This is a genomic window from Chryseobacterium sp. CBo1 (assembly GCF_001693475.1).
Taxonomy (GTDB): domain Bacteria; phylum Bacteroidota; class Bacteroidia; order Flavobacteriales; family Weeksellaceae; genus Chryseobacterium; species Chryseobacterium formosense.
On the sequence record NZ_MAUH01000006.1, the window covers coordinates 1 to 57,671 of the forward strand.

Here is a 57,671-nt window from a genome sequence, read left to right on the forward strand (position 1 = left end):
CACCTGTTCCCATTCCGAACACAGAAGTTAAGCCCACCAGCGCCGATGGTACTGCGAAAGCGGGAGAGTAGGTCGCCGCCAGTTTTTTTACAAAAGTCTCATACATGTATTTGTATGAGACTTTTTTTTGTTTATAACGCAAGATTCAATATTTGAGATTTAAGATTTGGTATTCAACATTTAAAATTCAGTATTTAAAGCTCAATATCCAGTATTAAAAAATCTAAATCCTTGATTTGATATTTAATATTTCAAATACAAATGAATGTGCCGCTCCGTAGGAGCGTACTTTTGTAGGAAAATGTGCGCAATAAAAATCATGAGCTCCGTAGGAGCGAAATAACTGTGTATGTTTAATAATGATTATACTACTCAATTTATAGATAGCCATAGAACCGGTTACCCCAGTAGGCATTGGAAAAATAAAAATTACCTACAAAAAAGCATTGGAGCGAGAAATAAAAGCGCATAGCCGGTAAGAACTCCTAAATCTAAATTAAAATTGTTTATATTTCACTGATGGTAAAAACTATTCTGCTGTTGTATGTTGCAGCTGGAACTGTTACTGAAACTCCGCTTAATTGTAGCTGAATTGGAATATTTGAATAACTGGCTAAAGTAGCAATTGCAACAATCCTAAATAGTTCTACATCTGTTAATCCTATTGGCTGATAAGTTGTTCCTCCGGATATTGAGCACAATACACAAACTGTAGTACCATCTCCCGTTCTTCTCGCGTTTAATATTAAACTTGAATTCCATGTTGGGTTGGCTTCATAGTGAACGGATACTTTTCCGCTACCTAATAAAAGAGGAACACTTGCAGTTAGTAGGATTTGATTGGCTGCACTTTCATAAGTTCCTGCATAGTTTGTTCCAGCCTCTGTGATAGAAGGAATGGTAACTGTCCAGTTGTTTCCGCCTACTGTTAACGTTCTTTGTGCTTTAGCTTGTGATAGTGATATTGAGAGCATCAAAACAATGATACTGAAAAAAAAATTATTTTTAAATGACTCGTTATAATCTTCCATAATTCTTTATTCTGTTATTGTGTAAGTAATGACTACCGGTGTATTTGTTCTTGCGGATAAATTTGCATAGGTATTTGCCGACAAAGTTAACGTTAAGCGATGACCATTATTTGCTCCATTTCCTGTATAAGCTCCTCTTATTCCGCTGATGATCGTTTGTGCTGTTGTGTTTAATGTTAACTGGGCAGAAGGCGTACCCAAAACTCCACCACCGGAACCTGACGCAGCTGCTGCCTGAATTTTAATGTCAATCCCGGGAATTATCTGGTTGATAGAAGCTGTAATTCTCCTCGGAAGACCTGCTGCAGCAACTGCTGATGTATAATTCAACCATTTCGAAGTATTTGAAACAGGTGCAATAACCGGATTACCTGCTTCAGTAGGTGCCGAAAAATTAAAGCTGATATTTCCTGGTGGTTCTATATCCATCAAAGTAACTACAGGTAATGTAACGCCTACTGCGCGGTTTCCTGTTGTTTGTGCTAAAAATGTGCAGGAAAATATCATAAGAACCGGAAAAAGTATTCTGAAATTACTCATTTTTGCTTTTTATTTTCGATATAGGTTACTTTAATGGTTTCCTGTTGATATTTTATTTCTGATGATTGTTTAATTACATTAAAAACTATATTTTTTGTTTCTGAAGGTTTTAGATATAAATCATAATGATCAATGGGAATCTTAAATTTTTTGTCTAAACCGTTCTTGTAAATTTTCACTTTCCAGTCTCCGGGACGCAGATAGGTAAAATCAAAATGTTCTCCAATCATTACAATTTTTCTGAATGTTTGTTTTCCGTTTGTAGCTTCAATGACAAGATTCTCTTTTTTCTTTTTTGATCTCTGTGTGCTGAGTTGGGCAAACGCCAATTTATTTTCTGTTTCGTTATATTCTATTTTTCCCTGAATATTTGCTGCAGTTGTCAGACCAAAGTTGAAAAAGTTTTCCTGTTTATTTAAAATTAAAGAAGCAGGCAGGTTTATATCTGTAATATCATTCAATGCAGTTGTTGACCGGTCTATTTCCAAAACATATTCACCAGGAATCACGTTTTTAAAAATATAATTCCCCCTTTTATCTGTAACTGAAAGATGATTTCCCATAATCAAACGGATACCCTCTGTTTTGTTGACTCCAAGATTTTTGATATTCCCAGATAATGTAGTGTATTCGGCAACTTTTTGAGAAGGAAGATTCATCCTTACAGTATAGCGCAGCGAAAAAATAAAATCTTTATTTCCCAGTTCTCCACGTTGAAGATTATATCTTGCTGAAAGGTCGAATTCATGTCCGCGAAAAATTTGCTGATGAAAGATGAGCTCAAAAAGATTTCGGTCAGAATAATATTCTTCAGGCATGTAATTATTCTGATAAAATAAGCTGAAATATGTTTTGTCCGAAAATCTACTTAATATCCTTGCTCCATAATAAAACTGTTCCTGGTTTTGTAATTGATAACGTGAAGTAAGTGCATAGCTTCCATAGATATTGAAGGAAGTTTTAAATTTCTCAAATCCAATATTTACCGTATAAAAACTAGAGTTGCCGGAAAATCCTGTAAGGTAGTTATCTGTTTTACCAAATTGCGTTTCAAGATTGATCTGAAAAATATCGATTTGCTGATCTATCGACATTCTGAAATATTTTTCCCTATAATCGAATTCTCTTGGCATCAGACGATCCTGATATCTTTGCGAACCATTGAAGAGCATTAAATTTCCATTTTTAGCATATTTAAATTGAATTCCGTACTGCAGAAATTTTCGGTATGGAGCGGCAAGAAATAAAGTATCACGCTGAAAATTTTTGGCATCCTGAACATAATTTCCTATCACATTGATTTTCTTCGTGAGCTGATATTGCGCATTTCCGTTGAAAGTGCTTGTGTTGTTAAAATATCCTGCATATTCCGGACTTGCCCTTATGTACAAAGCATTTCCTTTGAACTTTTCGAAATTTGCAACGGTTTGCAGCATAAAAGCTGTTCCTTCTGTTTTTTCTGTTTTGCTGTAAGATGTTTCTCCGGAAATTTCAAGATTTTTATTGAGTTTAAATTTTCCTGCGAGATAAGGTAAATGTGCATTAGAATCTAATCTTAAATTTGTAAAACTGAAATCTGTAGTTTCTGTTCTCGGGATTTTAAGTAAATATCCAGCCGTAATTTCAGACTCTTTTGCAATTTTTAGTTTTGAATACACGTTAAATTCATCTTTAATATCTCTGAAAAATCTAGGATGATTATAAAAACCACCGACACTTATTTTGTTTAAATCAATCTCAATTTCTGCGCCACGACCATATCTTGCATATTCAGTTAAAAAAGATGATGAGTAATTTTTATCTCCGAGATGTACCCACAAATTTTCACGTTTATAGTTTACAAAATACTCTTCATATCGGGTAAATGAATTAAATGCTACAGGATTTTTGGTAATAGCCCTGAACTCAATAAGATTTTTATTTTCCTGATCTAAACTTCCTTTCCCATGAAATTCACCCTGAAAACCATCTTCATAACTTCCACTGTTTTCCATACCTACAAATAAAAGCGATGCCGAAACAGGCAATCTGTGATAAATGTCGTCTTCAACAGGTTTTACCGAAATTATTTTTGTACTGGTATATGCTGTCTGATTTTGACTAAACTTTCCTTCAGAATGTACGGTTAGATTTAAATTTTGATATTCATTTTTACCAAGCTCAATATTAGTTTTTTTTGAAACGGAGATTATTTTGCTTTCCCCCGGCTGTAAAAGTATTTTTGACGGATGATCAACTACCGCATTTTTACTTTCCAAAATTAATTTCTCAGAAATATTGCCATTATTTTTTAAAAGAAATGTTGATTTTATTTTTTCTCCGGCTTTTACAAATTCAGGATAATCTAATGTGGTAAGTGAAATTTCTCTGCTCCCGACAACGATAAACTCAGATGTCAGGTTAAATTTTTCTTTCGTGCTGTTGTCAATTCCGGTCAGAAAAACCGAATATTTACCTTGTGGAGCTTCAAGAGCAATTTTTAACGGAACAATATAAATTTTATTTTCATTCGGAGCGATTGAGATGCTTCCTGTTTTTAAGATTGGTGCAATAGATGGGTTTGAAGATTCTGCAGTAAGATCATAATTTTTAGCCTCAGAGGTTCTGTTCTCTATTGTAAATGAAATAGAAGTTGTTGTTCCCGGCTTTAGGCTGTCTTTTTTTTGAGAAAAAAATAAAACCGGGAGTAGGAGGGTAAAATAGATAATCTGTTTTTTAATCATTTTTTACTTCCAATTCCACATTGAGTGCAAATGCATTTTCGTCTTCATCAGTTGCAATAATTACGGCATTGTATTGATCGGGAGGCATTTTGGTGATATCAATATGAAAAGATTTTGAGGTTTGTGGTAATAATCCCATTGGCAGACTGCTGAGAGTTTCGATTTTCTGACCATTTTTTTTGTTGTAAATCTCTATTGATGCAGTTGGTTTGCAATAAAGATTTCCTTCATTGGCGATAGCTATTTTTAGTATTCTTTTTTCTTGTTCTTTTTCGATTTTTATTCCTTCGAATTTTAAATTGGGCTTTGCCTTTTCGGAATCTACATCGGTGATGATCTGAATAGCATACCGTACAATTGAGGTAATATTGATCCCCTGCTTTTCATTGCTGGCTTTTATATTTTCGACAGGTTCTACAATAATTACGCTCCAATAGCTTCCTGCGTCATTCGTTTGTAGAGGTATTTTGATTTCATAAAAAACGTCTGTTTTTTCTTTTGGTTTTAAGCTGATCAAATTGGTGTTGAGCTGGATCCATTCTGCATTGGTTTTTGGGTTAGTTTTTGGGATGGTATAATTTATTGAACCATCTGCCTGATAAGTGAAATCCTGTAAAAACAGTTTCACATCCTGAGTCTGATTACCTGTATTTTCTATAGAAATTTTGCCTTTGTACACTCTGCCGTTCTCTACTTTATAAGTGTGTGAAAGCCCGTTGAGTACCACAATATTTGCCTTTGAAAAAGAAAATGGAAGGATCAGAATTATAAATAAGAGTATCCGCTTTATCATTTTAAATGTAAAGTTTTAGTTTGTTTTAAGACAATAGTAAAGCTGGGAGAAATTTAGATAAAATTTCTCCTTGATCACAAGTCAGATTTTTTGTGAATTCTTAGTTGTCCGAAATTGTGTAGGTCACCGTAGCAACTGTAGTTGCGGTAGCTTGCAAATCTGCATAGTTGGCAATATTTCCGCCTGCTGCTAAAGCATAAGTTAGATTATGGCCATTGTTTGCTCCGTTTCCGGTATAAGCACTGCCGATTCCTGAAATAATAGTTTGGTCAGCTGCGCTTAATGTCAATTGAGCGGAAGGAGTTCCTAAAGTTCCTCCTCCTCCCCCGGTTGCGGCAGCGGCAGTAACATTAATATCAATTCCCGGAATCACGGCATTTAAGCTTACAGAAACATTACGGGTAGGATCGGCAACAGATTTTATGGAAGAGTAGTTCAACCAAAGCGTGTTGTCGCTGCCACTCGAAACGAGAGGAAGACCTGCTTCTGTAGGAGGTGTGAAACCTAGAGTGATGTTTTTGGTTGCAGAAGGCTCAATGTCTACTATTGCAACTTCGGGAACAGAAATCGTAATCGTGTGACTGTCTGTGTTAGTGTCTTGTGCTTTTAGATTTGCTGAGAAAGCAAGCGCTGCTAAAGACATAGCTAAGCTAAATGTTGTTTTCGTCATGGTGTTAATATTTTGAAAAGTGAAGTTAGTCAAAAATTCATTACAATATGAAATATTTAACGATAAAATTTTATGTTTATGTATTCATTATCAATTGTTTAATGTTGTTATTCGATAATTTTTTACATAGTTATCAATTTTTCGTGGTAAAATTTTATGACTATAATCAATGTATAGGGAAATTATACATCTAAAATTGCATTAGTGTATTTTATTTTTCAGAATGAGTTGATTGCGAATTTGATAGGTGTTTAATGTTCTGTTCTTCCGGCGAAATGCCAACTGTTGTTTTCAGTTTTTATTTTAATATCGTACCAGCCTTTAGTTTTCTCTAAATTAATAACTGTATCATACTTTGAAGAAGCAGATTTAATCTCTTTCTTGGTTTTTTCGTACAAATTTTCGAGACTGATGGTGTAATTTTCGTCCGGAATATTATGCAATTCAATCTTTATCTCGTCCTTGGATGAAGTATTGGATAAAATTACTTCTATTTCAGGTTTTTTTTTACCCTTAAATTTTCTTACAAAACCATTAATGCCTATTATTTCATAGCTGTACGTTCCAAAACTGATTGGATGGGTAAGCTTATCATTCGAATGAAGTTTGTAAGAGAAGTAATAATTTTTTGTATTAAATGCGTTTTTGTCGTAAACAATTAAATCAACTTCACTGTTTTTGAAGTTCATCATACTGATCTCGTTATTTTCTATATTAACAAGATAGTGGTGTGTCTGAAGAATAGGTGGTTTCATGTCTCTTCGGAATTCAATTAGTTTTTTTGAATGTTTTTTTCAGAGAACATTTTGGGACTTGGTAGGATGATTATTTTTTATAATCACGATGTCATTAAGTTTTACATGACAAATTTAGCACATGTATATTACCGGTTCTTTAACTTTTTGTTAAGAGTTGGCAAATATTAGCATCGAAAATAATAAAAAAAATTAACATAATGAGGTGTTAAATGTTAATATTTTCTTAAAATCTGCTTAAGATTCCCCAGTGGATTTTTATGTCGTTAAACTTAAAAGGATTTCCAAATTCATTACCATTAGAAAGCTGGAAGCTCATCAAACCAATCGGAATAAAGAAATTAAATCCAAGACCAACACTATACAGTCTAGGTTTTACATTTAAAGATTTATTGTTGAGCTGCCCATATTGCCCGAAAACATCAAAAAATGCCTGATTTCCGATGAGATACCGATATTCCACACCGGCGTAATAATAGAAATCGGCGGCAAGTGAGCTTTCATTGAAACCGCGGAGGGAATTCCAGCCACCAAAACGGTACAATTCGTTGGCCGAGAAATCTATTTTAGAATCCATCATGGCGCCTTCACCTTTTATATTAAGAAAGTGATTTCCGTTGATATGATAATTGTATTCCCCGAAAAAGTAGAACTGGTTTTGATTAGCTTTAATGTTTTCCCCGGTGTAATTGGTTGCCAAAAAGTCATAACCTATATTCAGTTTAGACTTATAAAGGAAAAGGTCAATATCGGTAGGTTCTGTCATGTCGAAGAAAATACCGATCCCTTTTTTGTTGTAATCTTTTCCCTGAATATAAAGACTGTCAATGATGGTTGAGTTTTCAAAAGTGCCTCGTAAACCTATTTTCTGTCGGCTGTTGAGATGATAATAGAACGCAGGTAACGCTTTTACATTGGCAAAAGTAGAATCTTGTCTGAAGATATTCACTTTCATATTCATCCCAATATTCGAATTGAATAAATACGGAATATCAGTCTGTAAATCGAAAGTCTGTCCTTTATCCGGGTTTCTTTGCCAGTATAAATTCACAGTTTCAAAACCATTGAACATATTTTTAAAATTCACATTTAAGGTTCCGTTCAGGGTAAATTTATCTGTTTTATCATTTCCAAAACCAATAACGCCGTCGAAAGTGTTGGTCTTTTTCTTTTCCATGAAAAGATAAATCTGTGTAGAATCTTTCGTGAAAAGTGTTTGCGGTTGCCGTTCAAGCGTGATGAAAGGATGGCTTTGGAAGTTTTTATTGATGGCAATCAGGTTTTTGTCATCGTATGTTTTTCCTTTAAATTCTTTCTCTAAATTTTTAATAAATCTTTTCGGAACCCTTGTATAGCCTTTTGCTACAAAACCATCGATGGTTCGTTTATTATTTTTATTAATATCGAGCTCTACAACGGGATAGCCATTTTTCTTTCCTTTAAACTGAGACTTAATTCTGCTGAAAGCAAATCCGTCATCAATATATTTTTTGTTGATGTTTTTTTTAATAGAATCTAAATTTTTAGTGAAAAATTCTTTCTCCAATTTAAATCGGTCAACTATAGAATCGGAAAGATTAACGTAGGTTTCGTTGAAGTTTTTTCCTTTATCATAAAAAATTTCGGTACTGTCGCCTTTTATTTTTACATCTTTCAGTTCGGTGAAAAAGTAATTACTTTGAGCCAGAGAATCGAGAAATTTTGCGGCTGAAAGTGAATCTTTTACCTTTTTCTTAACTTTCGTTTCTGTATCGATCAGGAAATAATGTTTCTTCTGCGCTTGTATAAAAACGCAAAACAGCACAAAAAATATTTTCAGAAATAACTTCAATTAATACAAAGTTTAAAATCTTGTTGTTTGTCATTCCGTAGGAATCTCAGCAAAGAATTTAACCTAAATCGTTTAGATTCCTACGGAATGACAAAAAGGGATTTTTATAAAATAAACATAATAGTTTAACTGAATCTAAGCCAGTTTATTATACTTCTTCATTAAATTCTCGTAAGTTCCCTGCGGTAAAATCCATTTCAAAGGAACGCCGATTTTCTGTCCGAATTTACCAAAATAATAGTGAGCTTTCCATTTATTTTTGCTTAAAAGTGCATCAATATACTCAGCAACTTCCAAAGGTTCTGTTCCGTCGCCTACGTGAGAATTCATCAAAGCATAAACTTTGTCAAACACATTTTTGTAAGGCTCAGAGACTTTTGTTTTCACTCTGTTTTCTGCAATATTGGTTTTGATGTCTCCTAAATGAAGCGAACAAACATTCACATTCCAAGGGTAAACTTCGTATCTCATCGCTTCGGTAACTTTATCCAAAGCCGATTTTGAAGCTGAATAAAACCCACGAAAAGGCAATCCCATTTCACTCCCGATACTGGAAACATTGATGATTTGTCCGAATTTATTTTCACGCATTTTCGGCATTACGGCACTCATCATTTGAACGGCTCCGACAAGATTTAGATTAAATAATTTTAAAATATCTTCCTTTGAAGAATCTTCCACAGAACCCACCATTCCCATTCCGGCATTGTTGATGAGAACATCAATTTTTGTTTCTGTTTTCAGAACTTCTGCAATTGCATTCTGCACTGCTGCATTATCTGTAACATCGGTTGGAATAGATGTGAAATACTGGCTTTCAGTGTGTTTTCTGCTCAAGCCATAGACTTTATGACCTTTCTTTCCAAAATATTCTGCCAATACGAAACCAATTCCTGATGAAGTTCCTGTGATAATTATAGTTTTATTCAATTTTTTTAGTTTAAAATGTTAAGCCGATATCTTCTCTTTCAATCATTTTTGTGTCTTCCAGATTACAGATACAACCCTTTACTGTTTTATAATTTCCATTGATGCGTGTTTCTTTTCCCTTGCTGTCTTTAATGACAATTCCTGCCGAATAATCGTTTCCTTCGGAATGATAAGCTCTGAAAATCACATATTCAAATCCATTATTTGTAAATAAAAGATTGTCTATTTCCATTGCGGCATTATCGATTCCGCCACCTCTGAAATAAGAATTATAATGAAATTTTTTCCAGCTTTCCTTTGTTCGCTCTTTTGGAAATTCCATTTCAATTTTATTTGCTGTTCCGAAACGATATTGAATGTATTGGTTGTTTTTATCTTTTACCAAAGTCATTTTTTTGCCGTTTTTGGTTTCAAATGAATAAATTACTTCTTCATTAGGCAAAAAATATTGAGCCCAAAATGTCACAGGAATCAAAAATGTTAAAATGAATATAAGCTTTTTCATCTTTAACTATTTTACTAAAATGGTTTTTAAATCCTCCCAAAACATCGGATAAGACTTTTCTACCACATTTTCATCTTCAATATTTAATTCTTTAATGAGGCAAAACGGGGCAAAACTCATTGCCATTCTGTGATCCTGATAGGTTGCAATCGAAATGTTTTCTTCAGGCTCATTAAAGTTGATAGATTTTATCGTTAAATCTGTAAATTCTGTTTCAGTACCCAGTTTTTTCAGTTCATTATGTAAAGCCAGCAATCGGTCGGTTTCTTTCACTCGTAAAGTTCCCAATCCTGAAATTTCAAAAGGGATTTTTAAAGCTGAAGCCGTTACACAAAGGGTTTGAGCAATATCCGGACAATTGTTCATGTCTAAAACAATCTTTTCTGGGAACTCGAAACCCTCAATCGGTTCAAGTTTTAATTGATGTTCTTCTTCTTTGAAAGTTGTTTTAATTCCGAAAAACTCTTCGTAAATTTTTGCAATCGCAGAATCTCCCTGAGTGGATTCTTTATAAAAACTTTTCAGGTGAATTGTTTTTCTTCCCAAAGCAGCAAAAGAGTAGAAGTAGGATGCGGAACTCCAGTCGCTTTCCACTTCATAATTCACAATTGACGAATGATTATTCACTTCAAATTTTTTAACTTTGATTGTATTTCCGATGAAACTGTTTTTAATTCCGAATTTGTTTAAAATGTCCAAAGTCATTTCGATATAAGACCTTGAAGTCACTTCACCAACCAAATTGATTTCCAATCCGTTTTCCAATTTTCCGGCAATGAGTAGAAGTGAAGTGATAAACTGGCTTGAAATATTGGCAGGAACATCTACTTTTGTTTCTGTGATTTTTCTTCCACTAATTTTCAATGGAGGGAAACCTTCATTTTCTAAATATTCGATTTCGACACCGAGATTTTGTAAAGCGGTCACCAGATTTTTAATAGGTCTTTCCTTCATTCTTTTCGAGCCTGTCAAAATAGTTGTTTTTCCATCCTGAATGGAATAATATGATGTAAGGAAACGCATCGCAGTTCCTGCATGATGAATGTCTACAATTTCAGTATTCTCAGACAATGCTTTTTTCAGCAATTGGGTATCCTGAGAATTCGACAGATTCCCGATTTTTATGTTTGCAAACAGGCTTTCCAAAATCAACAAACGATTCGAAATACTTTTCGAACCGCTGATTTGTATGGTTGTGTTTTCTTTTAATTTTGATTTTTCTAACTTCATATTCTTTAGATAGAAGCTGGAAATAAGGAGCTGGGTGTTCAGGTATTGTAATAAACTTCCGGCTTCCGTCATCCATCTTCCTGCATTATTTCAATTTCTCATTATTCTGATGACGATCTTTATCGCGATCAGTTTTTATCTTCATTTTTTTATCGAAAGCTTCCTGCAAATTAACCCCGGTTTGGTTGGCTAAACATAATGTAACAAATAAAACATCTGCCAATTCTTCGCCCAGATCTTTGCTTTTATCGCTTTCTTTTTCGCTCTGTTCACCGTATCTTCGCGCAATAATTCTTGCAACTTCACCTACTTCTTCTGTCAACATTGCCATATTGGTCAGTTCATTAAAATAACGAACGCCAATTGTTTTTATCCATTCGTCAACTTGCTGCTGCAGATTTGTAATTTCCATAATTTTTAAGAGCCAAGGCAAAAGTTAAAAGAGCCAGCTGTAAATTAATTTAAAATTTAGGTTTAATATCAAATATCAAATATCAAATATCAAATATCAAATATCAAATATCTTACTGATAAGCACCCAATGTGGGATTTGAAGTTCTGTCAGCGCCCACAATATCAGTAGGAACAGAATTGGCAACCGTAAGATCACCTTTTCCTCTTGCCGGAGAATCTGATTTCACTCTAAGATTCATTTGTGCAGCAAAGTAGTTGATAAACTTTGGCTCTTGGTTTTTGATACTTCCCGTAACATTCGAATTGGTATCAAAATCAAATCCTGCAGCACTTGTTCCTGAATATTTCAGCAAACAGTTCTGAATGGAAAAATTAAGCAGTTGTCCCGGTGTTTGCTCCAAAGAAAGAGCATTATCACGATCAGAATAAACAATACTGTTTCTTATGTTGAAGTGCAGAGAGCCTTGTTCGGTTTGTCCGTTTTCATTTTGATATTCATTGGCTGCAAAAATTCCGTTGCGGTTGAATTGATGAAGCAGTTCAGAATAATTGACAATGGTAGAGTGTACAAAATCGTACATTCCTCCTTTGAAAATTCCGATACATGATTCACCGCAATTGTTCATTACCAGATTGTTTGCATTAATATTAGATCTCACAGAATAAATTCCATATTCCTGGAAAGTATGGATAAATGAATTGCTGATAGTTGCGTTGGTTTCCGTCATTTCCAGACCTCTTGTTCCGCCGAACAGCCTCGCATGATTCATGATCAGGTTTGAGTTTTTCTCCATTCTGATCGAGTTCCAGTTTCTCGGGATCGTGTCATAATAAGTGTCATTTCGGTCTCCGCGAAGAATTACCTGCTCATCTTTTGTTCCGTTGATATTTAGGGTTGCTCCTGTGGAAACTTTCATTCCGCTGTTTTTATGAAAATAAACTTTCGTTCCGGGCTGAATGTTCAGATGTACTCCCGGATCAAGCGTAAGATCACCGTAAATAATTTTTGCTTTATTACTAGACCACGTTGCGTCTGAAGCAATTATATTCGGATTCGAAGGGGTTTTAATAAAAAATTCAGCATCCTGAACCACCGAAAATAAAGTGACGTGTTGTTGTCCTGCTCCCGTTGTAAATAAAATGCGGTCTTCAGCGATTGCTTCCGGACCTGAAGCTTGCGGAGCAATTTCAACAAAAATATACAAACTGTCTTTTTTTCTTAAAGGAACATTCTGAAAATCGTGTCCCGGTTTTCCGTCAACATTGATTCTATATAAAGATGCAGCTCCTTTTTCAAGGCTGATTCTTGGGATCATTACATCCTTATCTTCATTATTAAATACTTTTACAGCATATGTTTCTGAACGAACCTGATGATAAACAGTGTCACAGAAAACAGTGTCTCTTGAGAATCTGAGCTCCTGAGAAGGCGCATCAAACGTAATATCGTCCTTGTTACAAGAAACAGCTAAAAGCAACATCCAGAAAGATAAAAAGAGTAATGATTTGAGTTTCATCAAAATTAAAGTTTATATAAGTTTCAAATTTAACGAAAATACTTTAAAATTCTTATCTTTTAAAAAATGTTGATCAGGTATTTGTATATTTTAAAAATTATTGTATTTTTGCAACCTAAAATTTAGCAGAAGAAATACCATTACTATTTCGAAAGCAAAACTTTAATTTTTTAAAAATTTATTATGAAAAACGGAATTCACCCAGAAAATTATAGACTTGTTGTTTTCAAAGATATGAGTAACGACGAAGTATTTTTATGCAAATCTACTGCAGATACAAAAGACACAATCGAGTTTGAAGGAACTGAGTACCCATTGATCAAAATGGAAATCTCTTCTACTTCTCACCCTTTCTACACAGGAAAAACTAAATTGGTTGATACTGCAGGTAGAGTAGACAAGTTTATGAACAAATACAAAAAATTCGCGAAGTAATTTTTTGATTTTACAATATTTTAAAGTCTTTCGATTTTTTCGAAAGACTTTTTTTGTGCACTTTAACCAGAATTAAAACTTGAATAGCACAACTTCTCCCAATGATTCGTATTTTTGTCAATAAGCAGATTTTGGATATAAACAGTGAGATTGTAAACATCCGGCTTCCATCATCTAGCTTCCAACCTTAAAAACTTTTACAGAAATGCAACTCGTATTTTCCGATGCACAATATTGGGAAGATTTTCTTCCGCTTACTTTTACCCGTCCAGTCGCAGAAATGCGTTGCGGAATTCTTACTTTCTCCGAAAGATGGCAGAAAATTTTAGATTCTGCCGAAATTTCATGGTTTACGGAAATGTATCTGCAGCAAAAATTCAGGGAACCGGAAAAAAAAGAAAGTCTGTTTTTGGTGACTAATTTTTTGCCGACGGAAACGGTTATTCAACAGATAAAAGATTTGAAACAAGGCGAAGCTTTGGTGTATGAAGACGAATTGGTGGCTGCAAAAATCAATATGGACGGTTTTTCTTTAAACCAGATCGAAAAAATGACGGATATCAGGGAAGAGCTTATTTTCTTTAAAAAACCAACCGATCTTTTTACGTATAATAAAGAAGCCATTGATTTTGATTTTGAATTACTGACAAAAGGAAAAACTTCACAGGAATTATCTTCAACCAACGGATTTTTAGGAAATGAAGAAGATTTATTTATCGAAGAAGGTGCAGAAGTTGAATTTTCAACCATCAACACTAAAACAGGAAAAATTTACATCGGGAAAAATGCAGAAGTAATGGAAGGTTGTAACCTTCGTGGTCCGATTGCGCTTTGTGAAGGTTCGAAGTTTAATTTGGGGGCAAAAATTTATGGTGCAACTACGATTGGCCCACATTCAAAAGTGGGTGGTGAAGTCAGCAATATCATTATTTTCGGGTATTCCAATAAAGGTCATGACGGTTTTGTCGGAAATTCCGTGATCGGAGAATGGTGTAATTTGGGAGCCGATACCAATTCATCCAACTTAAAAAATAATTACGGAAATGTAAAACTTTGGAATTACAGAACGAAAGATTTCCAGGACACAGGATTACAATTTGCCGGTTTAATTATGGGGGATCATTCTAAAACGGCCATTAATACACAACTGAATACAGGAACTGTGATCGGAGTTGCTTCCAATATTTTTAAAGAAGGTTTTCCACCGAATCTTATTGAAAATTTTTCGTGGGGTGGTTTTAAAGATGATGAACGTTTTAAATTAGATAAAGCTTACGAAGTTGCCGAAAAAGTAATGGCGAGAAGAAAAATGCCATTAACTGATCATGATAAAGCAATCTTTAAACATATTTTTGATAATTATTAAAAAATATCTGAACCATTAAGTTTAAATTAAGTTGTTAAGTTTTTTTAAGGTAAATTTCTGAAGATATTCATTAAGCATACGTCTTAAGGCAAAGCTCAACTTAAAAATCTAAAATTCTCAAATGCCTTAATAGTTCAGATATAGAGCTGTTTTCGGCAATAAAAATTAAAACTTCAATCTTTTTTGAAGTTTTTTTTAATTTTAGTGTAATATATTTCAATTTCAGGTTGTCTTACTAATAGAAACAAACTTATGACTCAGGAAACTTTTAAGAATACGGTATTTATTCTCAGAGATGAGATGTTCCGTTTTGCGAAAAGGTTTGTCATGAGCAGCGATGAAGCTGAAGATGTAGTACAGGATCTGATGATAAAATTCTGGCAAAAGAAAGACGAATTGGAGCAGTTTGGAAATTTTAAATCCTATGCTTTGAAATCAGTCAGGAATGAATGCCTTAACAGGCTGAAGCATCACGACGTAAAGTTAGGTTTTGCCGATTTACAGCTACACCGTTCGGAACTCTACAGTATGGATGTAAATAATATGAAAGAACAAATCATCGGATTTATCAATCAGCTTCCTGAGAAACAGAAAATGGTAATCCATTTGAAGGATGTAGAAGAGTATGAAGTGTCGGAAATTTCTGAAATGTTGGAAATGGAAGAAAACGCAGTAAGAGTAAATCTGATGCGCGCCAGACAAAAAGTAAAAGAACAAATCTCACAATTGATGAGCTATGAGCAACGACAAATTTCAAGATAAATATAACGAAGTCTTCCAAAGTTTAAAGGAAGAAAAAATGAACTGGGATTTTGAGGATTTCCTGAAAAAAACAGAAGGAAAGAATGATGAGATTTCATCAAACGAAACTCCGGTCATTCCAATTGAAACTAAAAAGCCTTCGTTTCCGAAATGGTTCTGGATGGCTGCAAGTGTGGTCTTGCTTTTCGGTCTTGGTTTTATATTTAATTATAATCAAACAGATGCTGTAGACAATCAGGCGAAATTGGTAGAAAATGAAATCCAGAAGCAGAAAACTGATTTCATTAATGAAAATCATAATCATGACTCGCAGGTTGCTGTGCATACAACAGATTCGGCTTCAGGAGCAAAAAAAGATTCTATTTTTATAGAAAATTCTATTGCGGAGAAAGATGTTTTAGATGAAATTTTATCTAAAAAAAGCAGGATTAAAAAAGAATCGAAACCGAGATATGTTTACAATTCTCAAGGCAATCTCAGTCAGAAAGATTCAACAGGATATAAAGATTCCTATGTTATCGTCAACGGAAAACGTATCGAAAGCATGGAAGAAGCGATAAACGTAACCAAATATTCATTTCAGGTGGTTGCCAACAATGTTAATCAGGCATTGGCTCCGAAAGTGATGGATAATGTAGATTATTAACAACAGATTATGCAACTGATCAGGCTTATAATCAATTAATTTAAACTGAACTTATGAAAAAAATACTCATTATATGTACTCTTGTGCTGTCTCATTTCTTTAATGTGTACGGACAGAAAAACAAGCTGGATCAGCTTTTTGAAAAATATCAGGAAGTTGAGGGAGTAACCTCCATTAAGATTGCCAAACCTATGTTCGGAATGCTTAGCAATCTGAATATCGCAGACGAAGAACTCGATCAGATAAAACCTCTTCTTTCAAAGATTGACGGATTGAAAGTTTTAATCACAGAAAACACCAAAGGAGAATTGGCGAATGTGAATAAAGAAATTTCGTCTTATCTGAGTAATTTGAATTACAATGAGATTATGTCTGTAAAGAATGCAGGAAGTAGAATTAAATTTCTTTCATCCGATGCAAAAAATGACGGAACGCTGGATAATATGCTCTTGAGTATTGATAGCGGAGGCGGAGAAAATATTCTGGTGATGCTCGACGGAAGACTTTCGATGGATGACGTGAATAAAATTATTAATTCTGCTGAAACAAAAACAAATACAACGAGATCAACAATTACAAGCAGTTTTGTATCGGATAATTCTGCATCTTATCTAAATGGTGAAAACAGAAATGTAGGACAGTTCTCAGGAATTGACATGAGCACAGGAGTAAAAGTGGTCTTTAAGCAGGAAAACAATACAAGTGTGAAGGTTTTTGCAGATTCAGATAAACTTCAGAATGTCATTACAAGAGTTGAAAACGGAGTTTTGAAAGTGTATATTGATAATAAAGGGACGAGAAATTTAAAATTTAAAAATCTGAGCATCAATGTTTCTTCGCCATCAATTGATAAGATTAAAGCTTCATCCGGCTCAAACTTTACGGCAGTAAACGAAATCCGCGCAAAAGATATGATCGTTGATGCATCTTCAGGATCGGCGGTTGTGGCAAAGTTTCAGATTTCAGGGACTTCAAATTTTGAAGCGAGTTCAGGATCTAATGTAAAATCGACGGTGAGCGCAAATAAAGTTTTAGTAAAAAGTTCAAGCGGCTCAAGCGTTACTCTGGAAGGAAATACGGATTATGTAGCCATCGATGCAAGCAGCGGATCTTCATGCAAAGCCGATCAGCTACGAGCTAATGTAGGTACAGTAGAATCTACTTCAGGAAGCAGTGCTTCGGTGAATGCTAAAGATCAATTGACTGTAAAAGCTTCTTCGGCAGGATCTGTGAAATATAAAGGAAGCCCGAGAATTGATGCTAATATCAGTAAATCTTCTGCAGGAAGTTTAAACCAAATCAACTAATAATTAAAAACCATGAAAACAATTAGAACCATTTTCTTCGTTTGCTGTACTTTATTTTTAATGCAGTCGTGTATTGTTTCTCATAAACCGAATATGGCATTTTTCTCAAATTCTGACTATGATTATGAGGATGCTCAATTTGCGAGTATTAATGTACCTATGTTTTTAGCGAAGCCTTATATCAAAAAAGCTTTGAGAGAAGATGGCGAAAGTGAAGAAGCCATCGCCATGGTAAAAAAAGTTTCGAAGATAAAAATGATGACTGTTGCCAACGGAAGTGAGAAGCTGATGAAAGATTATGCCAATTATCTGAAAAATGAAAATTACGAAGAATGGGCTACCATAAAACGTGATGGTGAAAACGTGAATATCCGTGTAAAGCAACAAGGCGACATGATAAAAAATATGCTGATTACCGTAAATTCTAAGAAAGATTTGGTCTTTGTAGATGTAAAAGGGAGTTTTACAGCAGATGATATTTCAAAAATGATCAATTTCGCATCCGATAAATAACTTCATATTCAACCATATTTAATTTTGTAAAGTCACTGTTCACGGTGGCTTTTTTTGATTTATAATATGAATTGTTAAGTTTTATTTAAACTATTTTAAGCTATTTTCATATGTCATTTAAAAAGCTTAATTTTGCAAGAAAGTAAAGATGTCTATTCATAACAAAATTGTAGAGACAGCCATCACTTTCGATGACGTGCTTCTAGTTCCTTCTTATTCTGAAGTTTTACCTAACCAGGTTTCATTAAAATCAAGACTTACCGACAAAATTACGCTTAATGTTCCTATCGTTTCCGCTGCAATGGATACCGTTACAGAGGCTGAATTGGCGATTGCTTTGGCAAGAGTTGGTGGTTTGGGCTTCATTCATAAAAATATGACAATTGCCGAACAGGCGGCTCAGGTAAACAGAGTAAAACGTTCTGAAAACGGAATGATCTCTGATCCTGTTACACTTTCTAAAGACCATACTTTGGCAGAGGCTAAAGAAACAATGGCCAAATATAAGATCTCCGGTCTACCTGTAGTTGACGCTGAAAATACCTTGATCGGCATCATCACAAACAGAGACGTGAAATATCAGGAAAACCTTGATATGAAGGTTGAGGAGATTATGACGAAAGAAAATCTTATCACTTCCGATAAAGATACCAATCTTGAGAAAGCCAAAGAAATTCTTTTGAAAAGTAGAGTTGAAAAGCTCCCTATCGTTGATGCAAACAATAAATTAGTAGGTTTAATTACCATTAAAGATATTGATAATCAGCTGGAATATCCGAATGCCAATAAAGATCAAAACGGTAGATTAATCGTTGGAGCCGGAGTTGGAGTTGGTGAAGATACCTTAGATAGAATTGAAGCTCTTGTAAAAGCAGGTGTTGATATTATAGGTATCGATTCTGCTCACGGGCATTCTATTGGTGTTTTGAATAAAATTAAAGAAATCAGACAGGCATATCCTGATTTGGATATTGTTGGAGGAAATATCGTAACTGCTGAAGCAGCTAAAGATCTGATCGAGGCCGGAGCAAATGTTTTGAAAGTAGGTGTTGGTCCTGGTTCTATCTGTACAACGAGAGTTGTTGCGGGAGTTGGGGTTCCTCAATTATCGGCAATTTATAACGTTTACGAATACGCACAAACCAAAAATGTTGCAGTCATTGCTGATGGTGGAATTAAGCTTTCAGGAGATATTGTAAAAGCAATCGCAAGTGGAGCAGGAGCTGTAATGTTGGGCTCTCTTTTAGCCGGAACTGATGAAGCTCCAGGTGAAGAAATCATCTTCCAGGGAAGAAAATTCAAGACTTATCAGGGAATGGGAAGTCTTTCTGCAATGAAAAGAGGAGGAAAAGAAAGATATTTCCAAAGTGAGGCTAAAAAATTCGTTCCGGAAGGAATTGAAGGAAGAGTTCCAAGTAAAGGATCTTTAGAAGAAGTAATTTTCCAATTAGTTGGAGGTTTAAGAGCTGGAATGGGATATTGCGGAGCAAAAGACGTTACTGCTTTACAAACCGAGACCAAAATGGTAATGATCACAGGAAGCGGATTGAAAGAATCTCATCCTCATGATGTAATTATTACTCAGGAAGCTCCTAATTATTCTTTGTAATGATACGCTGTTAGCTATTGGCGTTAAATAAAATAAAAGTTTCGGCGGTCGCTTTGCGACCGCCGAAACTTTTTTAAGCAATATTATTTAATTTTCCTAAATCTGAATCTCTGCTTAATGACAAAATTCAAAAACTGTCCTTTCGATCTCGCTTCTCTGAATTTCTCGGATATATCAAGAGGAACTTTTAAGTAATCATAAATGGCTCCCGACTGATATATGACTCTCAATATTTCAGTTTCAGGAAAATAAATATAATGATTAACTACGCTTGATGGCATATATTGTTTTCATCAAAAAATATTCCTAATAAAAAACCTTCCAAAGTCTGGAAGGTTTTTGTATTTATTCTTTAAGTTTATCTTTAAAATCATCAATCCGGAAATCAGTTAGAGCATTTCCTTTTTCTATTTTTTCTTTGGAGTAGAGCCTGAAATCATTTTCAGTCTTTTCCAACAGATAATCGTAAGGTCCCACCGAAGAAATTAGTTTAACCAAAACCGGTGAAATTTCCAGACAGATAAAAAGCCCCATAATAAAAGCTGCAGCTGTTGCAATAATCGCTGAATTCTTACCCAATTCATCCAATGCCTGAAGTCTGGCTGCGAATCCGTTGAACTTATCTTCAAAAGTTTCTGTGGATTTTCTTTCGGTTTCAAGATTGGTGTAAACTTTTGAAATTTCTTTGTCAAGATAATCTAATCTTGGTGCAACCTGTTTCTGGTAGTTTTCCAGATCCTGTCTGCGTTGCTCTTTCAGTTCCTGCTTACGTTTTGCATTGGGTCCGAAACCTTCTTTTCCGCTGGTAAGGTTGGTTTGTTTTCCTAAAATTTCCTTTTCCAGTTCGACAGCAGCCGAATCATAAGATTTCTGATATTGTGAAGTTTTTTCTGAGATTTGCTTCTTTTCTGTTTCAAACGGCCCGCTCTGCTGAAGAATTCTGCCGTTCATTTGTTTTTGCAGGTCGGTTTTGTTTCGTTGAATAATAGTGTTCAATTGTTTGTTAACTTCCTTCTCAAAAATTTTAAGCTCTAAAGGTTTAGAAATAATAATTCCTAAAAAAGTTGCCAAAATCAATCTTGGAATCGACATGAGAATCTGATTCCACCACGTTCCTGTTTTTTTAATGGATGAAACAATGTAGCGGTCAAGATTGAAGATCATTAGTCCCCAAAGAATTCCAAATCCGATGGATGCCCAAATGTCATCAAAAATAGTATACATTGCATAAGCAGCAGATAATGTTGCAAATACGGCTGTAAAAAGAACGATTCCTCCGATTCCTGCAAACTTATTCCATTCACTCGGTGTTTTCCTTAGGATATGAATATTTCCACCGGAGCAGACGAGCAGAAACTTCTGAAACCAGTTTATTTTATGATTGGTTTGAGATATAGTCGATTGTGGGTTTTTCATTATTGAAATTTTCTACAAAATTAGTATTAAAAAATATACCATTGTTACAAATAGTAATATGTTTTACCAAGTAATTTTAAAATAAGTCAAAATTGCTTCTGTTAATGGCTTAATTTCTGTTATTAAAAATATCTATCTTTAATCTATTCAAATAAATATATTATGAAAAATTTATCAAGAATCTCTTTAGCCATGGTTATTTTGACATTGTCATCTTGTAAAAAAGAAGATATTGTAGACAAAGAATTAAAGGAGGCCGCAGCCAACATGAATAAAATGACTCCGCAATTGTTGAGTGAAGGTGTGAGATTAGACAGTGTTTCGGCAGGAGAAAATAAGACTTTGAAATACTGCTATACTTTAACAGATGATGTAAAAGAAGACCTGAAACCTGAAGAAATTAATGGCTATAAATCTGCTGCAAAGGAGGAAGCTTTAAAAAGCATTAAAAACTCTCATGATATGAAGAACTTCAGAGATAACAATGTTACGCTTAAATATATTTATTATGACAAAAACGGTAAACCGACAACCGATTTTTCAGTTTCGCCTTCGGAATACAAAGAAAAGTAATTGTTGAATTATTTTAGACGATCGGGATTCTGCTTTAAAAAACTTTCCCAACCGGAATAAGATTTTGTATCAGCAAGCGTTCCCGAATTGAAATGATGGCACACAGCGACCGCTAATCCGTCGGAAGCATCAAGATATTTTGTTGGGAATTCTTTGAGTTTTAAAAGATTCTGAAGCATTCCTGCGACCTGTTCTTTACTGGCATTCCCGTTTCCGGTGATTGCCATTTTTATTTTTTTTGGAGAATATTCGGTGATGGGAATATTTCTGTACAAACTTGCTGCCATTGCAACACCTTGAGCTCTTCCGAGTTTGAGCATTGATTGTACATTCTTACCAAAGAAAGGTGCTTCAAGCGCAACTTCATCCGGATGAAACTCGTCAATTAAAGCCAAAGTTTTATCGAAAATATATTTAAGCTTGGTTTCGTGATTAGGATATTTTTTTAAAATCAGTTCGTGAATGGAAATCATTTCCATTTTACCTTTTTTAACCGATATTAAGCCAAATCCCATCACGGCTGTTCCGGGGTCAATTCCTAAAATTATTTTCTCTGCTGAAACCATCACGACAAAGATACGGCTTTCTTTATTTTAGATTTTAATTTATTCTTGCGACAGTTTCTTTTCATCGATCAGAATCCATTTCCCGTCATGTCTAAGAAGTGAAATTTTATCAACGATAAATTTAGTTATATAGGGTTTGTCTTTGTAAATTTCCCAGGCTTTCAGAAAGTTTTCATAAGAGAGATTTCTATAGCCCACTGTCATATGGGGATTGAATGAATAACTTCCAAAACTAAATTTTTCTTTTACATTAAAATACAGCTGCTTCAGATTTTCATTTTCTTCCGGTTGTATAAACAGAACAGGATTTTTTGGATTGGGGAAGCTTCCGAAACCATTCAATATAATTTCAAAAGGAGAAATTTTTGTATTGACTTTCTGAAAAGCAATGTGAATATCTTCCTCCAATTTGATTTCTCTTTCAAAAGGAGGAAATAATGTAATATGTGCGTCATTATTCAATGCTTTAGTATTGCCAAAGTTTATAGCTAAATCTTCTTTAAAAGCTCTCACCTCATCAATGATTTTCTGTTCAGGATAAACAGCTATGAAATACATTTTTTTCATAAAGCGAAATTAAGTTTTTAAAATTTATTTTAATACATAAGAAAATTATGCATAAGTTTGTAAGGTATTAAATCGACGGATGAAAAAAAACAGTCTCTATAAAGGAACACTCCAAAACATCATCTTAAAGTTACTTTCTAAAGAAGTAAAGATGTATGGTTATCAGATCACACAGCGTGCAAAAGAATTAACAGAAGGTGAACTTGAAATGACGGAAGGCGCACTTTATCCGCTTTTACATAAGCTGGAAGCAGATGGAATTATTACTTCTGAAATTCAGGAAATCAATGGAAGAAGCAGAAAATATTATTTGCTTAGCGAAAAGGGCAAAAAACAACAGGCAGTTCAGGAAGATGAGATGAGATCATATTTATTTAATCTAAAAACAATTTTTGACATATGATTTCAGCAAAACAAAAATTAGAGATTGAAAAGTATCTGATCTCTAAGAATTTACCTTTGGATATTTTGCTTGAAGTGAAAGATCATTTTTTGAATCAGATCGATAATCTACAAATTGAAAATAAAGAATCTTTTGATGCCGCATTTGAAAATACCAAAGAAAAATGGAGCGAAGATTTAAAGCAAGCGAAGTATTATAATGGGAAATCAATTGCACTCATTGCAAAGAATATTAAAGATAAAGCTGTAAATAAAATTTTGCTTAAAGCTTCATTATCTGTGTTTATAATGCTTTTACTTTTATTTTCACTAAGTAAGCTAATTGATAAAAATGATTTTAGTGAATTTTTGAGGTATGCAATCATTATTTTTTTTAGTCTACCTGGAATTTTTGTGATGCGGTATACTAAACTGTATCATCTATCATTTAAAAACAAGAAAATTAGACTTAATATATACCAAGGCTATGAGGGGCTTTGTATGTATTTTGGATTTTTCTTTCCGTTTATATACAGCTATTATACAAATACTGGAGAAAGGATATTAAATTTTTTTTATAACTCAAGTGAAAATTTTGCAGATATAATTATACTAATGATTACTTCAGGTACATATTTTTTTACAATCTTTATGCAGGTTTCATTTATAAAAAGTGTGAAAAAAATTAAAAATAGTATTCAAGACCTTAGAGAATTATAATACTATGGAAAAAGAAAACTTAAAACAGATAGAGCAGTATCTTAAAAGTAAAAATTTGAGTTCTGCTATATTTACTGAAGTGTATGATCATTTTGTCATGCAGATTTCAGATTTTATGCTTAAAAAAGAAGTTGGTTTTCAGGAAGCCTTCGTTCATACAACAATCAATTGGCAGAGCGAACTGAAAATGGTAAGAGCAGATATTTTTTCATTCAGAAGAATTGCAAAAATTGAGAAGAATCTTTTGCAGATGAGGTTCAGAAAAATGATGTTGTTGGCTTTTTTGTTTTGTTTGCTTTCAGGGATGATGTTTTATCTTAATGAAGATTTATATTTAGTTATTCAGGGATGCTTTATTATTTTACATCTGTTATTTCTTCTCTACAGTTTCATATTTGGGAAACTCAGTTTTTCAGATTATCAGAGAATATCTTTTCATCCTTTATTGCTGAGAAGTTTATTGTTGATTTTAATTATTGTCCCTATTTTAAATATTGCCTTTAAAACGCATGACAATATTTGGGAATTTCCTTTAAACCATATGGCGCTCACTTTTTCGGTTGTGCTTCAGATCCAATTGCTTTATTACAGAATTAAAAAAGTAAATATTTTGCTTTCATGACAACAGAACAAAAACGGGAAATAAGAACTTTTCTTTTAAATAAAAATCTTCCGATAGATATCATAATGGAAGTTGAAGATCATTTTGTAAGCCAAATCAATGAGATACAATCGGAGAAAGCTCTGTCTTTTGATGATGCATTTAATGTCGCTATTATTTCCTGGTACGACGACTTAAGGCTTTTCCGGGATGGTAGCTGGAGTACAGAAAAAACATCTCTTTTGATAAAAAAATCCTCAAGACAAAAGCTTTTTTCAATCCTGAAAAAATCGGCAGTAATTGCAGTAATCAGTTATTTTTTAGTTGTATTATGTTATTTTTTTATTCCGTTTTCTGTTTTTAGAATAAGTTTGGGTGTCTTTGTAGGTCTTGTGATGGTATTTCCGTTAATTATTTACATCAAAGAAAAAAAGTATTTTGATCTGCCTAAAAAGTATAAAAACATCCGGCTTTCTGCCCATCAGAATCTTGTAAGCGTATTTTTTATTCTTCCGATGTCTTCAGGATGGTTTTTCCGTTTTGTTTTAGAAATAAATGATGGTTTTTTGGATCCAAATCATATGAAAGGTATTGTTGTTAACGCTTTGTTTCTTTTCTTTTTCTTTTTTGAAGCAGCAATTATAGTATCCCAGCAAAAGTATCTTGAAATGATTAAAAAAATCACTCCTTATCTGGAAGAAAATTTTAAAATCTCTAATTAATAATTTTCCAATACATCTGAAATTTGCTTAATTTTTAAATGAGGTTGGAAAGATGCAGTTTTGCCTTTTTCTTCATCCGCAATATTAGATAGGATAATAACTGAAGTTTTGGTTTTGGGATAATAAATGTTGAGGGAAGGTGCACCTTTTACATATCCGCTGTGAAAATAAGAAACCGGCTTATTGTCATTCATCATAATTCCTAAGCCGTAACCCATCGTTCCGAGAACAGGATGTTGTCTTTCGGTGCTTTTGGCCATGAATTTTTTCAGAGTTTCGGTTTTAATGATTTTTCCGCTGTATAAAGCATTATTCCAGATGTGAAGATCATCAATGGTGGACAAAACTCCGCCTGCAGGAATGCCAATTTCTTTGTTGCCTAATCTTTTTGGCATATTGTCAACAGCTTTCTGGCTTTTCGAATTTCCTACGTATGTTTTAGCAAAATTTTCTCCATCAAATGAAGTTCCGGTTGATGAATTTTTCATTCCAGCCTTTCTGAATAATTCCAGCATATTTTCATCAAAAGATCTTCCTGAAACATTTTCTACAATTTTTCCTAAAGCATTATATCCGTCGTTGGAATAATTAAATCCGCTTCCACTTTTGAACATTAATCTTTCCCCGAAATTATTAAGTCCCGAACTGTGATTTAGAAGCTGCTGAATGGTGATGTTTTCGTATTCCTTTTTCTGGAAATCTTTGAAATATTTTGAGGCTTTATCATCAAGATTCAATTTTCCCCCTTCCATTTGAAGTAAGATCAGAACAGCGGTAAACTGCTTGCTTATCGAGGCAATTGAAAATACTGTAGCGTTGTTGATTTCAGTTTTATTTTCAAAATTCGAGAATCCATTATTTCTTCGGTAAAGTTCAGTGCTATCTTTAAAAACACCGACACTTGCGTTAAAATGATAAGCATTAAAAACCGAATCTATTTGCGCTTTATATAATTTTTGCTGAAATGCAGTAACTGCAGAATCAATAATTACCTTTTTATCAACAGGCTTGGAGATTTCAACTTTTTGACAGGAAAATAAAAGTAAGAAGACAGAAATAATCGTTACTAAAAACTTCATGATGTGCTTTTGATTTATCTAAAATAAGAAAAAAAGATTTTTAATCAAAGTTTAAGGTTACGAACTGTGTGAAACTAAAACTATTCTAAATCAAATCATAAAATAAGAGAACGTACTATTTAATTTATTCATTATTGTTGAATGTGAAAAAGTTGAAAAAGCTATCAGTAAAGAATTTTATTTTATAAAAACAATGTAAATGTCATGAATGTTTTCTTTTGGAGTGAAGAATTTCACAAACTCTTTAGGAATGTAATGAACCTCATATTTATTGGAATATAAGGAGTAACTTTTATTAAATATTTTATAGTCTAATTTTTTTCCTTCAACAATTATAAGAGATTTTTCTGTAGCTAAAGGTGGACCGTATGAAATTTCACCATACATTTTATCTAAACCATTATATTCTAACTTTATCAGTTGTTTTTTACTAAGATTTTGAATGGTATAAATAACCATTTTTTTGTCATAGGCATAGTCGTTAGGAGTAAACTCCAGTAGGCTTTCGTATTTAAGAATATCTTTCGGTATTTCGAGATGATAGTAGCCGTTTTTATCTGTTCTTGTGGTATAAACTTTCAAAGCAGTAATAAAGCTAATCTCTGAAGGAATCGGCTTTGTGTTTTCAGAATCAACTATTCTTCCGGAGATCACAAAATTGCCGTTATCTTTTCGAGGTTCTCCGTTTTCGATTTTTATATTTGAATCGGCTGAGACAACTATTTCGTTTGAATGTGCAACAGTGGTTTGTGAAGGATAAGTATTTACCATACTGGCTGTTAAAGCCAATCCGGCGGCTACTTTTGAAAACGTGATTTTTCTTGGGGAAGTGTTTGAAGGAATTTTTTCTTCTTGTAAAGATCGGTTTAATTGATTTTTGAATAAGATTCCACAGAATTTTTCACCTTTGTTTTGTTGAAGAATTTTTAAGATCTCAGTATTATTTAAGTCAGATAAGTCCAATACTTTTTTAGAACATAGCTCACAATGTTTTCCTCCGGTAATATCGTACATATTTTCCAAAGGTTCTTCACACGGTTTTTCAATTCTCAGATGGGGTCTCATTGATTAGTTTAAAGCAAAACGAAAATTTTAGATTATTATTTCTAAATCAAATCACAAAACCAGAAAACATATTCTCCACCTTCATCATTATCATCAGTTTTCGGTTTTGGATAGGTCTTCTTTACAATCTCACCAATTTTAAAATCTATAGGATTTTTAAAAATGGGACCGTCAAAAGTAAAGGTATGGAATTCTCCGTTTTCTCCGCAGGGATCTACATTTTCAGGTAAATCATTAATGAAATCTTTATCAATAATTCTTCCTGCAAAAGTTTTATCCAGATAAATTTCGTTTACGCAAGTGACGATCGTTTTAAAACCTAAATCTAGAAACTCATGAATGAGGTCTGTTGTATTGATTTTCCAAAGAGGAAAAACCGCTTCCATTCCAATATTATTAAGTTGATCTTCTCTATACTTTCTCAAATCCTCTAAAAAAATATCTCCGAAAATAGAATGAGTGACGTCTTGAGATTGTATCTCATTCATCGTTCTGGTCATAATTTCTTGATATTCTTCCATTGTCGGTTCCTTCGGGATTTCCATTTTAATTAAAGGAAATCCTAAACTTTCCGCCTGTTTTTCTAACAAAGAAACATGAACACCATGCATCGAGATTCTTTGAAATTCCTGATTAATGCTTGTCAGCAAAGAAGTGACTTCAAATTGATTTTCTTTTAAAATTTTGTATAAAGCTAATGCAGAATCTTTTCCGCTGCTCCAGTTGAATATGGCTTTGGGTTTCATTTTGTAAAAAATAAATATAAACCGTCCTTTGAAACATCATTGTATAAAGCTTTTGCTGTTTTTCCATAAAAATGAAAAGCTTCGAAATTACTTACACCTAATTTATAGAGTTCTTCTTCTTCAATTTCCTCACCATCCAGCAGAATAGTTGGTTCTAATTTTCTTGAAGAAATACCACCTGTCATAACCACCATTTCATCAATTTCATAGCTTTCAAAAGTAAATTCTTTATTTTTTAGTTCTTCTTTAGTAAGAAGATATTCCTTGTCATTGTAGCTGCCGAATTCAAAATGCAAAACATTATTATCTTTTTGAACGTAGAAATCAGGAACAGTTATTTTATATATTCCATCCTTATTAGTTTTCACTTTAAAAATTTTTTCTATTGTTATAAAAGTGACTTCAACATTTGGTAAAGGTTTACCTGTCTCAGAGTTGGAAAGCTTTCCGGAAATGATAAAATCATTGTCGGACATTTTTTTTCTGTCTAAATCTCTTTCTCCTGAATTTTGATTTTCTGAAATTTGAATTAAAGGTTTTTCAAAATTTATAGCCTGGGTTTGAATTCCTGCTAAACTTGCTGCAATTGCCAATCCTGCAACCAGTTGAGAATATCCGTTTCTTTTTTCTTTACTAATAACTACTTTTTCAGGAGGTAAAAAGTTTCTATTTGATTGATGTCTGAAAATCCGGCCACAGATTTCTCCATTTGATTCATCTAAAATTCTGAGTATTTCCTGATCTGATTTTTGGGTTAAATCTAGTACGGTTTTAGAACATAAATCACAAAATTTCCCTTCGGAAATATGATGCATTTTGTCCCACAATTCTTCACAAGGCTTTTTAATCTGAATAATTTTCATCAAAGTTTTATTTAAATCTAAAATACAAAAAAACCTCAAAGAAAAATTCCTTGAGGTTTTAATTTATAATTTTTGAAACAGTTTGTAGTCAAAAATCGTTTGCCCTACACGGGCCGGACTACATATTTCTTCTGTATTTACCGCCTACTTCAAACAAAGCATTGGTAATCTGCCCAAGAGAGCAATATTTCACGGCATCCATCATGACATTAAATAAATTCTGCTGATTGATGGCAGCGTGTTGTAATGTTTTCAAAGCGGCTTCGGACTTATCTTCATTAGCCTGTTGGAAATTATGAAGCATTTCGATCTGGAACTGCTTTTCTTCCTCAGTCGAACGGATCACTTCTCCCGGACGAACTGTTGGTGAACCGTCTTTTCCTAAGAAAGTATTCACTCCGATAATCGGATATTCTCCGGTATGTTTCAGCCATTCGTAATGCATTGATTCTTCCTGAATTTTTGAACGTTGATACATCGTTTCCATTGCGCCCAAAACACCACCTCTTTCTGTAATTCTGTCGAATTCTGCATAAACAGCTTCTTCCACAAGATCCGTCAATTCTTCAATAATAAATGAACCTTGAAGCGGATTTTCGTTTTTCGCTAAACCTAATTCTTTATTAATAATCAACTGAATCGCCATCGCTCTTCTTACAGACTGCTCAGTCGGAGTTGTAATTGCCTCGTCATAAGCGTTTGTGTGGAGTGAATTACAGTTATCATAGATGGCATAAAGCGCCTGAAGCGTCGTTCTGATATCGTTAAAATCAATTTCCTGAGCGTGAAGCGAACGTCCTGAAGTTTGGATATGGTATTTCAACATCTGGCTTCTTTCATCCGCACCATATTTCAGTTTCATGGCTTTTGCCCAGATTCTTCTCGCCACACGTCCGATCACTGAATATTCAGGGTCGATACCGTTGGAAAAGAAAAAAGATAGGTTTGGTGCAAAATCATTGATGTCCATTCCTCTTGACAAATAATATTCAACATACGTGAAACCATTTGCTAAGGTAAATGCCAACTGAGAAACCGGATTCGCACCCGCTTCTGCAATGTGATAACCAGAAATAGAAACAGAATAGAAGTTTCTTACTTTTTCTGTGATAAAATATTCCTGAACGTCACCCATTAATCTTAGGGCAAATTCAGTAGAGAAAATACAAGTATTTTGAGCCTGATCTTCTTTTAAAATATCAGCCTGAACCGTTCCACGAACGGTCGCGATTGTTTTAGCCTTAATTTCAGCATAAGCCTCAGCAGGAATCACTTCATCTCCCGTTAAGCCTAATAATTTTAATCCTAAACCATTATTGGAAGGAGGCAATTCTCCGTTATATTTTGGTCTTTCTAAACCTTTGTCGTCGAATTTTGCTTTTAAAGCTTTCTCAACATTAGCTTCAAGCTTATGTTCAGCAATATATTTTTCAACATTCTGATCAATCGCCGCATTCATAAAGAAAGCCAGCAACATCGGCGCAGGTCCGTTGATCGTCATTGAAACTGAAGTCATTACATTCACCAAATCAAATCCGGAATACAATTTTTTCGCATCATCTAATGTTGCGATAGAAACTCCCGCATTTCCGATCTTACCATAAATATCCGGTGGTAGGGCAGGATCCTGTCCGTATAACGTCACAGAGTCAAACGCTGTAGACAAACGTTTTGCATCCATTTCCGCAGAAACGTAGTGGAATCTTCTGTTGGTTCTTTCCGGTCCGCCTTCTCCGGCGAACATTCTTGTTGGGTCTTCTCCTGTTCTTTTAAAAGGATAAATTCCGGCGGTGTAAGGAAATCCTCCCGGAAGATTTTCCTGACCTTTCCATTTAATTAAATCACCCCAATCGTTATATTTTGGTAAAGCGATTTTTGGAATTCTTAAATGAGATAAAGATTCTGTTGAGGTTTCAACTTTAATTTCTTTTCCTCTTACGAAATAGGAGTAAAATTCTTCATGGAAAGCCTTTTTCGTATCATCCCAAGTTTTTAGGAAGTCGATATTTTCCTGTTGAAGTTCTTTCTCTGCCTTTTGATATTCAGCGTCTAAAGTTTCGTTGGAAAGGAAATTTCTAACGCCTTCAATATGATACATTTTTCTTGCAAGCTCAGCTTGTTTTTCGATGTTTGCATCATAAATTCTGTTGTTCTCAACAATTTCAGATAAATAACGAACTCTTTTTGGAGGAATAATCGTCACTTCGTCTGTAATTTCCTGCTCAACAAAACCTTGTAAGTTTAAATCAGCAAATTTATCATTGACTTTAGAAACTAGTCTATTATATAATTCGGTTGTTCCGTGGTCATTGAACTGAGATGCTTTTGTTGCATAAACAGGCATTTCATCCAATGGCTGTTCCCACAGCAAATGGTTTCTCTGGAACTGCTTTCTAACCGCTTGAAGGGCATCTAAAGCACCTCGTTTGTCAGATTTATTTAAGGCAACTAAATCTGCGTAATCCAACATGTCAATTTTTTCCAACTGTGTTGAAGCTCCATATTCAGGAGTCATTACGTACATGGAAACATCTGCAAAATCTGAAACTTCCGAACCTGATTGTCCGATACCCGAAGTTTCCAGAATAATTACATCAGGATGAGCTAATTTCAACACATTCAACGCTGAATGAATGAAAGGCGAAACAGAAACGTTGTTTTCTCTCGTCGCCATCGAACGCATATAAACTCGTGGATCATTGATCGCGTTCATACGAATTCTGTCTCCCAACAATGCACCTCCGGTTTTCTTTTTCGAAGGGTCAATCGAGATGATCGCAATTTTTTTATCTGTATTGGAACGTAAGAAACGTCTTACCAATTCGTCTGTCAAAGAAGATTTTCCGGCTCCACCTGTACCCGTGATACCGATGATCGGGATATTTAAATCTTTTGATTTTTCGTCAATTGCCTTTACCAAATCCGGTTTTTCTTCTGAGAAGTTCTCAACGGCAGAAATTATTTTAGCAATGCTGGTCGAGTTTTCGAAACTGATGTTATCCAAATCTTCAGCAGTCACGTCTTTTCCTGTAGCGAAATCTGATCTTTTTACCAGATCGTCGATCATTCCCTGTAAGCCAAGCTCACGGCCGTCGTCCGGAGAATAAATTCTGTCGATTCCGTAAGACATGATGTCTTCGATTTCTTCAGGCAGAATTACACCACCGCCGCCGCCGAAAATTTTGATTTGTGGAGAGTTTTTTTCTCTTAAAAGATCGTAAATGTATTTAAAATATTCGTTGTGACCACCTTGATATGAAGTTAATGCAATCGCGTTGGCATCTTCCTGAATAGCAGTGTTCACCACTTCTTCAGCGGATTTGTCGTGACCAAGGTGGATAACTTCGCATCCCGTTCCCTGAATGACACGACGCATGATATTAATCGCAGCATCATGACCGTCGAATAACGATGCAGCTGTTACGATTCTTACTTTATTTGTTGGAGTATATTTTTGGGTTTCCATAAAAAACTAGAAAATTTCTGAATTTCCAAATATAATAATAAAATAAGAACCGCTGATTTGTATTTATTTAATTGATTTTTAAAGCTTTGTATGTTTTGTCAGTATGATTTTTGTACCTGAACTAACATTCGTTCAGGTGTTTGCAAGGTTATTCTTTCATTTTGAGTTTTTCGGAATTAAATTTTTATTTTTGCACATAGAATTTTAGGAATGAAAAGAGCGTTAATCTATTTTGCATTGGGGACGGTATTGAGTTTTTTAATCAATTATCTGTTTATAGATGGTGAACATATCGGTCTGGAAATATATTATGCAATCGCTTTCGGACTTGCTTGGGGAATGGCGTATTTTCTCGATAATCCTAAATTTTCTCTTGTTCAGAAAATGGGTTCTTCATTTGGAGTAATGGCTCTTCTGGTTGCGGTAGGTGCTGTTATTTTCAATCTTGAACTGGCAATTCCGTCTATTTTGAAGTTTTCTACTGTTTTTGTGGCTTATTATTTAATAGCAAGTTTCCGAGGGAGTAAATCTTTACGCAATTAAAAATTATTCTCAATATTCAATCTTTAAACTAAAGATTTTCAATTTTCAGATTTTATTTATCGTTTTTCGACTTTACAAAAGTTGAGGTTTTGATTTCTTCAGATGTGATAACTTGCTTAATATCACTATTTTCAATACTTTAATTCAAAATATATTTTCAGATTAGAAAAATATGTGTACCTTTGCACACCCTTTTAAGGGAAAATTATGTTTAATCTTTAACTAAAACGTGTGAATACATTAAGTTACAAAACTGTTTCAGCGAACAAAGCTACTGCTAATAAAGAATGGGTTGTGGTAGACGCTGAAGGACAACCGTTGGGAAGACTAGCTTCTACGGTTGCAAAGATTTTGAGAGGTAAGCACAAAGCAAACTTTACACCTCACGTAGATTGTGGTGATAACGTTATTGTTTTGAATGCTGGGAAAGTAACTCTTTCTGGAAACAAGTGGAACGATAAGACTTATATCTGGCATACAGGTTATCCTGGTGGACAGAAGTCTATGACTGCAGCTGAACTTCAGAAGAAAGATTCTTTAAAAGTATTGGAAAAATCTGTAAAAGGTATGTTGCCTAAAAACAGATTAGGATCTGCTTTATTGAAGAACCTTTATCTTTATGAAGGAACTGAGCACAAACATGAAGCTCAACAGCCTAAAACAATTAATGTTAACGAATTTAAATAATTAATTTATGTCTATAGTTCACAAAATCGGAAGAAGAAAAACTTCTGTAGCTAGAGTTTATGTAAAGCCAGGAACTGGTAACATTACAGTAAACGGTAAAGATGCTGCAACTTATTTCTCTACAGACGTGATGGTTTACAAATTGAACCAGCCGTTCATCCTTTCTGAAACTGTTGGTCAGTACGATGTTACCGTAAATGTTTTCGGTGGTGGTAATACAGGTCAGGCAGAAGCTATCAGATTAGGTATTTCTAGAGCGCTTTGCGAAATTAATGCTGAATTCAGATTAGCATTGAAGCCTGCAGGTTTACTTACAAGAGATGCAAGAATGGTGGAAAGAAAGAAACCAGGTCAGAAAAAAGCAAGAAAGAGATTCCAATTCTCAAAACGTTAAGATTTGCTGGTGGCGAATGGCTTTTAGCTATTGGCTTCAGGAATTTATTAAAATTTTTTTTAAACTTAATCTCGGCGAAAAGCCAATTGCCACAAGCAAAAAGCAAACCGCCAATTGCCCGTTACGTTTAGCATCCAAACGCTTCTCCCATCTAAAGAAGTTGTTGATTGTTTAAAAAACGGAAAGTAAACTAACAAAAACAGAAAACATGGCAAAAGCAAATGTAAAAGACCTTCTAGAGGCTGGTGTACACTTCGGTCACATGACTAGAAAGTGGAATCCAAATATGGCTCCATACATTTTTATGGAGAAAAACGGTATTCACATTGTAGACTTACATAAAACAGCAGTTAAATTGGATGAAGCTTGTAACGCTTTAGAAAAATTAACTTCTGCAGGTAAAAAAGTTCTTTTCGTAGCTACTAAGAAGCAAGCGAAAGAGGTGGTTGCTAAGCACGCTGCTGAACTTAATATGCCTTATATTACAGAAAGATGGCCGGGAGGTATGTTAACAAACTTCGTTACGATCAGAAAAGCTGTAAAGAAAATGAACGCTATCGACAAAATGAAAAAAGACGGTACGTTCGAAACTTTATCTAAAAAAGAAAGATTACAGGTAGACAGACAAAGAGCTAACTTAGAGAAAAACTTAGGTTCTATCTCTGACATGGTGCGTCTTCCTTCTGCAATCTTCGTTGTAGATATCATGAGAGAGCACATCGCTGTAACTGAAGCTAAGAAATTAGGTATTCCAGTTTTCGGTATTGTTGATACAAACTCTGACCCAAGAAAAGTAGACTTCGTTATCCCAGGAAACGATGATGCTTCTAAATCTATCGATATGATCTTGAATGTAGTTTCAGATTCTATCAAAGAAGGTCAGTCTCAGAGAAAAGCTGATAAAGAAAAATCTAAAGAAGAAGGAGAAGTAGTGTCTGCTGATAAAGATGCTGATTTCGATGCTGAATAATTAAAGATTTTCTTTAAAATACAAAAACCGCTAAAGTAATTTGGCGGTTTTTTGTTGTTCTGAAACTGAATGGTTATCTATTTTTTCTTCTTTCTTTTTGCTGTTGATGTAGGCTTTGTTTTTGTGTTTTTTGGTGCTTTTCCAGAATTGTTTTGAGCAAGCAGATCTTTTTCATTGATCGATGGAAGTCCCGGATTTTGTAAAACAACAACCATACTTTTACTAATATCTTTAGAACTCTTATATTTTACATCACAGACATTTCCCGAAAAAATGTAAGAATCTTTATTCAGGACGATAAAATTTTCGCCTTTCGCGGGAACCGCCAGATTATAAAACTTCTTTCCGGATATTTCTAAAACCAAGTTGCAGTCTGAATTATTTTTCAGCAAAACAATCGCTTCGTTATGATTAATATCTTCATTAAACATATTATTGAGAAGCTTTCTGGTTTTTTCTTTATGTTCATCCGAAGTTTCAGTCATCAGTTTTCTGAAAACCTCCTGATTGACTTCATTATTTCTTTTATTAATCGAAAGATCGGGAAGTTCCATAAAAACGGGTCTTGCTTCCATGGGTTTTGCATTTTTTGCACCTTTTGTCCATTCTGTATTTTTCAGCGCAATGATTCGCTGTTTTAGAATTCCTCGTTTAGGATCTTGAGGATGTGCTTTTACAAGATATTCTTCAATCTTACTGATGTCTGTACTTCTGAGAACATCACCTCCGTCTGCAGTATTACTTGCGCAGGATGAAACGATAAGACTGAAGAAGAAAAAAGCGAAAGTATTTTTCTTCATCGAATTGTGTTTTAGTAATTTGTTCTGAATTTTGTTCAGAAATTATAGGATTGCAAATGTAAGCAATTAATTTTAAATCATTTAGTTAGACAACATGATGCTGTAAGAATTTGCAATAAATTTTGTTTTCTGATATTTTGAATTGCAAACCATTGCCGACAAACTGTAATTCTGATTTTTTGGAACCATAGCGTACCCAATCTTACCTGCCGCAATCGGAATTTTTTTGAAATAATTGTTTCCGCTTATCGTAAGAACCATATTGCATCTGGACTTATTTTCTACCGATACTGATGTTTTGGTATTGTTTGATGAGCTGTTCAGCAGGTCATTCACAACATCTGCCGTTTCCGGCTTATATATTTTTAATAAAGCCTGATATTCTTGCTCGGTTGTTGATGCAGGATTTGTTTTTGTTCCGGTGTTTGAGTTTTTAGGAAATGTATTTTTTGGAGTTGGCTTCGTATTATGATTTGTGCTTCCGCAGCTATTCAGAAATGAGAGGATAAGAATGATAAGAAGAAAATGTTTTTTCATATTAAAATTTAGCTTGAATTTAGTCATAAATAAAACTCGGAAATGCTCACTTTATTGCATTAAAAAAGGCTGTATTATGTACAACCTTTTCTTATTTTGAAATTTAATTAATTTTAAATTTAATATAAGTAATCGTTTTTCCTTTAGCAGAAAACAGCTCTTCATAATGCGTTCTGATATCTCTTAAATGTGGTGTATTCGGATCGTATTCCAGAGCTCCGTAAATATCGTGATGAGCAGAAATGATTTCGTATCCGGCACCCTGCAAATAACCTAGCGTATAGCCATGTAAAAATTCTGAATCTGTTTTTAAATGTACAATGCCGCCCGGTTTTAGAAATCTTTTATATCTTTCAAGAAAATCGGGATGTGTTAATCTATGTTTTGTACGCTTGAATTTGATCTGAGGATCGGGAAAGGTAATCCAGATTTCATCGACTTCATTTTCGGCAAAAAAATAATCTACAAGCTCGATTTGTGATCGTAAGAATGCAACATTCTTCATTCCGTTTTCTACTGCTTCTTTAGCTCCAAACCAGAATCTTGCACCTTTGATGTCAATTCCGATAAAATTTTTATCTGTAAAGGTTTTTGCAAGCCCTACTGTATATTCTCCTTTACCACAACCTAATTCCAAAACGATCGGCTGTTCGTTTTTAAAGAAATCTTTTCTCCAGTTTCCTTTAAGTTTAAAACCTTCGAGAGCTTCATCTCTGGTTGGCTGAATGACGTTGGGTAATATTCTGTTCTCTGCGAATCTTCTTAATTTGTTTTTGCCCATGAACTATGTATGAAAGTCTGCAAAATTACGAAAATTATGCAGCATTCAAGCTTTTAAAATGCAAGGTTACTATTTTGAATTTCAAATTATTTTGCAGAGCTGCCTAAAGCCACCATCATAGGTTTCTGAATGGTTTTTTGTGAAGCGTACTGAGCGCCGCAAACAATACTGGATAAAAGATAATCTCCTTTTTGTACAACAATCGAATTATCGCCATGTGCAGGAACAGGAAGTCTGTATTTGGTATTTCCGACTCCTTCAATCCTTACAATGATGTTGCAGTCTGATCTGTTTTCGATCATGACGATACATTCTTTTGCATTCGGATCGTTGTCGAATAATGAATTCAGGATCTTCACGGTTTTATTTTTATGCTCTGTTGAGTTTTCTCCCATCAGCATATTGAATTCCGATGCTTCGGTATCTGCAATCACTTTTGTGTTTTTTGTCGCAGTCGTATTGGTAACATAGACATTCTGCGCAGTACTTGGTGTATAAACAACAGCAGACTGGCCCACCTGCAACTGCTTCTGGTATTTCAGGATTTGTTTCTGCTTGATCATGGCGTTCATCTCTTCAAAAGAAATTTTCGTTGAAGGACCTCTTCTCAGTCTTGCCAGATTTTCCTGCATCTCTTTTACTTTTCTGTCTCCGGGAGGTGCCGTTTTAATGTATTCTTTCATCATGTCCATTACTCTTGGCTTTAGAACAGATCTTCGGGGATCATCGGGATGAGCATCTCTCAGGAAAGCATTGATCTCGTAAATATTTTTGCTTTTAAGGATCTCGCTGTAGTCTTTACCCTTTTTTTGAGCTGAAAAAGAAACAAATAATAAAGTAGTAAAAAGTAAAACTAACTTTTTCATTGAATAATATTTTATGGTGTGCAGTGCGTTTCTCAATATTGATGAAGTTTAATGAATGATTAGGTTCATTAAAATTAAACAAAATTTGAAAGAATATATTGCCTGAATTATTAAGATTTAATTTAATTAATGGTTTAGAGCTTCAAACTCATCAGATTAATTTACAATTTCCTGAAGATGAGAATTTTTCAGTCTTCGCTGATAGATCGGCAGGTATTTTTCGATCGGAATCTTTACCGCTTCAATATTTCCACTTTGTATATAAACATCGATATTTTCTGATGTATAAACAAACTGTAGGAAATTGTCGATAAGGTTTTCCGGAATCTTAAATCTTGTAAAGTATTCTTTTCCTAAATAATTTTTGACTTGGGTAACAGAATTGCTCATTCTTTCATAAGCAACCAATCTCTGTTTTTTCTTGCGTTCTCCCGAAAGAATATCAAAAATACTTTCAATGCTGAAAGTGAGACCTCCGTCTCTCAACCCGGCCACCGGAAGCTGAGGAGAAGTTCCGTCACCTTTGGGCTCGGGAAGACCGATTACTTTTTTCAGGGCTAAAGCCTTATCTTCTTTGCGAAGGGAATTCACATCATATCTTAGATTTCCTGTAGGACGGAATCTGCTGATGACCACTTCCTGAATATCGTGATAAGCAATCTTTAATTCAACCAGATTTTTAGAGTTGAACATTTGAGGAGTCAGCTTTACATCTTTTCTTTCTGTAACAATAGACGTGAAACGAATCACATCGCCCGGCTCAGCGTTGATGTTGAAATCTCCGTTGTATGTGGTAAGAACAGTTTTCAGGGTTGTAAGATTGGTGACATACACCTGATTAAGATACAATGATGAATTGTCTCTTAAAAATACCTCTCCCGAAAAAATCTGCGCATTAATTTTAACTGCAAAAACCAACAGCATTACTAGTATAAGTTTCTTCATATGTTGTGCAAAATTACATAAGAATTACGTCAATTTTCATGCAGGATGAGCCAATAGGTGGTTAAAGTTATATTAAACTTTAGATTAAACTGTTAATGAATGTTATAGAAATTTATTTGAATTTATTTATCCCATAAATTATCATTTCTGTGTTTTACCAGAAGCCAGCTCGAATACTTTACGGTTGTGATATTTCCGAGTTCTGTCCAGCTCAGGAAATACCAGTATGTTGCCGTTGGTACAGGTCTTCCTTTCATGTTGCCATCCCAGGTAAATTTGTTGGTTGGTGTACCACGGAATACTTCAGCACCATATCTGTCGAAAATTCGGAATTCAAGATTTTCTTTGTTCATTAATGAAGAATAATCGATTTCGTCATTTCTTCCGTCTCCGTTTGGTGTGATCGTATTGATCAGTTTAATGATCACAAAATTTTCTTTTACAATATCACACGCTAAAGAATCTCTTACGTAAACGGTATATGTTCCTATGCTTAAATTGGTGAATGTATTTGAACTTTGCCAGTTGAACCCGTCAATTGAATATTCATACGCCGGGGTTCCACCGGTTACACCAATTATTACGGTTGTTCCGTTTATTTCTATTGAATTGATAACCGGTAATGTAGATTGGGAAACATTTACAAATTGTCTGTATGTACAGCCATCGAAAGTAAGGTCTACCCAATAATTTCCGACAGTGACATTTGAGATTGCAGGTGTTGTAGCACCGGTACTCCAAAGATAAGCGTCAAAACCTGAACCTGCATCGAGATTAGTCGCCGTATCCGGACAAATAAACTGATCTTTCAGAATATCTGATTTTTTTGGAACTTTTAAAGTAACATTTATTGTTGCTACATCCGGACAGAATCCGCTCTTTTCAAATCGGACATAGTAAGTATGCACACCTGTAAGAGTTACGGCAGCGCTTATGGGAGCAACATCATTCTGAGCATCTGCCAATGTTGCATGATAGCTTGCCGTTACGAGAGGATCTGTTGTGAACTGATTTAAGAATTGGGAAAGATTCATTGGTTTCACTCCGTCTAAATCGTCATCACAGAATGTCGTTGTAAGTGTTTTCGTTATTAAGGTTAATTTCGATCCGACCGTGAAATTTACCGGCTGAATTACCGGTGCACAACCATTTGGAGAATCTACTCTGATATAAATTGTTGTATTAACCGTGTAGCTCCAGTTGTTGGGAAGCGTATTGGCATTTCCTGCGTTTGCGTCTGTTAACTGAGCATAGTATCTTACATTGGTAAAATAGGCCGGGTTATTTAAAATTAATTGTGTAATGTCTGATAAAACTATGTTTACGGTACCGTCAAGATTTTCATCACACTGAACACCCATATTTACCGGTGTAACAATGGCTAACGGATAAAGATTCAAAGTAATCTGGGCAATATTTTTACATCCTGTGCTATTTTTCACAACCGCATAAACAATCGTTCCGTTGGGTGCAGGATATGTATTTGGCACGGTGATTAATGCCGACGGTGTTTCATTCTGTGCAGTTGCAAGAGAGGGGTAGTATGTAATTGTTACCGGTGAATTTGTTGTAACATTGGCACTTGTAAGATCAAATGTTCCTGAACCATTTACATTACATGCATTTATAGTTGCATTATTTACTGTAACAGGCTGAATATTAATTGTAACGGTTATTGTTTCACAATCCGGAAATTCAGTGTTATTTCCGCAAAATGTATAAACAAAAGTATCTGTTCCTCCTGCTGCCGGATTGGTAGCGGTGTATGTAATAACTCCTGTAGCAGTATTTACAGTAGCTGTTCCTAATGTTGGAGCAGTAGTAATCGATACGGTTGATGCAACCGGTGTTTGTGTAGAAGTTGTAAACGCTGGTGTAATAACTTTTATATCACAAATATTATAAGATACCGAAGATTGTTTTGTACAGTTTAAAACTTTAAAAGGTACCGTAATCAATGGTGCACAAGTTCCCATCGTAACAGCACAGGTATAATTCCCAGATCCTGTAGGAGTATATGATGGTGATGTTGCGCCAGTAATAAGTACACCGCCAACATACCATTGATATGATTCATAAATGGTAGGATCAACAGTAAGCACAATCCCTGGAACGCAATCTCCTCCTGATTTTAAGATAATAGGCTGAGTGGGAAATCCGGCAAAAAAACCGCCATACCCGACGGCGTCACTTCCTGCTGTAATACCCGCTGTGATTGCTTTTGTAGATGTTACAGTGATTGTTCCGGTAGTATTCGGAATTCCATACGTTACCCAATTCACATTCCCTGTCATGTCGAAAGGTCCTGTTCCCGCAGGAGGTGGAGCATTATTAACCAAAACTGCAGCTCCACGTTCTGTAATTAGATTTAGTTTTGTAGGAATTGTAAGTATTCCGGCAGGATTATTATTTGTATGAACAAAGTTTTCATTAATTAAACCTATTTCATTAATCTGTTTAGGAAGATAACAGTTTAAGCCGGGAATAAAATTGAAACCTCCGGTTGCTACTTCATTTCCTGTACTTGCGGCTCCTGCAAGAAGCTGATAGACATATGCGTTTTTACTCGTTACAATATAGAGATTATAGTGACCTGTCGTCCCCTGCAATCTATATTTTGTGTCGGGAACTACAAAGTATTGTCCGGTATTTAATGTTGCGATTGGAGCTGTTTCGTCATTGACGTAGACCAAAGTATTGTCCTGCGTTGCAATAATCAATGCGCCTTCCATATTGCTGCCAATATTTCCGTTACCTTTTACAAGAGCAAAAGTGCTTCCAAGCTGATTTACCGGTATAGACTGATCCATCAGAATATCAGAACTTGTAGGGTTATTACCGGCATATTGACCATTGAAGTTACCATTGGTAATATTTACAGGTTTTGTGGCTGTAATTTTAGCACCAATAAAACCGTCAAAATTTCCTGCAATATCCCCGATCCCATCAATAATATATGACTGACCTTTATTTAATGTAAAAGTTAGGGTAGGGTTTGTTGCTCCTGTTGTTCCATTAGAAAACTGAACGGCAGTTTTATAGCCGGATACCGTTACCGTTGTATTGTCTTCAGTTGCCAATACACTAGTCATAAAATTCAGAATTGCATTGCTTACCGTAACCGGCGCTGTAGCAACATGGAAAGTTGTGCCGGTAGATGCAATACCTTTTGAAGTAATAATTTCTGCGTGGTTATAAACTGAAAATCTTAAGTTCGCATAAAACGGAAAATCTGCTTTTAGATATAACCCTTTTGTTGTAGGGGTGAAAAGATCGGTCTGTTGAGTTGTGATTATGTAATTTCTGAGAACATCAAATTTTTGCGGATTGTTTTTGCTGATTGTAACTGTACCGATTACGACATTATTGTTGTAAATAGTTACTGCAAACGGGGTAGTACGATTGGTTGATAAGTAAAGTTTTTGATACGGATTCGGATTTCCGGTACGATCTACCATTGGCGCAAACCAATGTTCTCTGTCCAGCTGTGCAAAAGATATAGAGAATATATAAAAAATAAGAAAAAAAGATAGAATTTTCTTCATTTTGAACTCGATTTTCTCACAAATTTAATAATAAAATACGTTAATTGTTTTAAAAATAAACAAAAAACCACGATTTAATATCGTGGTTTTTACTGTATTTAAATTATGTAATGATTATTCTCTGTTTTTAACTAAAATCCAGCCTGAGAATTTAATAGGTGTTTTAGTTCTGTTGTTCTCATTCCAGCTGATGTTGTACCAGTAATTTCCTGTAGAAACTTTCTTCTTATCATTGGTAGTTCCATCCCATGTATAACCATTGTCTTTATTACCCTGGTGAATTCTGTTTCCGTATCTGTCAAAGATGTTGAATACCAAATTCGGTTTGTTGGCAAGTGCTGAATAATCTAAAATATCATTTACACCATCAGAATTCGGAGTAATTACATTTACAATGTTAGGAATCGTAATATTTACTTCCATAGGAACACAATTGAATGTGTCTCTTACGTAAACTTTAATATCACCTCTCGGAAGATCTGTAAATACATTTGATGACTGCCAGTTGATATTGTTTATTGAATATTCATATGGTGCAACACCTCCTGTTACAGAAACTGTAATACTTGTACTCGAAACCTCAACATTGGTAATAACAGGCTGCTCTGATGCATAAACTTTTACTTCTTGTTTTGTGATACAATCTCCTGTTTTCAATTTTACCCAATATGTTCCAACGCCGATGTTGGAAGTCGTTTGTGTGGTATCTCCTGTGCTCCATTCGTATCCGTCAAATCCTGGTCCTGCGTCTAAAACTGTTTTGTCTTCAATACAGATTACTTTGTCTTCTAAAACCGTAGATTTTACCGGAGGAAGTACAATAAGTGTTACTTCGGCTACTCGGTAACATCCGTTTGCATTGCTTACTCTTACATATACAACACCATTCGGAGCAATATACGGATTTGGCTGAAGAATTTCATTTGTTTGATTATGTGCATCAGTCAATGATGGATAATACGTTTTTGTTACGCCGGTCTGTGTAGTCACTATTGCAGTTGTTAAGTCAAATTGACCTGTTGCAATATTACTTTCAAGGAAGCAGGTTCTTAATGTAGCATTAGTTACTATAGGGCTTGCTGCTACTGTAAGAGTTAATGTAATTTGTTCACAATCTACAAATTCAGGATCATTTCCACAGAATTTATAAACAATTGTATCTGTTCCCACAAAATTATTGTTTGGAGTATATCCTATAACTCCGGTAGTAGGATTGATTATTGCAGTACCGTTTGTCGGCGGAGTGATAATCTGTACACTTCCCGGTGTAAATGTTTGTGATGACGATGTAAATGCAGGAACGATATTTAAATAACCTTCACATACCGTTTTTGTAGCTGTAGTTTCATTTAAACATGTAAATACTTTAAATACAGGAGTGGTTTCCGGAAGGCAAGATCCTACCGTAATGGTTACTGTATAATTTCCTGATTGTGTTGGAGTGTATGAATTACTGTTTGCACCTGGGATAGCAATACCATTTCTAAACCACTGAAAAGTATCATAACTGTCATCTACTTCCAGTACAAGTCCCGGAATACATTCTCCGGTCTTTTTTGCAATAAGTGGAATTGAAGAAAACCCTGCGAAATATCCTCCGTATCCTGAAGTGCTATGTCCTCCGTTAATTCCAGCGGTTACCGCCTTGTTAGATTGTATAGCAATATTGCCGGTAATCGGTTGTATGGCATAGGTTACCCAGTTGGTATTTCCTGTCAGCTGGAACGGTCCTTGTGCAGCCGTTGGTGTAATTGGTGCACCACCGTTGACGGTGTAAGTAACCGTTGCACCTACTTCAGTTAAAATATTTAATTTTACAACAGTGTTAGCTGGTACAACACTCGCTCCTGCAGTTCCTGTTGGCATTTCACCCACTTTACCAATCTCATCAATTTTCCTTGGTAAAAAACAGTTTAAAGGTGGAATGTAGTTAAAGCCACAAGTTGCACTATCATCATTTACAGAAACCAATTGATATAAATAAACATTTTTTGTAGTGCTTATAAACATATTAGCATGTGATCCTCCCGGCTGTGTAATATAGCTGCTTCCGGAAATTCTGTACCATTGCCCTTGGGCTAAAGTTGCTACGGGAGTTGTAGCCCCATTTAAATATACTTCCGTATTGTTTTCGGTAGCGATTATAATCCCTCCTTCCAAATCTGGAAGTGTAGATCTCGTTCTTACCATTGCAAAAGTATTTCCGAGTCTGCTTGTCGGTACAGACTGGTCTAAAATAATATCTCTCCCTGAAGCGGTGTTTGTTCCAAAATTAGCAGTCACATTCCCATTAGTTAGCGTAATAGGCTTGTTCGAAACAATTTTTGCACCCATAAAAGGTACCGTAGCAGATATTGGCCCTGCAAAAACAAAAGATTGTCCTTTATTTAAAACAAAGGTATGCGTATTTGTTGTCGGGGTTGCTCCAAAAAACGTGAAAACAGCAGTAGCGCTCCATGTCGCAGTAACTGTTGTATTGTCTTCCGTTGCTAAAACTCCCGCAGTGAAATTATTGGATGCAATCTGAGTAGACGGAGTGCTGGCAACAAAAAACTGTGTGCCGATACCTGCTTTACCCTTACTGGTCACTACTTCAGCATGCTGAGTTGAATTAACCATTCTAAGCGTACAATAAAAAGGTTTATCAGCTTTAATATATAATCCCTTATTAATTACAGTAAAAGCTTCCGATTCAGTGTTGACCGCAATTCGTGCGGAAGGAACAATATATGTTTGTGGACTTCCTTTGCTGATTGTCACTGTTCCTAATGCAACGTTGTTGCTGTAAATAGTTACCACAAAAGGTGTTACGGAGTCTGTTGAAAGATAAAGTGATTGTGCGGTAACAGTTGTTGATTCATAGTACGGCGCTATCCAATGCTCTGTATCTCTCTGGGCAAAAATAAAATTGCCGCTGAAGATAAGTAATAAAAAAGTGAGTAAAAGTTTTCTCATAAGCGTAGAATTAGGATTTGTACAAAAATAATAGAATAATTTAAATGTATTATAAAAAATATGAAAAAAAATTAAAAAATAATTAACAAAAAGCCACAACATTTAAGTTGTGGCTCATATTTACTATTATTTTTTTCTTATTCTCTGTTCTTCACTAAAATCCATCCGGTGTATTTGATTGGAGTTTTGGTTAAATCCGGCTCATTCCATGTAATGTGATACCAGTATGTGCCGGTAACAACTTTTTTATTGGATTGAGTTCCGTCCCATCTGAAGTTATTAAGCTTATCACCAGTGAAAATCTTATTACCATATCTGTCATAGATAACGAAGGTAAGATTTTCTTTGTATGCTAATTCTCTATAATCTACATAGTCGTTTACATTATCACCGTTCGGAGTTATTGCATTTACCAAATTCGGTACTGTAACCTCTACAGAAATAGGCGTACATCCGAAAGAATCTCTCACATAGAATGTATGCTGCCCTCTTGATAGATTTGTGAATACATTCGAATCTTGCCATGTTGTTGTTCCGTCAACAGCAAATTCGTATGGTGCAATTCCGCCGGTTACTATTACGGTCGCCGTGTTGTTTGAGATTTCAATTGAAGTGATTACAGGATCCTGTGCTTTCTTTACACTTACAAATTGTTTCACAGGGCATCCCGAATCCTGAAGTATTACCCAGTATTCTCCTACCGGTACTTGCTGTATAGATTGTGTAGTTGCACCTGTGCTCCAACGGTAAGATTGATAACCAGGTCCTGCATCTAATGTAGTTCTGTCATCAATACAAATATATTTGTCTACCAACAATGGTGATCTCTTAGGTGGAGTCACTTTTAAGTTGATTTTAGCAATGGCATAACATCCGTTTGCATTAAATACTCTAGTATATACAACACCGTTTCCTGAAATATAAGTATCTACACCCAGAATTTTATTGGTTCCGTTACTTGCATCGGTAAATGTAGGATAGAACTCTTGAGTAATAGGAGATTCTGTAGTTACGTTCGCCGTAGTAAGGTTAAACAGAGCTTTAGTTTCATTGTTTTCCAAGAAACATTCTGTCAGGGTAGCTTCGTATACCACTGGAGTAGGATGGAAGTCTAAAGTTATTTTAGCATTTCCTACACATCCTTCTGCTGTAAGAACTCTTACATATACTGATCCCAATCCTGAGAAATAATTGGTAGGATCTGTGATCTGATTTGTATTTGCATTAAGATCAGCTAAAGTAGGATAGAATTTTTTGGTTGTCGGAATTGTGTTGTCTGTAACATTTGCTGTTGTTAAATCAAAATATCCTTTTCCTGCATACTGACAAGCTTTAATTGTTCTGTCCGTTAGTACGAAAGGAACCACATTAAGGTTAAGTGTTACTTGCTCACAGTCTACAAATTCAGTGGCATTTCCACAGAATTTAAATACAATTTTATCTGGTCCTAAGTATCCAGCATTAGGAACATAAGTAATTACTCCTGTTGAAGGATTAAGGGTTGCCGTTCCGTTTGTAGGCTGAGTGATAATTGATACTGTACTTGGTACAGGTGTTTGCGTAGAATTTGTAAAAGTAGGTACAATAGCTTTTGTACCACAGATATTTATATTCTGTGTTGTTTGTCCTAAACAAGTAAATACTTTGTAAATAGGAGTTGTCACCGGAGGGCAGCTTCCCATTGTTACTCTTACAGTATAGTTACCTGCAACCGTTGGCGTTATCGTGTGGCTGGTAGCTCCTGCAATTGGAGCGTTATTTAAAAACCACTGATAGGTATCGTAGCTGTCGTCTACCTCCAGAATGATTCCCGGAATACATTCTCCTGTCTGCTTGGCAATTACCGGAACAGAAGAGAATCCTGCAAAGTATCCTCCATAACCTGATGTGCTATATCCTCCATTAATACCCGCTGTTACAGCTTTATTAGATTGGATGGTTATCGTTCCCGACATATTTTCCAATCCGTAGGTTACCCAGGCTGTACTTCCATTGAGAGTGTACGGGCCTTGTGCAGCAGTAGGTGTCGTAGCAGGTCCTCCGTTAACACTGTATGTAACGGTAGCTCCCGCCTCTGTAATGATGTTTAATTTGATATTCTGTGTGTTCATCGGTACAACACTTGCTCCACCAGCTCCTGTAGGCATTTCGTCTACTTTTGGTAATTCGTCAATTTTTCTAGGCAGGAAACAGTTCAAAGGCGGAATATAATTAAACCCACCTGTTTCATTCTGATTTAAGATAGATACCAATTGATATAAATACACATTTTTAGAAGTGGTAACAAGCATGTTGTAATGTCCGGATGTACCCTGTGCTACATAATCGTTTCCTGATATTCTGTACATTTGACCCTGGTTAAGCGTTGCAACAGAAATACCTGATCCGTTCAGAAATACCTGAGTATTGTTTTCTGTAGCGACAATAATACCTCCTTCCATATCTGCAGAAGAAGATCGCGATCTTACCATAGCGAAGGTACTTCCTAATCTTTCTACCGGTACTGATTGGTCTAAAATAATATCGGATCCTCCACTTGTCACATTCCCGAAATTACCATTCACATTTCCGTTGGTTAATACAATTGGTTTGCTTGCTACAATCTTTGCACCAATAAAGTTATTGATGTTCGAATTGCCTATACCCGCATATACAAAAGACTCTCCTTTATTTAAAGTGAAAGTATTGGTTGTCGTTGTAGGAGCACCACCTATAAATGTAACTGGTGCATTCCAATTAGTTGTAACGACCGTATTGTCTTCAGTCGCCATTACCCCTGCCGTGAAATTACTAGAAGTGGCAGTAGATGGGGTAGCCACCACAAAAAATTCTTTTCCTGTACCTGCTTTTCCTTTACTGGTTAAGATTTCCGCGTGTGCAGTACCGCTTACCAACCTTAAGGTGCAAAAAAATGGTTTGATCCCCTTAAGATAAAGGCCTCGATTAATTACATTAAATGCATTTGCTGCAGTATTTACGGAAACATTGGCTGAAGGAACCGTAAATACTTGCGGATTTCCTTTGCTGATGGAAACAACTCCTAATACATTTCCAGGAGCTGTTGAACTGTTACTGGTAATTGTAACATCAAAAGGCGTTACAGAATCTGTAGACAGATAAACAGACTGGGTGGTAGAAGAAGATGCATAGAAGGGAGCAATCCAATGATCGGTATCTCTTTGTGCAAAAAGAGAACCGAATGTCAGAAAAACTAATACTAAGCTCAGTAGAAATCTTTTCATAAATTATAGAATTAGGATTTCTACAAAATTAAAATAAAATTTAATATATTGTTAATAAATCTTAAATAAATTGTAATATTTATTCTCTATTTTTAATTAATAGCCATCCAGAATGTGAAACTGGTAATTTTGTATCAGGCTCAACCCATCTGATAATATACCAATATGTGCCTGTTGGCAGACTTCTTCCGCCGGGTTTACCATCCCATTTATAATTGTTGTTCGAAGATTTGTAAACTGTTGCACCATAGCGATCTGCTACTTCGATATTTACCTGATCTTTAATCTTTAAATCAGAATAATCTAAAACATCATTTCTTCCGTCACCATTTGGTGTTATGGTATTGATCAAATTTAAAATTAAGAAATCTTTAATGACTGGAAGACATCCATCTCTTCCGATCACATATACTTTGTGAGGCCCTCTTGTAAGTCCGGAAAATACGTTTGAATTCTGATAGTCGGATCCGTTCAGAGAATACTGATAAGGAGCTGTGCCTCCTGAAACATTTATCGTAGCAGTAGTTCCCGTTACCACAATACTTGTAATTGTAGGAGCTTGTGCTGCAGTTACATTTACGGTTTGTCTGTAAACACAACCGTTGAATTCAAGATCTACAAAATAAGTTCCTACACCGACCGTAATCGTAGATGTTATTGCACCAGTGCTCCATAAATAAGATGTAAACCCGTCACCTGCATTTAAGACTGCTTTGTCATCTGAACAAATAATCTGGTCTCTAAGAATATCAGATTTTTTAGGAGATTTTAAACTAATAATTAAGGTAGCAGTATTCGGACAGCCATTTCCACTTGTAAATCTTATGTAGAAAGTTTTAGGTGAAGTAATTGTCTGGCTTGAAGCTAATGTATTTATTCCAGCCTGAGCATCAGCTAATGTTGAGTGAAAAGTCAATGTCACCGATGGATCTGTAGTAAATTGGTTCTTATAGTCGTTTAAATTAACATTCTGAGAACCATTTAAATCATTGTCACAAATTTCGGTTGTAACATTTGTGGTTAATAAAGTTATTTTATTACCAATTTTGAAATCGATCTGTCCGAAAGACGAAGGGCATACAGAGCTTGAACCGTCAACTCTTACATAGACTGTTGTGTTTGTTGTGTAAGTCCAGTTTACTGGAAGCGTGTTGCCGTTTCCTGCATTGGCGTCAGTCTGATTTAAATAATATCTTACCGTAAAGCTTCCTGAATTTGCTACAATCTGAGGAGTTACCGTATTAAAATTTACATTAATGATTCCGTCAAAATTATCATCACAAAGAACAGCATTGTAGTTTGAAGTATTGATGTTCGGGGATGGAGTAACCGTTAAAGTGATTTGAGCAACTTTTGTACATCCATAAGCGGAAGTAATATTGGCATAAATAATTCCTGCAGGCCCTGTATAATTTGTAGGTAAAGGTATTTGACCGGTTAAATTCGAATTGGTAAAATAAGTAATCGTAGTTCCTGTTGCTGAAGTAATATTTGCGGTAGTCAGATCGTAAGTTCCGTTTCCTGAAGCATTGCTGCATGAACTTAGTGAAGCATTGTTTGCCTGAAGAACATCTGTATTAATAATAATCTTAAAGTATTCAAATGCAAAAGGATTTCCGTTACCCTGAATATAATAGATAAATGTATCTGTTGTGTTTACCGTTGTTGGGTTTGGCGTGTAGGTAATCTGTCCGTCTGTCGGGTTTACGGTCGCAGTACCAGAAGTTGGCTGAGAAATTATTGTGGTAAGCGACGGAACAATAGTTTGTGTAGAACTGGTGAAAACTGGTGTTATTACTTTTGTATTACAAGATCCGATTGTATAAGTTGTTGTAGAAATCGGCGGACACAAAGTGTAATTATAGACCGTAGTTAACTTGGTTTCACAATTATTTTTTGTTACAGAACAAGTATAAGCTCCGGCTCCGTACAACTCGGGGTTGATAAAATAGGTGGTTGCTCCGGTTATTGCTACACCGTTCAGAAACCATTGATAGCCATCATAATTGTTGTCTACCTGAAGTCGGATTCCTGCATAACAGTCTCCTATTTTTATAATTGCCGGAACTGATGAAAACCCTGCAAAATAACCGCCATATCCTACAGCGCCACTTCCAGCTGCAATCCCTGCAGTCATTGCTTTTGTAGAATTCAAAGTAACGTTTCCTGTAACATTCTGAATAGAGTAGCTTACCCAGTTCGGATTTCCTGTTACCGGATAAGGTCCGTTTGCAGCCGCAATGTTTGTTCCGTTCAAAGTTACTGTTGCTCCCGCCTGAGTAATGATATTTAATCTTGTGGCAAAATTCTGACCCCCGATCTGGTTAATATAACCTATCTCATCAATCTTATTTGGCATGAAACAGCTTAAAGGCGGTATGAAATTCATTCCTCCTGAAGCATACTCATTTCCGTTGGTGGCACCGGACAATAATTGATATACATAAATGTTTTTCGTTGAAGAAATATTCATATTGTAATGGCCATTTCCCTGATGCTGATATCTTGCGCTCGGTACAATGTAATATTGTCCTTCGTTAAGCGTTGTTGTAGTTCCTGACCCGTTAAAAGTTATCTGAGTGTTGTTTTCTGTAGCGATGATCAAAGCGGTTTCCATCTGGGAAGTTACCGTTCCGTTGCCTTTTACCACCACAAAGTCTTTTCCTAAACGGTCTACAGGTACAGCCTGATCCATCAGAATATCATTGTTTGTAAGATTCAGAGAGGTATAGGCTGCATTAAAGTTTCCATTAGTGACAGAAATTGCTTTTGTTGCAACAATTTTCGCTCCTACAAGTCCGTTTTTGTTGATGTTTGACCAAGAACTTACTACATCCAGGATATAAGATTTTCCTTTGTTAAGCGTAAATGTTCTTGTAGGAGAAGAAACTCCGTCAGAAAAAGTGATGCCCGGATTATAACCCGAAATTGTTACCACAGTATTATCTTCAGTAGCAGTTACTCCGATGGTTGCATTCATATGATCTTCAGATCCTGAAATAGGGGCAACCCCTGCATAAAATGTTGTGCCTAATCCTGCAGCGCCTTTTGATGTTAAGATTTCAGCATGGTTTTGCATGGCAAATCTATAGTTGGCAAAGAATTTTTTTGTTCCTTTTACATTTAATCCCATATTGTTTGGTGTAAACAATTGAGATTGAGAGGATGCAATTAAAAAATTATTGGGTATAATAATCTGAGCAGGATTGTTTTTGCTTACCTGAACGGTTGTGTACAAAGTATTGTTGTTGAAGATCTGTACAGAAAACGGAACGGTTTCGTCAGTAGATAAATATAAATATCCTTCAAGTCCGTTTGTTCCGGCTTTAGCCGACATCGGTGCAAACCAGTGTTCATTATCAAGTTGAGCATTAAGGATTAAGCACCAAAATGTACAAATAATTAGGAGAAGTCTTTTCATGCCTCAGTTTTAGGGGCGACAAATTTAGGTATTAATAATCAATTTTTTATGCAATATTTTTAACATTTAATTATAATTTAATAAAATTTCAATAATTTAAAATAAACTTCATATAGTATTAATATTGTAATTGCGCTATTCCACAAAAAAATCCCGATGAAAAATTCACCGGGATTAATATTTTAAAATCTAAAAGATTACAAGCTCACTCTGATAAATCCAGTTACTTTAAGATCTCCGTTTACAGACTTCACATAATCAGCAACTGAAATAGAGCTGTCTTTAATGAAATCCTGGTGTACCAAAGTATTGTCTTTGTAGAATCTCTGCATTTTACCTTTCAGGATATTGTCGATAATGTTTGCAGGCTTACCTTCTTCAGTAAGTTTATGTCTTTCGATTTCTAATTCTTTATCGATAGTTTCCTGAGAAACTCTGGTTTCGTCAAGAGCGATCGGGTTCATTGCAGCAGCCTGCATAGAAACAGATTTAGCAGCTTCGTCAGCACCGTCTACTTTTGCAGAAAGTGAAGTAATGGCAGCGATTTTGTTTCCAGCGTGGATGTAAGCTCCTAAGAATGGCCCTTCGATTCTTTCGAATGCACCGATCTCGATTTTTTCACCGATAACACCTGTTTGCTCGATCAATTTCTCAGCAACAGTCATTCCGTGGAAATCTGTAGCCAATAATTCTTCTTTAGTAGCAGCGAAAATAGCCATTTCAGCCAATTCGTAAGCAAGCTCGATGAACGCTTCGTTTTTAGCAACGAAGTCAGTCTCACAGTTTAAAGAGATAATAGTACCTAAAGTGTTATCTTCATTTACTCTTGCGATTACAGCACCTTCAGAAGATTCTCTGTCTGCTCTGTTAGCTGCAACTTTTTGTCCTTTTTTTCTAAGGATATCAACTGCTTTTTCGAAGTCTCCTTCTGCTTCAACTAGAGCTTTCTTGCAGTCCATCATACCTGCACCTGTTTGGTTTCTTAATTTTGCTACGTCTGCAGCAGCTGGTGTATAAGACATAATATTTATTATTTTTTATTTAAAATTATTATTAACTTTAATAGTTTATTTTTAAGCAGTGCAAAGATAATGATTTTAATGATAAACTAAAAAATGACTTTTAACGTTATAGTATTTATTTAATAATTTTTTAAAAGGTTTTATCTACATGAAAAAAATATTCCTAATCATATTCCTTTCCGTTTTCAGTATAGGCTTTGCTCAGAAGAAGAAAAAAGCCAAGGCGACTAAAGCTGTCGCAGAAAAAGAAGTAGTCATTATTTATACATTGGAAGAAGCTATGGCAAGCTCCGAACCAAGAATTATCGCGGGTTTTATCAAGCAAAACCCCGGACACGAAAAAAATAATGATCTTAAAAGAAAATTGGTCACCATCATTATGGCAGATAATTCTATTGAAGCCAAACCGACCATAAAACCAATCAGTAAAGACAAAATTGAGAAAATTGTCAGCAATAACGAGCTGAATAAAGGTAAAGATTTGGCATCCACTGCAAAAGCAGCAACGCCGGAACGTACCGTAACATATGCATCAATGGGAAGTTCAAGCAAAAAATCGGAGCCGAGTGAGCAGGCAAAAAAGACAGCCTCGTTGCTTACTCATCTTTTTAGTAATGACCCGAATAATAATGAAGCGTACGTTAACATCAAAAATCTTTCAAAATGCCGACTTATCGTAAAAATCAGCGGTAAAAAATATTATAATCTCGATGTTCCTGCAAAAGGAGATAATTTCGTTTTGATTGAAAAAGGCGATTATGTGGTGACGACGTCCGTTTGCGATGCAAAATATTCTTCGCTGAAAAAAATAAACAAAGACATAGAAATTCAGTTGAATGTCGCTGAATAAAATAAAAAATCGGTTAAGAAATTTCTTAACCGATTTTTTATTTTTCAATATTTACTATCCTTTAAACTGTCCCATTGCAATGAACTTGTCTTGTCTTTGGGTTTCCAGTTCTTTTCCTGTGAATTTTGAGAACGCTTTGATGTTCTGCAAAATTGAACTTTTAAGGTTTAAATAGGTTGTTTCCGGATCGTAATGCGCTCCTCCAAGAGGTTCTTCCACGATTCCGTCGATGAATTTTTCTCTTAAAGCATCTTTCGGAGTAAGATTCAATGCATTGGCTGCATCTTCTTTATGATCCCAGTTTCTCCAAAGGATTGATGAGCAGCTTTCCGGTGCAATTACCGTGTACCAAGTGTTTTCTAACATATACACTTTGTTTCCGACACCAATTCCTAATGCTCCGCCACTCGCTCCTTCACCGATAATGTAAGTGAAAATGGGAGTTTTAAGCATGGTCATTTCGAAAATATTTCTTGCGATTGCTTCACCTTGTCCTCTTTCTTCAGCTTCAAGACCAGGATAAGCTCCCGGTGTATCGACCAAAGTTACTACAGGAATTTTAAACTTTTCAGCTAATTTCATTAGTCTTAAAGCTTTTCTGTATCCTTCAGGATTTGGCATCCCGAATCTTCTGTATTGTCTTTCTTTTGTAGTTCTTCCTTTCTGGGTTCCGATAATCATTACTTTCTGTCCGTCAAGCGTAGCAAGCCCACCGATCATTGCAGGATCATCTGCGAAATTTCTGTCACCGTGAAGCTCAAGGAAGCTGCCTTTATCTACCATCCCGTTGATATAGTCTAATGTGTAAGGACGATCCGGATGGCGAGATAGTTGTACTCTTTGCCAAGGCGTAAGATTTCCATAGATTTCTTTTTTCTTTTCTATGATCTTATCTTCGATTTGGCTGCATGCTAATTTTACATCAACACCACTTTCTTCTCCTACTAAAGAACAAGTTTGGTATTGATCCATCAAATCTTTTATAGGAAGTTCGAAACTTAAATATTCCATTTCTTGAAGTAAATTAAATCTTTCAAATGTATGAAAAATTATGGTAATTTTATTTAAAATTGTTTATAGCATTGCTTATTCTGGCGGTAGTTTCCTCTTTACCAAGAAGTTCCATGATGTCTGGAACGTCCGGTCCTTTCAATTCGCCTACCAAAGCTAAACGTAACGGCATCATTACTTTCCCCATTCCCAAACCTTTATTTTCAGCAAAATCGTGAACGGTCTGCTTTAAAGCTTCAGCATTGAATTCAGTGCTTTCTAAATGCGTTGCTAATTCTCCTAAAATTGAGGAAGTTTCTTCATTCCAGGCTTTTTTCGATGCTTTTTCATCGTAAGAAGCTGGTGCTTCGAAGAAAAATTTTCCGTTTTCGTAAATGTCTTTCGGGAAAGTGGCTCTTTCTTTCATCAGATAAATGATCTTCAACAATTTTTCATTAGAAATATTTAAACTTAAATCTGAATTTTTAAGGATGTTCAATAATTCTTCATCCGAAGTTTTCTGGATATACTGATGGTTGAACCATTCTGCTTTTTCTTTGCTGAACCTTGCTCCGGCTTTATGAACTTTGTGGAGATCAAATTCTTTTGCCATTTCATCCAAAGACAAAATTTCTTTATCATCTGCAGGAGACCAACCTAAAAGTGCCACCATATTGATAAAAGCTTCCGGAAGGTAACCGCTTTCTCTGTAACCTTTAGAAACATTTCCCGTTTCAGGATCTGTAAAATTTAATGGGAAAACAGGAAATCCGAACTTGTCACCGTCTCTTTTGCTTAGTTTACCTTTTCCTTCAGGTTTTAAAATTAAAGAAAGATGCGCAAACTGAGGTGCTTCCCAACCCATTGCTTCATACAATAAAGTGTGTAATCCTAAAGAAGGTAACCATTCTTCTCCACGAATTACATGAGAAATTTCCATTTCGTGATCATCGATGATGTTGGCAAAATGATACGTCGGCATCCCGTCGTTTTTCACCAAAACTTTATCATCTAAAGTGTCTGTGTTTACAGCAGAATTTCCTCTGATAATATCTACTAAACCCAATGTTCTGTCAACAGGCATTTTGAATCGTACGACATACGGTGTCTTTTCATTCAATAATTTTTGCACTTCTTCTTCAGGAAGGGCAAGACTGTTTCTTAAACGGTTTCTGGTTTTATTGTCATAGGAAAAAACTTCACCTTTTGCTTCATATTCAGCACGGATGGCATCCAATTCTTCAGCGGTATCAAAGGCAATATATGCGTAATCAGTTTTTAAGATCTGCTCGGTATATCTGTCGTAGATGTCTCTTCTTTCAGATTGTCTGTATGGAGCAAATTTCCCTCCTTTTTTAGGACTTTCATCAGCGATAATCCCGCACCATTCAAGGGCTTCTTCGATGTAGTCTTCTGCACCTTCCACATATCTTGCAGTATCTGTATCTTCTATTCTCAATACAAATTCTCCGCCTTGGTTTTTAGCAAAAAGATAATCATATAATGCGGTTCTTACGCCTCCCAAATGCAAAGGTCCTGTAGGACTTGGAGCAAAACGGACTCTTACTTTCTCCATTTTTAATTTTAATTTTGGTGCAAATTTAACGAGACTTTCTTGTAAAAAAAAGGAATTCTATTTTGGATTTTTTATCAGAATGTAATTTTTGTATTCTCCGAACCGGATTTTCAGCAAATCTTCGATGGGTTGTAGGTATCGGTCTTTCTTTTTCCAGACTGCCTGAGTTTTATCATGATTAAAAACGAAATCATAGCTTGCAATAGCTTCTGCCATTACTTTAGGATGTGTTCCGGTGAATTTTATTACCCGGTCTACCGTATTATAATTGAACTCGTCTTTTGGAGCTTCTTCTAATTTTTTATCAGAATGACCATAATAATAAACAAAATTATTGGCCTTTAACGACATTGTTCTTTTAGATTTTACCGAACTGTAATGATATATCGGTGCATTTAATGCTAAAACTCTTAGTTTTTCACCCTTTTCAGATCCATTTTCGTAATTTTCAATAGATTTGAATTTTCTGAATCCCTGAGAATCGATATAAGCTCTGATATTGGGATCATACTTGAAAATTCTTATTTCATTTTTATGAACCCTACGACTATTACGAATGCTGTTATAATCACCCCAGAAATGAATAAATGGTTGTAAAAGTCCATCAATGTCAGGGTAAGAATCAGCTTCTTTAATTTTAGATAAAATTAAGGGATAATCTTTTTCGTGCAGTACTTCATCTGCCTGAATATGAATAATCCAATCCGCAGATTTTGAAACGTTTTCGTATGCAATATTGCATTGCTGGGCAAATATTTTACCACCTCTTGTCAAACTGTCGTCCCAGATCGTGTCAATGATTTTTATTTTCGGATCACCAAGATTCAAAATAGCTTCCCTGGTTCCGTCTGTAGAATCACCAACTGCTATTACGAACTCATCACAAAGTGGGAGAACCGACTGAATCGACTCCAGAAAAGGAACACCATAAGTAAAGCCGTTTCTTACATAGCTGAATGCACTGATTTTCATTTGGTAGTATTAGTGAGGGCAAAAATCTAACTTTTTTTTCAAACCCGAATCATTTTGAAAAAAATAATTTTACTTTTGTAGATATATAAAGTTATAATATGCTAGAAATTGGAGAAAGACCTTGGGGAAAATACTATGTTTTGGCTGATGAGCCCAATTATAAGTTGAAAAGGATAGAAGTAAACCCTGGTCAGAAATTATCTTACCAATACCATCACAAAAGACAGGAACAA

52 protein-coding genes and 1 rRNA gene (1 of these 53 running past the window's edge) are annotated in these 57,671 nt (G+C 35.2%); 19 read left to right on the forward strand and 34 right to left on the reverse strand.

The window, feature by feature from the left end:
* A 5S ribosomal RNA gene (rrf, locus tag BA768_RS05280) occupies positions 1-84 on the forward strand; the annotation flags it as partial.
* A 422-nt stretch (positions 85-506) separates the two neighbouring features.
* On the opposite strand, the gene BA768_RS05285 is transcribed toward rrf, so the two are convergent.
* The 12 genes from BA768_RS05285 to BA768_RS05340 all read right to left on the reverse strand — a co-directional run bounded on the left by BA768_RS05285 (position 507) and on the right by BA768_RS05340 (position 12,939).
* Positions 507-1,031, reverse strand: a complete 525-nt coding sequence (locus BA768_RS05285) for a hypothetical protein (protein WP_228388304.1) — start codon at positions 1,029-1,031, stop codon at positions 507-509.
* Positions 1,032-1,037: 6 nt separating this feature from the next.
* The gene (locus tag BA768_RS05290; protein WP_065719979.1) at positions 1,038-1,571 is read right to left on the reverse strand and encodes a hypothetical protein; all 534 of its coding nucleotides are present in this window, start codon (positions 1,569-1,571) and stop codon (positions 1,038-1,040) included.
* Positions 1,568-4,294 carry a hypothetical protein gene (locus BA768_RS05295; RefSeq protein ID WP_065719980.1) on the reverse strand — a complete coding sequence of 909 codons (2,727 nt, stop codon included), beginning with the start codon at positions 4,292-4,294 and terminating at the stop codon, positions 1,568-1,570. The genes BA768_RS05290 and BA768_RS05295 overlap by 4 nt, the downstream gene beginning before the upstream one ends.
* A complete protein-coding gene (locus BA768_RS05300; RefSeq protein ID WP_228388306.1) occupies positions 4,287-5,021 on the reverse strand; it encodes a WxL protein host-binding domain-containing protein in 735 nt (244 codons plus the stop codon). The genes BA768_RS05295 and BA768_RS05300 overlap by 8 nt, the downstream gene beginning before the upstream one ends.
* 166 nt (positions 5,022-5,187) lie before the next feature.
* Positions 5,188-5,757 carry a hypothetical protein gene (locus BA768_RS05305; RefSeq protein WP_065719982.1) on the reverse strand — a complete coding sequence of 190 codons (570 nt, stop codon included), beginning with the start codon at positions 5,755-5,757 and terminating at the stop codon, positions 5,188-5,190.
* A 251-nt stretch (positions 5,758-6,008) separates the two neighbouring features.
* Positions 6,009-6,512 (reverse strand): phospholipase domain-containing protein, encoded by a 504-nt coding sequence (locus BA768_RS05310; RefSeq protein ID WP_065719983.1) that lies wholly within the window; start codon positions 6,510-6,512, stop codon positions 6,009-6,011.
* A 226-nt stretch (positions 6,513-6,738) separates the two neighbouring features.
* Entirely contained in the window at positions 6,739-8,316 is a 1,578-nt protein-coding gene (locus BA768_RS05315) for a hypothetical protein (protein WP_228388308.1), read from the reverse strand.
* Positions 8,317-8,478: 162 nt separating this feature from the next.
* Positions 8,479-9,273: an SDR family oxidoreductase gene (locus tag BA768_RS05320; RefSeq protein WP_065719985.1), complete on the reverse strand. Its 795-nt coding sequence runs from the start codon at positions 9,271-9,273 to the stop codon at positions 8,479-8,481.
* 10 nt (positions 9,274-9,283) lie between these two features.
* Positions 9,284-9,778 carry a hypothetical protein gene (locus BA768_RS05325; protein ID WP_065719986.1) on the reverse strand — a complete coding sequence of 165 codons (495 nt, stop codon included), beginning with the start codon at positions 9,776-9,778 and terminating at the stop codon, positions 9,284-9,286.
* Between the two features lie 6 nt (positions 9,779-9,784).
* Positions 9,785-11,008, reverse strand: coding sequence for a 3-phosphoshikimate 1-carboxyvinyltransferase (locus tag BA768_RS05330; RefSeq protein WP_065720066.1), 1,224 nt, complete (start codon positions 11,006-11,008; stop codon positions 9,785-9,787).
* 85 nt (positions 11,009-11,093) lie between these two features.
* Complete coding sequence (locus tag BA768_RS05335; RefSeq protein WP_034678907.1) at positions 11,094-11,420, reverse strand: nucleotide pyrophosphohydrolase; 327 nt, start codon at positions 11,418-11,420, stop codon at positions 11,094-11,096.
* Between the two features lie 112 nt (positions 11,421-11,532).
* Complete coding sequence (locus BA768_RS05340; RefSeq protein ID WP_065719987.1) at positions 11,533-12,939, reverse strand: hypothetical protein; 1,407 nt, start codon at positions 12,937-12,939, stop codon at positions 11,533-11,535.
* 183 nt (positions 12,940-13,122) lie between these two features.
* Here BA768_RS05340 and BA768_RS05345 point away from each other — a divergent pair, with 183 nt between their 5' ends.
* The 7 genes from BA768_RS05345 (at position 13,123) to guaB (ending at position 19,577) form a co-directional block, all read left to right on the forward strand.
* Entirely contained in the window at positions 13,123-13,374 is a 252-nt protein-coding gene (locus BA768_RS05345; protein WP_034678914.1) for a type B 50S ribosomal protein L31, read from the forward strand.
* 205 nt (positions 13,375-13,579) lie between these two features.
* On the forward strand, positions 13,580-14,740 hold the full coding sequence (locus tag BA768_RS05350; RefSeq protein WP_065719988.1) for a GlmU family protein: 1,161 nt from the start codon (positions 13,580-13,582) through the stop codon (positions 14,738-14,740).
* Positions 14,741-14,992: 252 nt separating this feature from the next.
* Positions 14,993-15,502 carry an RNA polymerase sigma factor gene (locus tag BA768_RS05355; protein ID WP_034678917.1) on the forward strand — a complete coding sequence of 170 codons (510 nt, stop codon included), beginning with the start codon at positions 14,993-14,995 and terminating at the stop codon, positions 15,500-15,502.
* Positions 15,477-16,148 carry a hypothetical protein gene (locus tag BA768_RS05360; protein ID WP_228376803.1) on the forward strand — a complete coding sequence of 224 codons (672 nt, stop codon included), beginning with the start codon at positions 15,477-15,479 and terminating at the stop codon, positions 16,146-16,148. The genes BA768_RS05355 and BA768_RS05360 overlap by 26 nt, the downstream gene beginning before the upstream one ends.
* Positions 16,149-16,201: 53 nt before the next feature.
* Positions 16,202-17,455, forward strand: coding sequence for a DUF4252 domain-containing protein (locus BA768_RS05365; RefSeq protein WP_065719989.1), 1,254 nt, complete (start codon positions 16,202-16,204; stop codon positions 17,453-17,455).
* Positions 17,456-17,467: 12 nt separating this feature from the next.
* Entirely contained in the window at positions 17,468-17,968 is a 501-nt protein-coding gene (locus BA768_RS05370) for a DUF4252 domain-containing protein (protein ID WP_065719990.1), read from the forward strand.
* A gap of 148 nt (positions 17,969-18,116) precedes the next feature.
* Entirely contained in the window at positions 18,117-19,577 is a 1,461-nt protein-coding gene (guaB, locus tag BA768_RS05375; protein WP_034678923.1) for an IMP dehydrogenase, read from the forward strand.
* A gap of 83 nt (positions 19,578-19,660) precedes the next feature.
* On the opposite strand, the gene BA768_RS05380 is transcribed toward guaB, so the two are convergent.
* Entirely contained in the window at positions 19,661-19,858 is a 198-nt protein-coding gene (locus tag BA768_RS05380; protein ID WP_065719991.1) for a KTSC domain-containing protein, read from the reverse strand.
* 64 nt (positions 19,859-19,922) lie between these two features.
* Positions 19,923-20,993: a DUF4407 domain-containing protein gene (locus BA768_RS05385; RefSeq protein ID WP_065719992.1), complete on the reverse strand. Its 1,071-nt coding sequence runs from the start codon at positions 20,991-20,993 to the stop codon at positions 19,923-19,925.
* 162 nt (positions 20,994-21,155) lie between these two features.
* Here BA768_RS05385 and BA768_RS05390 point away from each other — a divergent pair, with 162 nt between their 5' ends.
* Positions 21,156-21,566: a hypothetical protein gene (locus BA768_RS05390; protein WP_065719993.1), complete on the forward strand. Its 411-nt coding sequence runs from the start codon at positions 21,156-21,158 to the stop codon at positions 21,564-21,566.
* A gap of 8 nt (positions 21,567-21,574) precedes the next feature.
* Here BA768_RS05390 and ruvC read toward each other — a convergent pair whose 3' ends face one another.
* Both ruvC and BA768_RS05400 read right to left on the reverse strand, forming a co-directional pair.
* Complete coding sequence (gene ruvC, locus BA768_RS05395) at positions 21,575-22,132, reverse strand: crossover junction endodeoxyribonuclease RuvC (protein WP_034678925.1); 558 nt, start codon at positions 22,130-22,132, stop codon at positions 21,575-21,577.
* Between the two features lie 39 nt (positions 22,133-22,171).
* The gene (locus BA768_RS05400) at positions 22,172-22,699 is read right to left on the reverse strand and encodes a 2'-5' RNA ligase family protein (protein ID WP_065719994.1); all 528 of its coding nucleotides are present in this window, start codon (positions 22,697-22,699) and stop codon (positions 22,172-22,174) included.
* 79 nt (positions 22,700-22,778) lie between these two features.
* Between BA768_RS05400 and BA768_RS05405 the strand changes: the two genes are divergently transcribed.
* The 4 genes from BA768_RS05405 to BA768_RS05420 are packed head-to-tail and all read left to right on the forward strand — an operon-like array spanning position 22,779 to position 25,123.
* Positions 22,779-23,102, forward strand: coding sequence for a PadR family transcriptional regulator (locus tag BA768_RS05405; RefSeq protein ID WP_034678930.1), 324 nt, complete (start codon positions 22,779-22,781; stop codon positions 23,100-23,102).
* Positions 23,099-23,800, forward strand: coding sequence for a hypothetical protein (locus tag BA768_RS05410; protein WP_065719995.1), 702 nt, complete (start codon positions 23,099-23,101; stop codon positions 23,798-23,800). The genes BA768_RS05405 and BA768_RS05410 overlap by 4 nt, the downstream gene beginning before the upstream one ends.
* 4 nt (positions 23,801-23,804) lie before the next feature.
* Positions 23,805-24,422: a hypothetical protein gene (locus tag BA768_RS05415; protein WP_065719996.1), complete on the forward strand. Its 618-nt coding sequence runs from the start codon at positions 23,805-23,807 to the stop codon at positions 24,420-24,422.
* Positions 24,419-25,123: a hypothetical protein gene (locus BA768_RS05420; RefSeq protein ID WP_065719997.1), complete on the forward strand. Its 705-nt coding sequence runs from the start codon at positions 24,419-24,421 to the stop codon at positions 25,121-25,123. The genes BA768_RS05415 and BA768_RS05420 overlap by 4 nt, the downstream gene beginning before the upstream one ends.
* On the opposite strand, the gene BA768_RS05425 is transcribed toward BA768_RS05420, so the two are convergent.
* From BA768_RS05425 to BA768_RS05445, 5 genes are all read right to left on the reverse strand, one after another.
* Positions 25,120-26,202 (reverse strand): serine hydrolase domain-containing protein, encoded by a 1,083-nt coding sequence (locus tag BA768_RS05425; RefSeq protein ID WP_065719998.1) that lies wholly within the window; start codon positions 26,200-26,202, stop codon positions 25,120-25,122. The genes BA768_RS05420 and BA768_RS05425 overlap by 4 nt on opposite strands.
* A gap of 177 nt (positions 26,203-26,379) precedes the next feature.
* Positions 26,380-27,267: a hypothetical protein gene (locus tag BA768_RS05430; protein ID WP_065719999.1), complete on the reverse strand. Its 888-nt coding sequence runs from the start codon at positions 27,265-27,267 to the stop codon at positions 26,380-26,382.
* Positions 27,268-27,308: 41 nt separating this feature from the next.
* Positions 27,309-28,013 (reverse strand): diphthine--ammonia ligase, encoded by a 705-nt coding sequence (locus tag BA768_RS05435; RefSeq protein ID WP_065720000.1) that lies wholly within the window; start codon positions 28,011-28,013, stop codon positions 27,309-27,311.
* Positions 28,010-28,876 carry a hypothetical protein gene (locus BA768_RS05440; RefSeq protein WP_065720001.1) on the reverse strand — a complete coding sequence of 289 codons (867 nt, stop codon included), beginning with the start codon at positions 28,874-28,876 and terminating at the stop codon, positions 28,010-28,012. The genes BA768_RS05435 and BA768_RS05440 overlap by 4 nt, the downstream gene beginning before the upstream one ends.
* A gap of 118 nt (positions 28,877-28,994) precedes the next feature.
* Positions 28,995-32,342, reverse strand: a complete 3,348-nt coding sequence (locus BA768_RS05445) for a methylmalonyl-CoA mutase family protein (protein ID WP_065720002.1) — start codon at positions 32,340-32,342, stop codon at positions 28,995-28,997.
* A 210-nt stretch (positions 32,343-32,552) separates the two neighbouring features.
* Here BA768_RS05445 and BA768_RS05450 point away from each other — a divergent pair, with 210 nt between their 5' ends.
* The 4 genes from BA768_RS05450 (at position 32,553) to rpsB (ending at position 34,936) form a co-directional block, all read left to right on the forward strand.
* The gene (locus tag BA768_RS05450) at positions 32,553-32,885 is read left to right on the forward strand and encodes a hypothetical protein (RefSeq protein WP_065720003.1); all 333 of its coding nucleotides are present in this window, start codon (positions 32,553-32,555) and stop codon (positions 32,883-32,885) included.
* Positions 32,886-33,116: 231 nt separating this feature from the next.
* Positions 33,117-33,572 (forward strand): 50S ribosomal protein L13, encoded by a 456-nt coding sequence (gene rplM, locus BA768_RS05455; RefSeq protein ID WP_034678947.1) that lies wholly within the window; start codon positions 33,117-33,119, stop codon positions 33,570-33,572.
* A 7-nt stretch (positions 33,573-33,579) separates the two neighbouring features.
* Positions 33,580-33,966 carry a 30S ribosomal protein S9 gene (rpsI, locus tag BA768_RS05460; RefSeq protein ID WP_034678948.1) on the forward strand — a complete coding sequence of 129 codons (387 nt, stop codon included), beginning with the start codon at positions 33,580-33,582 and terminating at the stop codon, positions 33,964-33,966.
* Between the two features lie 208 nt (positions 33,967-34,174).
* Positions 34,175-34,936 (forward strand): 30S ribosomal protein S2, encoded by a 762-nt coding sequence (gene rpsB, locus BA768_RS05465; RefSeq protein ID WP_034678949.1) that lies wholly within the window; start codon positions 34,175-34,177, stop codon positions 34,934-34,936.
* Positions 34,937-35,013: 77 nt separating this feature from the next.
* Here rpsB and BA768_RS05470 read toward each other — a convergent pair whose 3' ends face one another.
* From BA768_RS05470 to tsf, 10 genes are all read right to left on the reverse strand, one after another.
* A complete protein-coding gene (locus tag BA768_RS05470) occupies positions 35,014-35,736 on the reverse strand; it encodes a DUF6759 domain-containing protein (RefSeq protein WP_065720004.1) in 723 nt (240 codons plus the stop codon).
* An 81-nt stretch (positions 35,737-35,817) separates the two neighbouring features.
* Positions 35,818-36,273, reverse strand: a complete 456-nt coding sequence (locus BA768_RS05475; RefSeq protein WP_065720067.1) for a DUF6759 domain-containing protein — start codon at positions 36,271-36,273, stop codon at positions 35,818-35,820.
* A 103-nt stretch (positions 36,274-36,376) separates the two neighbouring features.
* Positions 36,377-37,054 carry a tRNA (guanosine(46)-N7)-methyltransferase TrmB gene (trmB, locus tag BA768_RS05480; protein WP_065720005.1) on the reverse strand — a complete coding sequence of 226 codons (678 nt, stop codon included), beginning with the start codon at positions 37,052-37,054 and terminating at the stop codon, positions 36,377-36,379.
* A gap of 86 nt (positions 37,055-37,140) precedes the next feature.
* Entirely contained in the window at positions 37,141-37,920 is a 780-nt protein-coding gene (locus BA768_RS05485) for a DUF6759 domain-containing protein (protein WP_034678952.1), read from the reverse strand.
* A 156-nt stretch (positions 37,921-38,076) separates the two neighbouring features.
* Positions 38,077-38,865, reverse strand: a complete 789-nt coding sequence (locus tag BA768_RS05490; protein ID WP_034678954.1) for a hypothetical protein — start codon at positions 38,863-38,865, stop codon at positions 38,077-38,079.
* 122 nt (positions 38,866-38,987) lie between these two features.
* Positions 38,988-42,410, reverse strand: coding sequence for a T9SS type B sorting domain-containing protein (locus BA768_RS05495; RefSeq protein ID WP_065720006.1), 3,423 nt, complete (start codon positions 42,408-42,410; stop codon positions 38,988-38,990).
* Between the two features lie 114 nt (positions 42,411-42,524).
* Complete coding sequence (locus BA768_RS05500) at positions 42,525-45,365, reverse strand: T9SS type B sorting domain-containing protein (RefSeq protein WP_065720007.1); 2,841 nt, start codon at positions 45,363-45,365, stop codon at positions 42,525-42,527.
* 137 nt (positions 45,366-45,502) lie between these two features.
* Positions 45,503-48,607 carry a gliding motility-associated C-terminal domain-containing protein gene (locus tag BA768_RS05505; RefSeq protein WP_065720008.1) on the reverse strand — a complete coding sequence of 1,035 codons (3,105 nt, stop codon included), beginning with the start codon at positions 48,605-48,607 and terminating at the stop codon, positions 45,503-45,505.
* Between the two features lie 79 nt (positions 48,608-48,686).
* Positions 48,687-52,028 carry a gliding motility-associated C-terminal domain-containing protein gene (locus BA768_RS05510; protein WP_065720009.1) on the reverse strand — a complete coding sequence of 1,114 codons (3,342 nt, stop codon included), beginning with the start codon at positions 52,026-52,028 and terminating at the stop codon, positions 48,687-48,689.
* A gap of 197 nt (positions 52,029-52,225) precedes the next feature.
* The gene (gene tsf / locus BA768_RS05515) at positions 52,226-53,050 is read right to left on the reverse strand and encodes a translation elongation factor Ts (protein ID WP_065720010.1); all 825 of its coding nucleotides are present in this window, start codon (positions 53,048-53,050) and stop codon (positions 52,226-52,228) included.
* Positions 53,051-53,198: 148 nt separating this feature from the next.
* Here tsf and BA768_RS05520 point away from each other — a divergent pair, with 148 nt between their 5' ends.
* Positions 53,199-53,900, forward strand: a complete 702-nt coding sequence (locus BA768_RS05520; protein ID WP_047479289.1) for a DUF6759 domain-containing protein — start codon at positions 53,199-53,201, stop codon at positions 53,898-53,900.
* A gap of 54 nt (positions 53,901-53,954) precedes the next feature.
* Here BA768_RS05520 and BA768_RS05525 read toward each other — a convergent pair whose 3' ends face one another.
* Genes BA768_RS05525 through BA768_RS05535 form a run of 3 tightly spaced genes read right to left on the reverse strand, consistent with a single transcriptional unit; the run spans position 53,955 to position 57,438 of the window.
* The gene (locus BA768_RS05525; protein ID WP_034678969.1) at positions 53,955-54,911 is read right to left on the reverse strand and encodes an acetyl-CoA carboxylase carboxyltransferase subunit alpha; all 957 of its coding nucleotides are present in this window, start codon (positions 54,909-54,911) and stop codon (positions 53,955-53,957) included.
* 49 nt (positions 54,912-54,960) lie between these two features.
* A complete protein-coding gene (gene gltX, locus BA768_RS05530) occupies positions 54,961-56,466 on the reverse strand; it encodes a glutamate--tRNA ligase (RefSeq protein ID WP_065720011.1) in 1,506 nt (501 codons plus the stop codon).
* A 57-nt stretch (positions 56,467-56,523) separates the two neighbouring features.
* Complete coding sequence (locus BA768_RS05535) at positions 56,524-57,438, reverse strand: hypothetical protein (RefSeq protein ID WP_065720012.1); 915 nt, start codon at positions 57,436-57,438, stop codon at positions 56,524-56,526.
* A gap of 98 nt (positions 57,439-57,536) precedes the next feature.
* Here BA768_RS05535 and BA768_RS05540 point away from each other — a divergent pair, with 98 nt between their 5' ends.
* Positions 57,537-57,671, forward strand: the start of a protein-coding gene (locus BA768_RS05540) for a phosphomannose isomerase type II C-terminal cupin domain (RefSeq protein WP_065720013.1). The gene runs 210 nt beyond the window's last position; the window shows 135 of its 345 coding nt (coding positions 1-135); it begins with the start codon at positions 57,537-57,539; its stop codon lies off the right edge, out of view.

Bases quoted from the DNA above. Each gene is read 5' to 3' on its own strand.
- BA768_RS05365 (WP_065719989.1), top strand. From the start codon at position 16,202: ATGAAAAAAATACTCATTATATGTACTCTTGTGCTGTCTCATTTCTTT.
- BA768_RS05415 (WP_065719996.1), top strand. From the start codon at position 23,805: ATGGAAAAAGAAAACTTAAAACAGATAGAGCAGTATCTTAAAAGTAAA.
- BA768_RS05295 (WP_065719980.1), bottom strand. From the start codon at position 4,294: ATGATTAAAAAACAGATTATCTATTTTACCCTCCTACTCCCGGTTTTA.
- guaB (WP_034678923.1), top strand. From the start codon at position 18,117: ATGTCTATTCATAACAAAATTGTAGAGACAGCCATCACTTTCGATGAC.
- BA768_RS05390 (WP_065719993.1), top strand. From the start codon at position 21,156: ATGAAAAATTTATCAAGAATCTCTTTAGCCATGGTTATTTTGACATTG.
- rpsB (WP_034678949.1), top strand. From the start codon at position 34,175: ATGGCAAAAGCAAATGTAAAAGACCTTCTAGAGGCTGGTGTACACTTC.
- BA768_RS05410 (WP_065719995.1), top strand. From the start codon at position 23,099: ATGATTTCAGCAAAACAAAAATTAGAGATTGAAAAGTATCTGATCTCT.
- gltX (WP_065720011.1), bottom strand. From the start codon at position 56,466: ATGGAGAAAGTAAGAGTCCGTTTTGCTCCAAGTCCTACAGGACCTTTG.
- BA768_RS05425 (WP_065719998.1), bottom strand. From the start codon at position 26,202: ATGAAGTTTTTAGTAACGATTATTTCTGTCTTCTTACTTTTATTTTCC.
- BA768_RS05485 (WP_034678952.1), bottom strand. From the start codon at position 37,920: ATGAAAAAGTTAGTTTTACTTTTTACTACTTTATTATTTGTTTCTTTT.
- ruvC (WP_034678925.1), bottom strand. From the start codon at position 22,132: ATGGTTTCAGCAGAGAAAATAATTTTAGGAATTGACCCCGGAACAGCC.
- BA768_RS05370 (WP_065719990.1), top strand. From the start codon at position 17,468: ATGAAAACAATTAGAACCATTTTCTTCGTTTGCTGTACTTTATTTTTA.
- BA768_RS05405 (WP_034678930.1), top strand. From the start codon at position 22,779: ATGAAAAAAAACAGTCTCTATAAAGGAACACTCCAAAACATCATCTTA.
- BA768_RS05400 (WP_065719994.1), bottom strand. From the start codon at position 22,699: ATGAAAAAAATGTATTTCATAGCTGTTTATCCTGAACAGAAAATCATT.
- BA768_RS05500 (WP_065720007.1), bottom strand. From the start codon at position 45,365: ATGAGAAAACTTTTACTCACTTTTTTATTACTTATCTTCAGCGGCAAT.
- BA768_RS05420 (WP_065719997.1), top strand. From the start codon at position 24,419: ATGACAACAGAACAAAAACGGGAAATAAGAACTTTTCTTTTAAATAAA.
- BA768_RS05350 (WP_065719988.1), top strand. From the start codon at position 13,580: ATGCAACTCGTATTTTCCGATGCACAATATTGGGAAGATTTTCTTCCG.
- BA768_RS05430 (WP_065719999.1), bottom strand. From the start codon at position 27,267: ATGAGACCCCATCTGAGAATTGAAAAACCGTGTGAAGAACCTTTGGAA.
- BA768_RS05360 (WP_228376803.1), top strand. From the start codon at position 15,477: ATGAGCAACGACAAATTTCAAGATAAATATAACGAAGTCTTCCAAAGT.
- BA768_RS05305 (WP_065719982.1), bottom strand. From the start codon at position 5,757: ATGACGAAAACAACATTTAGCTTAGCTATGTCTTTAGCAGCGCTTGCT.
- BA768_RS05290 (WP_065719979.1), bottom strand. From the start codon at position 1,571: ATGAGTAATTTCAGAATACTTTTTCCGGTTCTTATGATATTTTCCTGC.
- BA768_RS05510 (WP_065720009.1), bottom strand. From the start codon at position 52,028: ATGAAAAGACTTCTCCTAATTATTTGTACATTTTGGTGCTTAATCCTT.
- BA768_RS05450 (WP_065720003.1), top strand. From the start codon at position 32,553: ATGAAAAGAGCGTTAATCTATTTTGCATTGGGGACGGTATTGAGTTTT.
- BA768_RS05335 (WP_034678907.1), bottom strand. From the start codon at position 11,420: ATGGAAATTACAAATCTGCAGCAGCAAGTTGACGAATGGATAAAAACA.
- BA768_RS05445 (WP_065720002.1), bottom strand. From the start codon at position 32,342: ATGGAAACCCAAAAATATACTCCAACAAATAAAGTAAGAATCGTAACA.
- BA768_RS05520 (WP_047479289.1), top strand. From the start codon at position 53,199: ATGAAAAAAATATTCCTAATCATATTCCTTTCCGTTTTCAGTATAGGC.
- tsf (WP_065720010.1), bottom strand. From the start codon at position 53,050: ATGTCTTATACACCAGCTGCTGCAGACGTAGCAAAATTAAGAAACCAA.
- BA768_RS05340 (WP_065719987.1), bottom strand. From the start codon at position 12,939: ATGAAACTCAAATCATTACTCTTTTTATCTTTCTGGATGTTGCTTTTA.
- BA768_RS05495 (WP_065720006.1), bottom strand. From the start codon at position 42,410: ATGAAGAAAATTCTATCTTTTTTTCTTATTTTTTATATATTCTCTATA.
- BA768_RS05285 (WP_228388304.1), bottom strand. From the start codon at position 1,031: ATGGAAGATTATAACGAGTCATTTAAAAATAATTTTTTTTTCAGTATC.
- BA768_RS05490 (WP_034678954.1), bottom strand. From the start codon at position 38,865: ATGAAGAAACTTATACTAGTAATGCTGTTGGTTTTTGCAGTTAAAATT.
- BA768_RS05310 (WP_065719983.1), bottom strand. From the start codon at position 6,512: ATGAAACCACCTATTCTTCAGACACACCACTATCTTGTTAATATAGAA.
- BA768_RS05535 (WP_065720012.1), bottom strand. From the start codon at position 57,438: ATGAAAATCAGTGCATTCAGCTATGTAAGAAACGGCTTTACTTATGGT.
- BA768_RS05325 (WP_065719986.1), bottom strand. From the start codon at position 9,778: ATGAAAAAGCTTATATTCATTTTAACATTTTTGATTCCTGTGACATTT.
- BA768_RS05385 (WP_065719992.1), bottom strand. From the start codon at position 20,993: ATGAAAAACCCACAATCGACTATATCTCAAACCAATCATAAAATAAAC.
- BA768_RS05330 (WP_065720066.1), bottom strand. From the start codon at position 11,008: ATGAAGTTAGAAAAATCAAAATTAAAAGAAAACACAACCATACAAATC.
- BA768_RS05440 (WP_065720001.1), bottom strand. From the start codon at position 28,876: ATGAAAATTATTCAGATTAAAAAGCCTTGTGAAGAATTGTGGGACAAA.
- trmB (WP_065720005.1), bottom strand. From the start codon at position 37,054: ATGGGCAAAAACAAATTAAGAAGATTCGCAGAGAACAGAATATTACCC.
- BA768_RS05435 (WP_065720000.1), bottom strand. From the start codon at position 28,013: ATGAAACCCAAAGCCATATTCAACTGGAGCAGCGGAAAAGATTCTGCA.
- BA768_RS05505 (WP_065720008.1), bottom strand. From the start codon at position 48,607: ATGAAAAGATTTCTACTGAGCTTAGTATTAGTTTTTCTGACATTCGGT.
- rpsI (WP_034678948.1), top strand. From the start codon at position 33,580: ATGTCTATAGTTCACAAAATCGGAAGAAGAAAAACTTCTGTAGCTAGA.
- BA768_RS05380 (WP_065719991.1), bottom strand. From the start codon at position 19,858: ATGCCATCAAGCGTAGTTAATCATTATATTTATTTTCCTGAAACTGAA.
- BA768_RS05475 (WP_065720067.1), bottom strand. From the start codon at position 36,273: ATGAAAAAACATTTTCTTCTTATCATTCTTATCCTCTCATTTCTGAAT.
- BA768_RS05355 (WP_034678917.1), top strand. From the start codon at position 14,993: ATGACTCAGGAAACTTTTAAGAATACGGTATTTATTCTCAGAGATGAG.
- BA768_RS05470 (WP_065720004.1), bottom strand. From the start codon at position 35,736: ATGAAGAAAAATACTTTCGCTTTTTTCTTCTTCAGTCTTATCGTTTCA.
- BA768_RS05525 (WP_034678969.1), bottom strand. From the start codon at position 54,911: ATGGAATATTTAAGTTTCGAACTTCCTATAAAAGATTTGATGGATCAA.
- BA768_RS05345 (WP_034678914.1), top strand. From the start codon at position 13,123: ATGAAAAACGGAATTCACCCAGAAAATTATAGACTTGTTGTTTTCAAA.